This window comes from Pseudomonas sp. GCM10022186 (assembly GCF_042656385.1).
GTDB lineage: Bacteria > Pseudomonadota > Gammaproteobacteria > Pseudomonadales > Pseudomonadaceae > Metapseudomonas.
In genome coordinates, this window is record NZ_JBHSOU010000044.1 from 361581 (window position 1) to 419251 (window position 57671).

Below are 57671 nucleotides of genomic sequence, written 5' to 3' on the forward strand. Positions count from 1 at the left end.
GCCGATATACGACGGCAAGGGGTCGGTCTGCAGTTGGGCTTCGGTGAGGTCGGTCAGCCCATCCCCGATGCCGGTCTCAATGCTGTCATCACCCTCCTGTGGAGCCAGCGGATTCGCGGCGAAGAAGACGATTTCCTCGGTCCCGATCGTCAGCGTGCGCACTGGGTCAGGACCACCGGCATCGAGCGAGCCATCGGCGCTGCTGAGGACGATCGTCGAACGGAAGCCTTCCACCAGATCCAGTGCATAGCTGCCATCGGCAAAGGCGGTCAGCGTGTAGTTGATGGTGGTATCGTCCGTTTGGGTGTTGTTGTCGAAATCGCCGGTCAAGGTCCCGGAGAAATGGTACGCGCCATTGGCGTCCGGCGAAGGCGACTGCTCGGTGAGTGTGCCGCTCCCGGTGGTGGTCGTGCCGTTTGGCCTGACGAGGGTGAACTCGTCATTCACCAACGAGATATCGAGACCGGCCGCACCCAGCCCGTCGGCTCCAGCCTCCATGTTCCAGAACCCGTATTGCGCAAGGTCGGTACCGGTCCCGATCAGGTTGCCGAAGGCGAGCGTCGGGCCATCGTCCTCGAACTTGAAGGCGTCACCGATATCGCGTGTCGCCGTGTCGGTGTCGCCATCGCCGTCGGTGACGGTCGCCGTCAGCGTTACCAGAGCGGCCGCCATGCCTGCTGCGGAGGCGCCTGTCTCATCCGGATCGAGCGGATCGTCGTGCACCACCGCAAGGTTCTGGGTCAGCGTCACTTCGCCCGAAGTGACGGCGACTGCGATGGTGAACGCCACGGCCCCGGCCTGATCGGCAAGGCCGCCGGCCGTCCCGACACGGCCTACTACGGAACCGTTTTGCAGGAACAGGAAGATCTTGTTGCCCGACTGCGTTTCCACCAGGCCGCTGTCCACACCCCCCGTCGCGCTCACGCCCAGTGCGTAGGTGAGCGCATCGGTGTCCTGGACGTCGTCGTCGTCGGTATCCTTGAAACCGTCCTGGCCAAAGGCCGGCGTCGAGAACAGGCCTGCAAAGCTGATCGGGCCGTCACTGTTCGGGAGCCCCGTGTCGTCGGTCGTCAGCGTGGGCACCGGGTTCGCGTTCGCATCGATCGATGGACCGTCGTCTTCGAACTTGAAGGCGTCGCCGATATTGCGCGTCGCCGTGTCGGTGTCGCCATCGCCGTCGGTGATGGTTGCTGTCAGTGTCACCAGGGAGGCCGCCATACCGGCTGCGGAGGCGCCTGCCTCGATCGGGTCGGCCGGATCGTTATGCACCACCGCAAGGTTCTGGGTCAGCGTCACTTCGCCCGTATTGGCGGCGACCGAGATGGTGAACGCCTCGGCCCCGCCTTGATCGGCAAGGCCGCCGTCTGTGCCGACACGGCCCACGACAACGCCGCTTTCCAGGAACAGGAAGATCTTGTCGCCCGACAGGGTGTCCAGCAGGCCACTGTCCACGCCCCCCGTCGCGCTCACGCCGAGGGCGTAGGTGATCGCATCCGCGTCCTGGACGTCGTCGTCGTCGGTATCCTTGAAACCGTCCTGGCCGAAGGCTGCCGTGAACACGCCCGCGAAGCTGGTCGGGCCGGCACTGTCCGGAATATCCGTATCGTCGGTCGTCAGCGTGGGCACCGCGGTCGCATTCGCATCGATCGATGGCCCGTCGTCTTCGAACTTGAAGGCGTCGCCTATGTCGCGCATCGCCGTGTCGGTGTCGCCATCGCCGTCGGTGATGGTCGCCGTCAGTGTCACCAGGGAGGCCGCCATACCGGCTGCGGAGGCGCCTGTCTCATCCGGATCGTTCGGATCGTCGTGCACCACCGAACGGCTCTGCGTCAGCGTCACGTTGCCCGTATTGGTGACCACCGAAATGGTGAATGCCTCGGCCCCGTCCGGATCGGCAAGGCCGCCGTCTGTGCCGACACGGCCCACGACAACGCCGCTTTCCAGGAACAGGAAGATCTTGTCGCCCGACAGGGTGTCCAGCAGGCCGCTGTCCACGCCATCCGTCGCGCTCACGCCGAGGGCGTAGGTGATCGCATCCTCATCCTGGACGTCGTCGTTGTCGGTGTCCTTGAACCCGTCCTGGCCGAAAGCCGTCGTGAACACGCCCGCGAAGCTGGTCGGGCCGGCACTGTCCGGAATATCCGTATCGTCGGTCGTCAGCGTGGGCACCGCGGTCGTGTTCGCATCGATCGACGGTCCGTCATCCTCGAAGATCATCTGGGAGCCGACTTCGGTGGTCGAAACATTGACTTGGAGCAGCTGGAAGCCACCGATATCGAAATCGGCGTGGTTATTGCCCTTGGCGTCGGTGGCCGCGCCGTTCTCGATGAGTACGCGGTTGTGATCAGGCTCGGTGGTGTATTCAATCGTGTAGCCGGCCTTGACGCCGGTGATGGTTGCAATCCCACCAGTCAAGCTGATGGCAATGCCCGGATCATTCACCGATCCGTCCGAGTTCTCGATCACCAGCCCGGTGCTCTTGTTGATGACGCGAACATTGATGATTTCAACCGACGTATCGTCGTCATAGCCGTCGACGAAGTCATTGCCAGATTCGGGATCAGTGGTGAATGCGCTGATTCTTACGACGGCACTCTTGCCGCTCTGCAACTGCACGACGTCGAACTGGGCAGACCTCGCATTGAAGACGTCGGTGAAGTCGATGTTGGATTCGAGGTCTGCTTCGTTCTGGTCCAGGTTGGGAATGGTCACATCCTGCCGGGCGCCTGTGACGAAGGTAAAACGAATGCCTTCCTGTTCCACGATCATCTGATTGTTGGTGCCAAAGGTGGTCGGGCCACCCGCCTGGCTGGTATTGATGGTGTCGCCCGTCGTTATGTTCACGCCGGTCGACTGGTTTGCGGGGGTCTTGCCAGTGGCGATGATGGTGGGATCGGCGATCCGCAAGACTCCGTTGTCGTCAACCAACTCCGGGTTCGCCGTCGTGAACATCAGGAAGAGGTTCTGGCCGGAGGGCGCATTGGCCAGGCTGAATTCAATGTTCTGGCTGGTGCCGACGAAAACGAGATCCGACAGATCGACAGCGTCGTCGGGGTCGCTGTCGATCGAATGCAAGAGCGGTTCGTACTGCACGGTCCAGATCTTGCCGCCCGATACCGGCGATCCGGTTTCTTCGATATAGGCAGCGAATACGATCGCGCCGTCTATGCCTCCGGCTCGGCCCAGAACGATGTTGTTGTCTTCGGTATCCGTGTAGAGAAGGATGCTGGTTCCATCGAGGGTGAACAGCCCGCTGTCCAGGCCATCGAGCGGCTCGCCAAGGTCGTCGGTGAAGCTGACGTCGGTGATGGTCGCTCCGGGCGTGGGAGTGATGCTGAACGCATCGGCGCCTGTGTCATCCGGCTCACCGGTATAGCCACTCAAGGCCGCACCCAATGCGGTGCCTGCCCCCAGTTCTGTCAAACGGGCAGAGAAGTCCGAGGGTAGGGACGTCACCAGTATGTCGTTGTCGTCAGCGTCTCCCTCCACGTCAGTGGCGAAATCGTTCTGCAAACCGGTCGTTTCGTCCAGCGTAACGTTCACAATAGCCATGATTTCCTCCTGCGCAGTTCCGGGCAGCGAGGTCTGGCCGTTGCCCTGGTTGATGACCCAACTATGGGGAAATGCCGGAGGATCGCGTATCGCCCGATACTCCCAGGCGGGGTGGGAGTTTCGGACTACCTGGCATGCGGAAATGGCAGGTCGGCGCTGGAAAATTGCGCTGCTGCGTGGGGGCAGGCGGCCGGGCAGCCACCTGCGGTGTCTCGATCTGCTGCCGAACTGCTCGGCAGCCTTTGACCGAAGTCGAGTAGCGGGTCTCGTGGACGAAAATGCCTACGAGTCAGTCAGGAGTGTCCTCCCGTGAATCATCGGTAAATCCAGGCTTCGTAGATTTGATAGATGGCCACCAGGGCCATCCCCCACAGAAGCAACTCCCGAAATACCTTCAGGGTCAGGCACCAATAGACCGCGCCGGCCACCAAGGCACCCAGTATCAGTTTGTGCGTCGGGTCCCACTGCTTTTCATACTCGGCCGCGAAGTATCCAGCGGCCAACGATGCCAACACCTGCAGGGCCGCCTGAAGGAAAAGTCCACCGGCAGCGGACTTCGAAGCGGATTCGTAGACTTTCCCCAAACCCCTGCAGTAACGGCACTCTGTCGCGTATCCATTTTTGAGAATCGCTCGGCTGCCATGGCATACGGGACATTGTTGCCAAGCCATAGTCTCCTCTTGATATCAGGGTGGATGCATTAATGAGAAACGTTAGCCCGCCCGGTGTCGCTTGGCATTACCGCACGTAGGGCAAAGGCCGCCGTTGGGCTGGTGGGAAGCACGGAACAGGGGGGCATAGTCCCCAGCTTGCCCCCAAAGGGCCTGGTGCCAGGCGCTTGCAACAGCACGATTGACGAGCACTCGGGCATTCGAGGGAAACAGGCCCGCTCAGATTCTTGCGCTTTCGGGATAGCGCCGTACGCCACGGGAGCGCCTGCCGGGGGGCAGCTCCCTATCCTCGGTGGGGTTCGCCTCGGTTTTCGAGAGGCCACCATTGCCCGAGCGCCCTCTCTCCGGGAGGAGCGCTGCCGACGCAGCCACGGAGCCTGTCCCGCATGAGCCATTCAAACCCCCCAGTTTTTCTGTACCTGTCGGCGCGCTCGATGTGGGTAGCGCATCGATGAGCGCTCTGTTGCAGTGCCTTTCGCACACCCCACTGGTCGGTCATGTCGACCCTGCGCCGGAGGTGCTCGCCGAGGTCAATGGGGTGACCGCCGCAGCGCGCGAACGAATCGAACGTTTTTCTCCGGAGTTGGTGTTCCTGTTCTCGCCGGACCACTACAACGGCTTTTTCTACGATGTAATGCCGTCGTTCTGCATCGGCATGGCGGCCCACGCCATCGGTGACTTCGGCACCGCCGCCGGGGTCATCAGCGTGCCGCAGGAGCTGGCCGAGCGGTGTGCCGAGGCGGTGCTGGCCGACGGGGTGGATGCGGCGGTGTCCTACCGCATGCAGGTGGACCACGGTTTTGCCCAGCCGCTGGAAGAGTTGCTGGGTGGCTTGCGGCGCTATCCGGTGATCCCGGTGTTCATCAACTCGGTGGCCGTGCCGCTGCCCAGCTTCCAGCGTGCCCGCCTGCTCGGCGAGGCCATCGGCCGCTTCGCCCGTTCCACCGGCAAGCGCGTGCTCTTCCTCGGCTCCGGAGGCCTGTCGCACCAGCCGCCGGTGCCGGAGCTGGCCCGGGTCGAGGGGTTGATGGCCGATCGCCTGAAGGGCAGTGGCCGTCATCTGCCCGCCGATGAGCGCGAGGCCCGGCAGCAGCGGGTGATCAACGCTGCGCGCCTCTTCGTCGAGGACGAGAACAGCCTGCACCCCCTGAATCCTGCCTGGGACCAATCCTTCCTCGACGTCCTGGCCGCCGGCCGGCTGGACGAGCTGGATGGCCTGGGCAACGCAGAACTGTCGGCCATCGCCGGCAAGTCCACCCATGAGGTGAAGACCTGGGTGGCGGCTTTTGCCGCGCTGTCCGCCTTCGGTCCCTATCGGGCCAGTGCCCGCTACTACCGCCCGATCCCCGAGTGGATCGCCGGCTACGGCGCGCTCGCCGCCGAGCCACTTGCCTGAGCCTTTCCGGAGAAGCCCGACATGACCACCATCACCGAAGCGGCTACCAGCCAGTTCATCCGTATTGCGGAAGGCGAGCTGGAGCTGAACATCCACTACAACGACTGCGGCCAGGGCCGCGAAACCGTGGTCATGCTCCACGGCTCCGGCCCCGGCGCCAGTGGCTGGGCCAACTTCAACCGGAATATCCAGCCACTGGTGGACGCGGGCTTTCGCGTGATCCTGCTGGACTGCCCGGGCTGGAGCAAAAGCGATTCCATCGTCTGCACCGGCTCCCGTTCGGACCTCAATGCCCGCATCCTCAAGGGGCTGGTGGACCAGCTGGAGCTGGACCGGGTGCACCTGGTCGGCAACTCCATGGGCGGGCACAGCGCCGTGGCCTTCGCCCTGTCCTGGCCGGAGCGGGTGGGCAAGCTGGTGCTGATGGGCGGCGGCACCGGCGGCGCCAGCCCCTTCGTGCCGATGCCTACCGAGGGCATCAAGCTGCTCCAGGGCCTGTACCGCGAGCCGACCATCGACAGCCTGAAGAAGATGATGAGCATCTTCGTCTTCGACCCCAGCGACCTCACCGAGGAACTGTTCCAGGCCCGCCTGGACAACATGCTGGCCCGCCGTGATCACCTGGAGAACTTCGTCGCCAGCCTCGCGGCCAACCCGAAGCAGTTCCCCGATTTCGGCGCGCGCCTGGCGGAGATCAAGGCCGAAACCCTGGTGATCTGGGGCCGCAACGACCGCTTCGTGCCCATGGACACCGGCCTGCGCCTGGTGGCCGGCATCCCCCATTCCGAACTCCACGTGTTCAACAACTGCGGCCACTGGGCGCAGTGGGAGCACGCCGACAAGTTCAACCGCATGGTGCTGGACTTCCTCACCCACTGATTGCCGAGGTGCGAGATGACCCTTTCCCGGGATTCCCTTGAACGACTGGCCGCCGCGCTGCGCGGCGCGGAAGCCAGCGGCGAGGCCATCGGCCCGTTGCGCGAGCGCATCGGCGAAGATAACGGCGAGGCGGCCTACGCCATCCAGCGCCTGAACGTTGCCCATGGCGTGGCTGCCGGGCGCCGCGTGGTGGGCCGCAAGATCGGCCTGACCAATCCCAAGGTGCAGGCGCAGCTGGGCGTGGGCCAGCCGGACTTCGGCACCCTGTTCGCCGACATGGCCTACGGCGACAACGAGGTGGTGCCCTTCAAGCGGGTGCTGCAGCCGAAGATCGAGGCGGAGATCGCCCTGATCCTCGAGCGCGACCTGCCGCGCGCCGACACCGGTTTCGCCGATGTGCTGGCGGCCACCGGCTGGGTATTGCCGGCCCTGGAGATCGTCGGCAGCCGGGTCGAGGGCTGGAACATCCGCTTCGTCGACACCGTGGCCGACAACGCCTCCAGCGGTTGCTACGTGCTAGGCGGCCCGGCACGCCGGATCGATTCGCTGGACCTGCGCCAGGCCGTCATGCGCATGACCCGCAACGGCGAACTGGTGTCCAGCGGTAGCGGCGCCGAGTGCCTTGGCCACCCGTTGAATGCCGCCGTGTGGCTGGCGCGCACCATGGCCCGCCTGGGCGAACCGCTGAGGGCCGGCGACCTGATCCTCACCGGCGCCCTCGGGCCGATGTCCGCGGTGGCCGCCGGCGACCGCTTCGAAGCGGTGATCGACGGCATCGGCCAGGTGGCCGTCGATTTCAGTGCCGAGTGATTGCAGAGAGAGCTTTTCCCATGAGCAAGAAACGCAAAGTCGCCATCATCGGTTCCGGCAATATCGGCACCGACCTGATGATCAAGGTGCTGCGCAATGCGCAGTATCTGGAGATGGGCGCCATGGTCGGCATCGACCCGGCGTCCGACGGTCTGGCCCGCGCAGCACGACTGGGCGTGGCCACTACCCATGAAGGCGTGGAGGGCCTGACCCGCCTGCCGGTCTTCGACGAGATCGACTTCGTCTTCGATGCCACCAGTGCCGGTGCCCACGTGAAGAACGACGCCTTGCTGCGGGGCCACAAGCCCGGTCTTCGCGTGATCGACCTGACCCCGGCCGCGATAGGCCCCTATTGCGTGCCGGTGGTCAACCTGGAGCAGCACCTCGCCGCGACTAACGTCAACATGGTCACCTGCGGCGGCCAGGCCACCATTCCCATGGTGGCGGCGGTGTCCCGCGTGGCCAGGGTGCATTACGCGGAGATCATCGCCTCCATCGCCAGCAAATCCGCCGGCCCCGGCACCCGCGCCAATATCGACGAGTTCACCGAGACGACCTCCAAGGCCATCGAGGTGATAGGCCAGGCGGCCAAGGGCAAGGCGATCATCATCATGAACCCGGCCGAGCCGCCCTTGATGATGCGCGATACCGTGTTCGTCCTCAGCGAAGCCGCCGATCAGGCGCGCATCGAAGCCAGCATCGAGGAAATGGCCGCCGCCGTGCAGGCCTACGTACCGGGCTACCGCCTGAAGCAGCGGGTGCAGTTCGACGAGGTCCGCGACCTGAATATCCCCGGCCACGGCCGCTTTTCCGGGCTGAAGACCTCGGTGTTCCTCGAAGTGGAAGGCGCCGCCCACTACCTGCCGAGCTACGCCGGCAACCTCGACATCATGACCTCCGCCGCGCTGGCTACCGCCGAACGCATGGCCCAGGCGATGAACCACGGAGACGCGGCATGAACGGCAAGAAGCTCTATATCTCCGACGTAACCCTGCGCGACGGCAGCCATGCGATCCGCCACCAGTACTCGGTGGATCAGGTGCGGGCCATCGCCCGCGCGCTCGACCAGGCGAAGGTGGACGCCATCGAGGTGACCCACGGCGACGGCCTGCAGGGTTCGTCCTTCAACTACGGCTTCGGCGCCCACACCGACCTGGAGTGGATCGAAGCCGCCGCCGAGGTGATCGAGCATGCCCGCCTCACCGTGCTGCTGCTGCCCGGCATCGGCACCGTGCATGACCTCAAGGCCGCCTATGACGCCGGCGCCCGCAGCGTGCGGGTGGCCACCCACTGCACCGAGGCGGACGTGTCCAGGCAGCACATCGAATACGCCCGCAGCCTCGGCATGGACACCGTGGGCTTCCTGATGATGAGCCACATGATCCCGGCCGAAGAGCTGGCGAAGCAGGGCCAGCTGATGGAAAGCTACGGCGCCCAGTGCATCTACATGGCCGACTCCGGCGGCGCGATGAACATGAACGACATCCGTGACCGCATGCGCGCCTTCAAGGCCGTGCTGGACCCGGACACCGAGACCGGCATGCACGCCCACCACAACCTGAGCCTCGGCGTGGCCAACTCCATAGTCGCGGTGGAGGAGGGCTGCGACCGCATCGACGCCAGCCTGGCGGGCATGGGTGCTGGGGCCGGCAATGCGCCGCTGGAGGTGTTCATCGCCGCCGCCGAGCGTCTCGGTTGGAACCACGGCACCGACCTCTACCGCCTGATGGATGCCGCCGACGACCTGGTGCGGCCGCTACAGGACCGCCCGGTGCGGGTCGACCGCGAGACCCTCGGCCTCGGCTATGCCGGCGTGTATTCCAGCTTCCTGCGCCATGCCGAAGTGGCGGCGGCGAAGTACGGCCTGAAGACCCTGGACATCCTCGTCGAGCTGGGCAAACGCCGCATGGTCGGCGGCCAGGAAGACATGATCGTCGACGTGGCGCTGGACCTGCTGGCCGCGCGCAAGGCCTGATCCACCGAAGGGGAGTACCCCTCGGCGCCTTGCCTGGCCTCGCTGGTGGATAGAAGAGCGCTATCCACCCTACAGGGCTGTAGGGGCGAATTCATTCGCCAAGGGCGGCGAAGCTGCCCCCTTTCGGCCTCGAAGGGCAGACCTGCGGTCTGCTTCGCGATTGAAATCGCCCACACGAAAAGCTTGCCCCGGGGCCACTGGCTATCCCGCGAATGCACAGGGCGGGCGGCAATATCTGCGCCTGGGGGACAAGCCCTGCAGTGTCGGGATAGTTCGGCTCCCGGGGGGTACCTAGAGTGGGGTTGCCTGCGTTGCCGGCGCCATTACCAGAAAAAAGACGACGCCAACCCTGTGGACCCGACCCATGTCAAAACTCATCAACATCGATCAAGCCGCCGCCCAGCGGATACCGCGCCCAGGCATCGTGCAGCGCGCCCTGAAAGCGCTGATGACGGTGCTGCCCTGGTCGATCATCGCCGGCCTGCTCTGGGCCGGGCTGTTCATCAAGCCGCAACCGGTCGGGGGCACCGTGACCCCGCCGGCGCTGGAGCGGCGGGACCATTTCTACGGCCTGGCCCTGGCGGCCGAAGGCGAGGTCTGGGCTTGCGGATCGAACGGCAAGATCCTCGCCATCGCGCCGGACGGCCAGGTTCGCCGCCTGCCCACACCGACTGACCGGACGCTGCAGGACATCGCCATCTGGGATGTCGAGCATGCCGTGGCCGTGGGTAACGACGGGGTGATCCTGCATAGCCGGGAGGCGGGGCGGAGCTGGCAGCTCGCTGACGGAGTGCCGCGCTCGGAAGTCGCCAACAAGCTGAACCGGGTGCGTGTCGCCGCAGGCGGGCTGGCCATCGCCACGGGTGAGATGGGCGCCCTGCTGGTCAGCCGGGATTACGGCCAGACCTGGCAGCGTTTGCGCGAAGAGGAGGACGTCGCCTGGAACGACGTGGCCATTCTCGAAGGCGGCCGCCTGGTGGTGGTCGGCGAGTTCGGCCGCGTCCTGCTCAGCGATGATCAGGGACAGAGCTGGGAGGAAATCGCCGCGCCCGTTCCCGGTTCGCTGATGTCGGTGCGATTCCGCGACGGCCAGAACGGCGTGGCGGTCGGCCTCGAAGGCGCCCTGCTGATGACCCGTGATGGCGGCCGGAATTGGGAAACGGTCGAGCTGGGCGTGACCGAGCATCTCTTCGATGTGCTGTGGAACCCGCAGCAACAGCGCTGGTTCGCCACCGGCGCGCTCGGCCGCTGGGTTTCCGGCAATGACGAGGGCTGGAATACCGGTGCCCTGGATGAACGCAACCTGTCCTGGCACACCCGCGCGCTGGTGGCCGGTCGCGAGACCTGGATGGCCGGTGCCGACATCGGCCGCTGGGATGGCCGTCAATGGTCGGAGCTGCAGCCATGAACGCCCCCCTGGCCCCTTCCAATCGAGAGCAGAACATGATCGAACGCATTGCCGAGCTGTGCATCCGTCGGCGCGCCTGGGTGGCCGGCGGACTCTTCCTCCTGACCCTGGTCCTCAGCTGGTTCGCCCTGCATATCGAGGTGCGCACCGTCTTCGAGGACATGCTGCCGTCGCGCCACGAGTACGTGCAGACCCACGAGAAGTTCAAGGACACCTTCGGCGGCTCGAACATGGTCACCATCATGTTCGAGGTGGAGCAGGGCGACATCTTCCAGACCGCCGTGCTGGACAAGGTGCGCACCGTCACCCTGGGCCTGCGCGAGGTGTCCGCGGTCAACCAGTACCAGATCACCTCCCTGGCTTCGAAGAAGCTGAAGGAGGTTCGTGCTTCCACGGCTGGCATCGAGAGCCGCCCGCTGATGTGGCCGGACCTGCCGGCGAACGCGGAGCAGATGGCCGAGCTGAAGCAGGCCGTGCTGCGCAACCCGCTGGTCTACGGGCCCTATGTGTCGAAGGACCTGCAGGCGACCCTGGTCACCGTGGACTTCATCGACCAGCAGGTGGACTACACCACGGTGTTCCACGAGATCCGCGAGCTGATCGCCAAGGTGGATGACGGCAGCGTCAAGATCCGCGTGGTGGGCGACCCGATCCTCTACGGCTGGGTGGGCCATTACCTGCCGGAGACCGTCCAGCTGGTCGCGGCGGCCCTGCTGGTGACCCTGGTGATGCTCTTCGTCCTGCTGCGCACCTGGCGCGGCCTGACGCTGCCGCTGCTGGCCGGCCTGGTCAGCGCGATCTGGGCGCTGGGTATCTGCCGGCTGCTCGCGATCAACTTCGAGCCGCTGGTGATCGTGGTCGCCATGCTGATCACCTCGCGGGCGGTTTCCCATTCGGTGCAGATCGTCAATCGCTTCGACGACGAACTGGAACTGCTGCCGCCCGGCGCCGATACCGCGCGAATCGCCGCCAAGGTGGCCCTGGCCGACCTGTTCCGGCCGGGCATGCTGGGGGTGATCGCCGATGCCGCGTGCATGGCGGTGGTGGCGCTGAGTCCGATTCCGATGCTGCAGAAGCTCACCGTGCTGGCGGTGGTCTGGGTATCGACGCTGACCATCAGCGCCGTGATCCTCACGCCGGTGATGCTGTCGTTCATCCGCAAGCCCCATGGCGTGGCGCACCCCATCGATTGCCTGCCGCTGCTGCGCAAGGTGCTCGACCTGGCGGTGCGGGTCTGCCTGTCGCGTGCCCGTTACGGCGTGCTCGGTGCCAGCTTGCTGGTGGTCCTGGGCGCCGGCCTGTGCTCGCTGAACCTGAAGATCGGCGATGCCAATCCCGGCTCGCCCATCCTCTGGCCGGAGTCGCCGTACAACCGTGACTCCGCCGCGATCAACGGCCGCTTCGAAGGTGTCGACCGGATGTTCGTGGTGCTCGGTGACGACAGCCGCCCCGGTCTGATCAAGGGCAACGAGGCATTGCACGCGATGAACAGCTTCCAGCGTTTCATCGAGGCGCAGCCGGAAGTGGGCGGCTCATTGTCCATCGCCGATGTCCTGCCCCATGTGAACGCCAGCCTGCGCGAAGGCAATCCGCGCTACCTGGAACTGGGCGACAGCGGTGCGATCAACGGCAGCCTGATGGCCATGCTGGATTCGGTCTCCGAACCGGGGGACATCTCCCGCTTCGCCGACGACCAGTACGCCAATGGCTCGGTGACCCTGATGTTCCGCGATCGCCAGGGCGAGACCATCCGCACGGCGGTGGCGCGGATCAAGGAGTTCATCGCCAGCCATCCCCTGGCCGAGGGCCAGTGGCACCTGGCGGGCGGCCTGATCGGGGTGATGGCGGCAGTCAACGAGATCATCCTCTCCAGCCAGATCGAGGCCATCGCCCTGGCCCTGCTGGTGCTCGCCGTGCTCTGCACCCTGGTCTACCGCTCCAGCGTCGCCGGCATGGTGTTCATGGTGCCGGTGATCATCTCCAACATGCTGACCTTCGCCTTCATGACCTGGAAGGGCATCGGCATGAACATCAACACGGTGCCGGTGGCGGCCCTCGGTATCGGCCTGGGCGTGGACTACGCGTTCTACATCGCCGACCGGGTGAAAGAGGAAATCGCCCACGGCCGTAGTGCCGAAGAGGCCATCCGCCTGGCCCTGCATTCCTCGGGCATGGGGGTGATCGTCACCGCCAGCGTGCTGATCGTCAGCACCCTCTTGTGGTGGGTGTCGTCGCTGCGTTTCCAGGCCGAGATGGGCCTGCTGATGGCCATCTGGCTGAGCGTATCGGCCTTCTCCGCGCTCTTCGTCATGCCGGCTCTGCTCTACGTGTTCCGGCCGCGCTTCATCTTCGGCGAGCCCGACCAGGCCCCCCTCGCCAGTGTTCCACCTCCCTCGTTTCAGCAGGCTTGAGACGAGATAACAACAAGAACCATCAGTTCCCCGCTGCCATCATCTCTGGGAGACAACATGAGCAAGTCCTGCATCCCGGTCGCGTGCTCGCGCGTGCCGCTCCACAAGCTCGCCCTGGCAATCGCCCTCGGCACGGTCGCTGCACCGCTGCTCGCTGACGACAGCTTCAAGTTCGACGGCTACCTGCGTGAGGAGCTGTCCTGGAACGCCAAGAACTGGGAAGACACTCCCGGCTATGACGACAAGGGCAAGTTGTCGATGGCGCGCAGTACCGCTCGCCTCAACCTCGACTGGCAAGCCACCGACAGCGTGTCGGTAGTGGCCAAGCTGCGCGCGGTGCGCGAGGTCGAAACCGACTTCCTCGAACACCTGGAGGAAATGGGCGCCAACAACCATCGTGAAGCCGATGGCCGCGGCGACATCATGGAGCTCTACAACAAGGCGGAGATCCGCGAGCTCTACGTCGACTTCCCGGTGGGCGAGCGTCTGTCCTTCCGCATCGGCAAGCAGCAACTGGCCTGGGGCGAGACCGATTTCTTCGCCGCCAACGACCTGGTGCATGGCTTCGACTACACCTGGCGCAACTTCCTCGAACCGGCCAACGAGGAACTGCGCAAGACCAACAACATCGTCAAGATGAACATCGATGTGCCGGAACTGGAGGGTGGCCTGGAGGCCTTCATCCGCCCGGGCCTGGACCGCACGCAGGACATCGGCACCGAGATCGATATCTACGGTGGGCGCTGGTCGAGCAACCCCTATGCCGGCGTCGATTTCCGCAATGTCGACCCCTACAACTTCGAGAACGACGAAGGCGACTACCACGACTGGACCGGCGGCCTGCGCTGGAGCGGCATGTACGGTGACACCAACTACTCGCTGTCGTACCTGAAGACCTTCTACAACGCTCCGATCCTCAATGCCTCGGACAACCTGGCGTTGATCGGCCGGCCCGACCTGCCGTCCGGGGCGGTCACCCGCGGCACCGATCAGACCCGTGGTGTCGCTGGCGAAGTCATCTACCCGATCGTGGATATCTTCGGCCTTACCGCCAGCCGCTACTCCGAATGGGCCGATGCGGTGTTCAGCACCGAAGTCGCCTACATCAAGGACGCGCCCTACCAGATCGAACTGGCCACCCCGACACTGCTCAGCCAGCTGATCGCGCCGGGATTCGACGGTTTCACGCGCAAGGATGTGCTGGCGATGATGCTGCGCATGGACAAGAACGTCGCCTTCACCCAGAGCCTGCTGGGCACCGAAAAGCCGATGTTCTTCTCCGTGCAGCTGTTCGACAAATGGGTGCAGAACTTCGATGAGGACGACAACCTGCTCTATAGCGTCGGCTGGGGCGGCAAGGTCAAGGAGCACTCGGTGCTCGCCACCACCATCTTCGACCTCAGCTACGACAGCGGGCGCATCCGTCCGAACCTGGTACTCGGCGCCGACCTGAGCAACGGCGGTGGTTTCGCCGTGCCGTCGGTGACCTTCGAACTGTCCAGCAAATGGCGCTGGAAGGTCGAGTACGACGCCTTCTGGGACGACGCATCCCGCGATCCCGACAAGTGCCCGCCCGGCAATGGCGCCACCTGCGACAGCACCACGCTGTTCGGTTACTTCCACGACCGCGACCAGGTCTACACCAGCCTGACCTACCTGTTCTGACCCCCCAATCGGAGACCTCACCATGAGCGCATCCCGTTTCGCCCAGCGGCACAGCCTGGCCGCCAGCCTCATCGCCGCCTGCAGCGTCTCGTTCCCGGCCATTGCGGCAGAGCTGCCGGCCGGCACCGTGATTTCCGCCGCCAACATCGACCAGATCAAGGGCGACACCTTCGAAGGGCACAGCATCGCCAGCCTGCTCACCGAAAAGATGGAGTGGCGCATCCGCAACAACGGCTGGAAGCTGCCTTTGGCCAAGTCCAGGGAAGTGCCGCTGGACCCGCGCTGGGTCAAGGCCTCCCAGGCCAACGCGGGCAAGGCCAGCATCAACAAGGAAGCCTGCCGGGTGGATAACTGGGGGGCGGGCGAGCCGTTCCCCGGGATCGATATGAAGGACCCGCAGGCCGCGGAAAAACTCATGTGGAACTGGCACCTGGGCCAGTTGGTGGGGGATGTCTCCCAGGTGCCGCAGTTCACCCAGTTGCTGATCGATGGCAAGAAGGGCGTCCACGCCGAGCCGGTGGCGGAGTTCAGCCGCTACTCCATGAAGGGCCGGCTCACCGGCGACAGCACCGTCGAGGGCGATGGCAGCGAGCGTGGCCGGCAGTTGCTCTACTTCAAGTCGCCTTCGGACATGAAGGGCCTGGGCACCTACACCCAGATGTACGACTCGGAAAAGGTCAACGATGTCTGGGCCTATATCCCGGCCGTGCGCCGTATCCGCCGGCTGTCCGGCGGCGCCTGGATGGACCCGGTGGGCTCCTCGGACCAGTTGCAGGATGACCTGGATGCGTTCAACGCCCGCCCCTGCTGGTACCCCGAGTACAAGCTGGTGGAAAAACGCTGGGTGCTGGCCGCCGCCAACAGCAAGACCGGCCTGTGGAACCCGGACGGCAAGACCTTCGCCGAGAAGTACCCGGTGCTCGATGACCAGGCGCCGTACTGGAACATGAACAACAACGACTTCGAGCCGCGCGAGGTGTATGTGATCGAGGCGATCACGCCCTCGGTCCATCCCTACAGCAAGAAGGTGCTGTACATGGACGTGAAGTACCCGCGCTTCTATTACGCCGAGGCCTATAACCGCAAAGGCGAGTTCTGGAAGTTCATGGAATTCCATTCCTACGCCAACACCGCCGATGGCGACGTTCGGACCACGGCCAGCGCCGTCATCGACTTCCAGCGCAACCACGCCACCCTGTCGCTGATCGACACGGCAGCCTGGAAGACCAACTTCGACGCCAAGTCCAGCAACTTCTCCCTGCAGACGCTGCAGTCGGCAGGGCGCTGACCCGGTGAACGTCGGCGCCGCGATGGGCGGCGCCTTGCAACCAGTCCGGCGGCCCATGGGGCCGCCGACATGCCGAGGACAAGAACGATGACGATGATGAAAGCCGCCCGTCTGCATGAGATCGGCGGAAAGTTCGTGGTGGACGAAGTGGCCAGGCCGGCGCCAGGGCCGCACGACGTGCTGGTGAAGGTCGAGGCGTCCGGTGTGATTCCCAACCTGAAGAATGTCACCACCCATTTCCCCGAGTGGTATCCCTTCCTGCCTCTGCCGGCGCTGCCGGCGATCTTCGGCCTGGATTCGGCCGGCACCGTCGTGGAGGTCGGTTCGGCCGTCACTTCGTTCGAGCCGGGCGATCGCGTCTACGTGAACCCCGGCGTCGGATGCGGGGAGTGCCGTCATTGCAAGCAGGGCGAGACGCCTCGCTGCGAGGCCTACACCTTCATGGGCTACTTCGGCTTCGGCTCGGGTTCGAAGGCGGTTTTCGAGAAGTACCCCTACGCCGGCTATGGCCAGTACATGACCGCACCGGTTACCAATCTGGTGCGCTTGCCGCAGCGCATGAGCTGCGCCCAGGCCACCCGTTTCGGCTACCTGGGCACGGCCTATTCGGCGATCCGCAAGGCCGCCCTGCGGCCGGCGCAGAGCATCCTCGTCCTGGGGGCGAGCGGCACCCTGGGTGTGGGCGCGACGCTGCTGGCCCTGGCGTTCGGCGCGTCCCGCGTGGTGGTGGCGGCACGCGATGGCGCCGCCCTGGAAAGGCTCAAGGAGCTCGATCCGCAGCGTGTCGAGATAGTCCGGATCGGCCAGCGTTCGATCCGGGAACAGGTACTCGAGAAGGTGCCTGGCGGCGTTGATGCGATGCTCGACACACTGGGGGCGAAGGCGCCCGCGGCGCTGTCGGTGGACGCCATGCAGGCGGTCGGCCGTGGTGGGCGGATCGTCCAGATCGGCGGCGTGGCCGGTCCGATCCCGATCGATCCGCACCCCTTCATGTGCGCGCAGCTGCAGTACATCGGCTCGCTGTGGTTCACCACTGCCGAGGGCGACGAAATGGCGAGCATGGTGGAGGCGGGGATTCTCGATCTGTCTCTGCTGGAGGCGCGCGCCTATCCCCTGGAGCAGCTCAACGAAGCGCTGGACGAGATCCAGGCGCAGGGTAATGGCTTCAGCAACTTCCACATCCTTCACCAGTGACCGCCAGGAGGGTTTCCGATGCGCGCCAATTGCGTGGTGACCGGGCATGACGGCGCAGGCCGTTCCCGGATCGTCAGCGCCGGCCCTGTTGCCGGCGACGAATCCTTCGTGCACAGCCCGGGCTTCAGTGCCGCGTTGTTCTGGAAGACCGAGGCCGAGCCTGTAGTGGGCGCTGTCCAGCCCGAACCACTGGCCCGGATCGAGTCGGTTCTGCCGTCGGCCGGCGGTACCTGCGCCATGCTGGTGACCTTCCCGCCGGAGTCGGCAGCTGTGCCTACCCCGGAGCAGCTGCAGGCCGCGGGTGAGGAGATGGCCGCTCGCCTGCCGGGGCTGGCGGAGCTGTTCGAGGCGGATGCCCCCGGCTTCCACCGCAGCGACACCATCGACTACGGCGTGCTCATCGAGGGGCAACTGACCCTGCATCTGGATGATGGCGAGCCGACCCTGCTGAAAGCCGGTGATGTGGTGGTGCAGATGGGTACCCGACACTCATGGCGTAACACGGGTAACACTCCGGCACGCATGATGTTCGTCATGGTCGCCGCCGATCGCCGATAAGCTGGCTGGAAGTCAAGGACAGGGGCGCCTGCGAGGGTGTTCCTGGCAATTTTTTTCGCTACGAATGGGCGCATCCATGACTCAGAGGTCGTGCTGCCGATGTTCGTCGGGAAAAGAGAAAGCAGATAGCGTCCTGGCCCGCTAAATGCTTTATTCGGAAAGGCCCCGGACCTGAATGGGAAACAGGAGTTTGTACAGCGGGGCCGCAGTGGGCACGTGCTCGCCGAAGCGGCGGTTTTATCAAGCCTTGCACTGAACCGGAGCGCCCGTAGGAGGATCGGGAGCCCAGGTCCAGCTAACGACTGCCATAACAAGAATGATCCGGGGAAATGAACCCCGGATCGCATACAGATCGTGAGATAGCCCGGTCGGGTTGCCTTGCCCGGCCGCTGAGGTAGACCAATGGAACAGCTGAGTTTTCGTCCGGTTACTCCACCGGAAGCGGTGCTTGCACGCTACGAAATTTGTCATACCCGCGACCTGGAGGAGGCTCGCCAGATCGGCGAGAAGATCTTCTGCGCGAACCGTCTCTGCAGTGTCGATGGCCGTGGCTCGGTCGATGCCCGCGTCTACTACCGGCGCTTCGGTGGCATCGGCATCGGCCGCATGAGCTATGGCGGTGCCGTCACCATCACGCCGGGCGTGCTCGACACCTTCGCCCTGATTCAGATGCCCATCTATGGCGAGGAGCGGATCGAGCAGGGGCAGAAAAGCGTTCTTAGCAATTCGCGCATGGGCACGGTGATCAACGCCCATACGCCGATCCTGATCAATCACGCGCCGAACACGGAGAAGCTGATCATCCGTGTCGATCGCAGCCTGATCGAGCGACATTGCCAGCAATTGCTCGGTCGTACCTTGCGCAGCAACATCGAGTTCGAGTCGAGCTTGCCGCTGGATACCGAGACCGGCGCGCGCTGGCTGCGCATGGTCGGCTGGGTGTACGACAGCCTGTCGGTGGACGATGAACTGTCGCCACTGCTGACTGCGCAGATGGAGGCCGGCCTGGTCAACCTGCTGCTGACCAATCACCCGCACAGTTATTCGAGCGAACTGTGTTCCGACGGCCCTTCGCTGGCGCCCTCGTTCGTCAAGCGCGTGGAGCGCTACATCGAGGAACACGCCCACGAGCCGATCTCCATCGTCGACATGGCCGAGCATGCGGGCGTCAGCAGCCGCTCCCTGTTCACCGGCTTCCGCCGCTACCGCAACACCTCGCCGATGCTGTACCTGAAGGAAGTTCGCCTGCGCCACGTCAATGAGGAGCTGCAGCGCCTGAGCCCCGGCAGCGACACGGTGACGGCGGTGGCTTTCCGCTGGGGCTTCAGCCACCTCGGGCATTTCACCACCGACTACAAGCGCCGCTTCGGCGAGAGCCCCTCCGAGACGCTTGCCCGCTGATCCGGACGTGCGAAACCACGCCCCGAGGACGAGGCCGACGTTCCGCCACGTGACGGCGTCATGCCTCGAAGGATCTTACGGACAGGGATGTCCACCCTCCGCGTACTTTCTGCGCTACCGGGATAAACCACACAGTCTAGGGAGCGTCAGTCTCGAACTGCCTTTTTAGGATGACTGCAACAGCGCCGCACAGGGCGGCGCCATTCAGTCAGCCAGAGGGATCAACAATGTCCGAGCAGCCCACCATTCGCCGGCGTGTGGTTAAAAGCGGTATCAGCGATGCCCGCACCAACAACGCCAAGACCCAGAGCCAGTACCAGCCCTACAAGGATGCCGCCTGGGGCTTCATCAACCACTGGTACCCGGCGCTGTTCACCCACGAGCTGGCCGAAGACCAGGTCGAAGGCATTCAGATCTGTGGTGTGCCGATCGTGCTGCGTCGGGTCGATGGCAAGGTTTTCGCGCTGAAGGATCAGTGCCTGCACCGTGGCGTGCGCCTGTCCGAGAAGCCGATGTGCTTCAACAAGAGCACCATCTCCTGCTGGTACCACGGCTTCACCTTCGACCTGCAGAGCGGCGAGCTGGTGACCATCATCGCCAACCCGGACGACAAGCTGGTGGGCACCACCGGTATCACCACCTACCCGGTGCATGAGGTCAACGGCATGATCTTCGTCTTCGTGCGTGAAGACGACTTCCCCGACGAGGACGTGCCGCCGCTGTCCCACGACCTGCCGTTCCGTTTCCCGGAAAACAGCGAGCGCTTCCCGCACCCGCTGTGGCCGGCCTCGCCGAGCGTGCTGGACGACAACGCGCAGGTTCGCGGCATGCACCGTACCGGTTATGGCAACTGGCGTATCGCCTGCGAGAACGGCTTCGACAACGCCCACATCCTGGTGCACAAGGACAACGCTATCGTCCATGCGATGGACTGGGTGCTGCCGCTGGGCATCCTGCCGGCCGCCGACGACTGCATCAGCGTGATCGAGGACGAGAACGGTCCGAAGGGCCTGATGCAATGGCTGTTCACCGACAAATGGCTGCCGATCCTGGAGAACGAGACCCTGGGCCTCAAGGTGGAAGGCCTCAAGGGCCGCCATTACCGCACCTCGGTGGTCCTGCCGGGCGTGCTGATGGTGGAAAACTGGCCGGAAGAGCACGTGGTGCAATACGAGTGGTACGTGCCGATCACCGACGATACCCACGAGTACTGGGAAATCCTGGTGCGCGTGTGCCCGACCGAGGAAGACGTCAAGAAGTTCGACTACCGCTACAAGTACATGTACGAGCCGCTGTGCCTGCACGGCTTCAACGACTGCGACCTGTACGCCCGCGAAGCCATGCAGAACTTCTACTCCGACGGCACCGGCTGGGACAACGAGCAGCTGGTGGCCACCGATGTGTCGCCGATCACCTGGCGCAAGATGGCCTCGCGCTGGAACCGCGGCATCGCCAAGCCGGGACGCGGCGTGGCCGGCGCGCTCAAGGACACCAGCCTGATCTTCAAGGACACCGCCGACGGCCATCGCCCGGGCTACAGGGTCCGCAAGATCGAAGACTGATGCCCACCCGGCCTGCGCTCCCCATGGAGCGCTGGCTTTCCGCTTTCTGGAGCCTGTATGTCGCCTATCTCTCCCGGCGCGAGCCGGTTCGTCTTGGTCGATGGCGTGCGCCTGCACTATCGGGTCCTGGGGCAGGATGACCGGCATCTGCCGGTCATCTTCACCCACGGAGGCGGCCCGGGCAGTACCGCCTGGAGCAACTTCCGCCTGAGCGCGGCAGCCTTCGCCGCCGGTCGGCAATGCTATTTCCTCGATTTCGCCCAGTTCGGCGGCTCCGACATGGTGCCGGTGGACGGGCCGCTGTTCACCTGGCATGCGCGCAAGCTGCTGGGGTTCATGGATGCGCTGGGCATCGTCCGTGCCCATCTGGTCAACCAGTCCTTCGGCGGCGGGGTGGCGCTGCGTCTGGCGGCGGAGCATCCGCAGCGGGTCGGCCGGTTGATCGCGATCGGCGCGCAGCCGGTCGATCAGGGGGCGCTGGCGCCTCTGCCGCTGTTCAGCAAGCACGCCGCCAACCTGATGAGCGATTACTACCTGGCGGGCGACGGCCCCAGCCTGGAAAAGATGCGGGTGCTGCTGCAGCGCTACGAGCTGCACGACGACAGCCGGCTGGAGGAGGAGACCCTGCGCCTGCGCTTCGAGGCCAGCGACAACCCTGGTTTCATCCGCTTGCTGCGCACCCCGGGGGCTTTTGGCGAGTGGGAAAACCTGCTGCCGCTGCTGCACCAGGTGCAGGCGCCGACCCTGCTGTGCTGGGGATTGCACGACTGGTTCGGCAGCGTGGACGTGCCGATGCTGATGCTCAACCGCCTGCGCGACGGCTATCTGCACGTATTCGGCAACGCCGCGCACCACCTGCAGAGCGAATGCCCGGACGAATTCAACCGTCTGGCCCTGGGATTCATCGGAGTCGATCAATGAGCCTGTCCAGCGATCTCCACTACCTGGAAATGCATGAACTGTCGCGGCTGATCCGCAGTCGCAAGATCTCCCCTGTCGAGGTGGCCGAGGCCCAGTTGGCGCGGATCGAGGCGCTGGATGGCACGCTGCGCAGCTATGCCCGGGTCACACCCGGGCTGGCCCGGGCGCAGGCCCGCGAAGCCGAGCAGGCGTTGGCCAGGGGTATCTGCCACAGCCCCCTGCATGGCATCCCCGTGGCCTTCAAGGATCTGTTCGACACCGCCGGAGTGGTCACCGCCGCCGGCATGCCGTTGCACGCCGACCGCGTACCGCAGCAGGACGCCACGGTGGTGGCCCGCCTGCGCGAAGCCGGGACGGTGATGCTCGGCAAGCTGCAGATGACCGAGGGCGCCTTCGCCATCAACCATCCGAGCATCGCGCCGCCGGTCAATCCCTGGGGCGCCGATCACTGGACCGGCGCTTCGTCCAGCGGCTGCGGCGTGGCCACGGCGGCGGGGCTGTGCTACGCCTCGCTGGGCAGCGACACCGGCGGCTCGATCCGCTTTCCCTGCGCGGCCAACGGCCTGACCGGGCTCAAGCCGACCTGGGGCCGGGTCAGTCGCTTCGGCGCCTTCGAGATGGCCGCCAGCCTGGATCATGTCGGGCCGATCACCCGCAGTGCCCGCGATACGTTGTTCCTGCTGTCGACCATCGCCGGCCACGACCCGCTCGACCCTACCTCGCAGCCCAGTGTTTGCCTGGAGGTGCCGGGTGTCGACGACAGCTTCCGCGGTCTGCGCGTCGGCATCGACGAAGGCTGGCTCAGCGACGGCGTCGACCCGGTGATCCAGCAGGCCCTGCAACAGGTCATGCGGATGATCCACGAGGGCGGCGGCCAGTTGCGCAGCGTACGAATGCCGGATACCCGCGCGGTGAGCGGCAACTGGGAGGCGCACTGCGGCGTGCAGACCGCCGTGGCGCACGCCGGCACCTATCCGCAGCGTGCCGCCGAGTACGGCCCGGCGCTGAGTCGCCTGATCGACGGCGGCCGCGCCCTGAGCGGCATGGACTACCAGCGCATCCTGCTTGCGGCACAGCGCTTCAGCGGCGAAGTGGATGCCCTGTTGCACGAGCTGGACGTGGTGCTGGCGCCGGTGCAGCCCTATGCCGCGCCGACCCACGGGCAACTGGCCGACCTGGCGCTGGACCCGGAGGCCAACCGCCGGCTGATCCAGTTCACCGCACCGTTCAATGTCAGTGGCCATCCCTGCCTCGGCCTGCCGCTCGGGTTGACCGAGGCCGGCCTGCCTATCGGTGGCCAGTTCATTGCCCGCAAGGGCGGCGAGGCGGTGCTGTGCCGTGCCGGCATGGCCGTGCAGAAGCTCAGCGACTGGCATCGCCTGCGTCCGCCGGCGTTCGCCTGAAACCTGGGCGAAGCGCCGCTTTTCGTAGGGTCGATCCACCCTCGCCACATTCGCCCACTCAACTAATTGCACTCCCGGGATAGCCGCGTGACCCAATGGAGCGCGATGCCCGGCTCGCCCTTCCTAACATCGGGGCAAGGCCAGGCCCTGCCGCAGCGCTCACAGATGCGTTGCGGCCTGTCCGGCGCACCCCGCACGTTCTTTGTTTCGGTGGATCCAGCCATGAATGAACAACTGCACCAAATCACCCTGAACTTCTCCGATGGCGTCAGCCGTACCTTTGGCGTCGCCCCGGGCGGCAATATCCTGGATGCCGCGCTCGCCTCCGAGATGCCGGTGCTCTACCAGTGCCGTTCCGGTGGCTGCTCCAGCTGCATCTGCAATCTGGCCGAAGGCGAGGCGGTCACCCAGCCCGGCGCCAGCACCTCGCTGCTGGGCAGCGAGTACCAGGCGGGGCAGCGCCTGTTGTGCGTCTCCCAGGCCAATTCCGACTGCACCTTCAACCTCGGTTACGGCAGCGAAGTGGGGGCCGGCGCCGCCCATGAGGTGCACGCCTTCGTCGATTCGGTCGAGCGCATCGCCAGCAATGTCATGCGCGTGACCCTGGAGCTGGCCGACGGCGAGTGGATGGAGTTTCTCCCCGGCCAGTTCATGCAGATCGTGGTGCCGGGCCTGGGCGTGCTGCGCAGCTATTCGCCGTCGAGCACCCAGGCCATCCTGCCGAAGATGGAGTTCCTGATCCGCCTGCTGCCGGGCGGCGCCATGTCCGGCTTCCTGGAAAACCAGGTCGAGGTGGACCAGGTGCTGACCTTGAGTGGGCCCTATGGCGCCTTTTTCCTGCGCGAGGAACACAAGCGCGCGCCGCACATATTCGTGGCCGGCGGCACCGGCCTGGCACCGATCCTGTCGATGATCGACACCCTGCGCCAGGGCGGTGGGCGCAAACCGCCGATGCTGCTCAGCTTCGGCTGCGCGGTGCCCGAGGCGCTGTTCTCCCTGGATGACATCGAGCTGCGCAAGCAGTGGCTGCCGACCCTGGAGGCGCGCATCTGCGTCGACCGTGGAGCCACCGAGGGGCTGCACCTGGGCAGCCCGGTCAGCGCGTTGCGTGAAGGCGACGTCACCGGCCCGGACACCGTGGCCTACCTGTGCGGCCCGCAACCGATGATCGACGCGGCGACAAAGCGCCTGATCGAGCTGGGTATGCGGGCGGAGAACATCTTCGCCGAACAGTTCGTCGCCAGCCATTGAGGAGCCGCCCATGAAGCCCACGACTTCGCTGCCGTTCAGCCCCGAGCAGAGCCAGTGGTACGAGCAGGCTCGCGCCCGCCTCGATCCACAGCGCCTGCAAAGGCTGTTGTTCGAGCTGACCAATATCCATAGCCCCACCGGCGCCGCTCGCGAGGCCAGCGAGTTCATGAGCCGGCACCTGCAGGGCATCGGCATGCAGGCCCGCTACTACCCGATGAACGAGATCACCGGCAATGCGCTGGGCGAGTTCAAGGGCAGTGGCGGCGGTGCCAGCGTGCTGCTGTACGCGCCTATCGACACCCACCTCGACCGCACGCCGGGCGAGGAAGTCCTCACCGGCGACGGCCAGGAGGCCGACCTGCAGCCCTTCGCGCAGAGGGTCGACGACTGGGTGTTCGGCCTGGGCTCGTCCAACCCCAAGGGCATGATCGCCACCCTCACCGAAGTGGCCACCGCGCTGATCGAGTCCGGCGTGCCGCTCAAGGGCGACCTGCTGCTCGGCGTGGCCGACGGCGGCATGCCGGTGGACATCGGGGCGCGCAACGCCGGCATGTCCAATGGCGTGATCCACATGCTCAACCGCGGCATGTACCCGGACTTCGCCATCATCATGAAGCCGTGGAACTGGGTCTATCACGAGGAGCCGGGCATGGCCTGGTTCAAGCTCAAGGTCAAGGGCACCCTGGGCTATGCCGGCGTGCCGCACGACATCCCGGGCTTCCGCAGCTCGGTGGTGCCGGCGGCCACGGTGATCCAGGAGCTGCAGCAGTGGATCCTCGACTACACCGAGCGCAACACCAGCGGCGTGATCCAGCCCCATGGCTGGATCGCCGGCGTGCGCGGCGGCCAGGTCGAGCGCCCGGCCTTCCCCAGCGCGGTGACCGAGATCTTCTTCGACGTGCGGGTCAATCCGCGGGTCAGCCCGGCCAGCGTCAAGGCGCAGTTCGCCGAGTTCGTCGCCGACCTCGAGGCGCGTTTCCCCGAGCTGGACCTGGAGTGGGAACAGTACGGCTCCGTGCCGGGCGGCAGTACCGACCCGGAGAACTGGATCATCCAGTCGTGCAAGCGTGGCTGGGAGTTCATCGAGCAGCGCCCCCACGGCACGCCCGACATGCTCGCCGGGCAGACCGACGGCGCCGCGCTGCGCCGTTACGGCGTGCCGACCGCGCGCATCGGCTGGCCGTGGCCGGCGACCGGCGCACCACTGCCGGTGGCCGAGGGCCTGGGCGGCATGGGCGCCACCTATATCCCCGACCTGATGCCCTGCGCCGAGAAGATCCTCTACGCCCTGATCGACACCTTGAGCCGCCCGCGTAGCGAGCTGGGCCTGTGAGCGGAGACGCTGCCATGAACATGTTTGCATCTTTCTCCCGTCAGGTACTCAGCGACCTGACCATCGCCGAAGCCCAGGCGGCGTTCCGTGATGGTGTGCTGACCAGCGAAGAGCTGGTGCGGGCGTGCCTGGAGCGCATCGACGAGGGGCGCGCGCTGAACATCTTCGTCACCGTCGACGCCGAGGGCGCCCTGGCCGCGGCGCGCGCCGCGGATGCCGCGCGTGCGCGCGGCGAGCCGCAAAAGGCGCTGTCCGGCATTCCGCTGGTGGTCAAGGACAACATCCATAGCGTCGGCCTGCCGTGCACCGCCGGTTCGCCCGCCTTCGCAGGCTTCCTGCCGAGCGAGGACGCGCCCGCGGTGCGCAAGCTGCGCGAAGCCGGGGCGATCATCCTCGGCAAGACCAACATGCACGAGCTGGCCTTTGGCGCCACCGGCTACAACGGCGCCTACAACACCGGCCCGGACGTGGGCGTGCGCAACCCCTACGACAGCACCCGCATCGCCGGCGGCTCCTCCTCCGGCAGCGCCGCGGCGCTGGGCGCGCGCATGGCCCTGGCGGCGCTGGGCACCGATACCGGCGGCTCGCTGCGTATTCCGCCGGCGCTCAACGGTTGCGCCTCGCTGCGTCCGAGCCAGGGCCGTTACAGCGACCGTGGGGTGATTCCGATTGCCCGCAGCCGCGATACCGTCGGCCCGATGGGCTTGTGCATGGCGGATGTGGCGCTGCTCGATGGCCTGGTGACCGACGACCACGGCCTGCCGCCGGTGCAGCTGCGGCAGCTGCGCCTTGGCGTGCCCGCCGAGTGCTGGGCCAGCCTCGACGAGGATGTGCGCGAGCGTGCCGAGGCTGCGCTGGAAACCCTCGAGCGGCATGGCGTGACGCTGGTGCCGATCGAGGACGCCGGCCTGCTCGAGCTCAACGAGCCGGTGGGTTTCCCGGTGGTGATCTTCGAGGCCTATGACTGCATGGTCGAGTACCTGCGTGAATACGGCCACGCCATGACTATCGAGGATGTCGCACAGAAGCTGCACAGCCCCGACGTGCGCGCCATCTACGAACACTGGGTGCTGCCGCGCAAGATGCCGGCCGGCGACGCCCTGGTGGACGTCAGACCGATCTACCAGGCGGCCCGTGACACTGGCCGTGAGGCCCTGCGCGAGCGTTACCAGGATCTGTTCGAAATCCATGCCCTCGACGCGCTGATCTTCCCGACCACCTGCGTGGTCGCGCCGCTGGCCGGCGAGGACGTCAACCTGCCGAGCAACTTCGAGGCGCTGATCCGGAACACCGAGCCAGGTGCCAGCGCTGGGCTGCCGGGCATCCAGCTACCCATCGGCCTGGGCAGTCGCAGCGGCCTGCCGGTGGGCATCGAGCTCGATGGCCCGGCCTTCGCCGACCGCCGCCTGCTGGCCATCGGCCTGGTACTGGAAAGCCTGTTCGGCCGTATCGGCCCCGCCTGAGTCAAGGAAAAGCGAGCATGAGCATGCAAACGAATTGGCGTGACAAAGTCATCCTGGTCACCGGCGGGGCCAGTGGCATGGGCCGCGACGTGGTGCTGAGCCTGGTACGCGAAGGCGCGCGGGTGGTGATCGGCAATCGCAATCCCGAGGCCGGCCGGGCGCTGCTCGATCAGATCCTCGGCGAGGGCGGCCAGGCGCTGTTTCGCGCCACCGATGTCTCGCGTGCCGGGGATTGCGCTGCGCTGGTGGACCTGGCCATGCAGCGCTACGGACGCCTGGATGGCGCCTTCAACAATGCCGGCCTGCAGCGCGACTTCAACCCGATTCACGCCACCCCCGACGAGGACCTGAGCGAGGTCATCGACATCAACCTCAAGGGCATCCTGTACATGATGAAGTACGAGGCGGCCGCGATGCTGCAAAGCGGCGGCGGCGCCATCGTCAACAACGCCTCGATCTTCGGCCTCAAGGCCATGCCGGACACCGCGTACTACGTGGCGTCCAAACACGGCATCGTCGGTGCCACCCGCGCGGTGGCGCTCGATTACGCACGGCAGGGCATTCGCGTCAACGCCATCTGTCCCGGCCCGATCAAGACGCCGAGCTACGACCGCGTCACCGGCGGCGACGACCACATGTATGACGCCGGCGTGCCGATGCACCGCATCGGCCAGGCGCAGGAAGTCACCCGCGCCGTGCTTTGGCTGCTGTCCGAACAGGCCTCGTACGTCACTGGCACCACGCTGTCGGTCGACGGCGGCATGTCGGCGCAGTGATGCCTGCCCCGGATTGCCCACAGGAGAACCCGTAAATGGTTAACGCATTGAGTTATGTGGTGGTCGAGACCCCGCATCTGCAGGCCTGGATCGACCAGGCCCGCGATCACGTCGGCCTGCAGGTCGAGGTGGTCGAACCGCAGGCGTGCGTGCGTTTGCGCGCCGACGAGAAGATCCAGCGTCTGCTGGTGACCGCGGTGGACGGCGAGGCGAGCATGGGCATGGGCTTCGAAGTGGGCAGCGCCGAGGAACACGCGCGGCTGCGCCAGGCGCTGGAGGCCGCCGGCTACGCCGCCACCGACGGCAGCGCCGAGGAAATCTCCCGGCGCGGCGTGGCGGCCATGTACCACTTCCGCGACCCGGACGGTGTGCGTATCGAGGTCTGCCATGGCCTGGGCGATGCGGCCAGCCCGTTCGTACCGGGCCGTCCGCTGGGCGGCTTCCGCACCGGCGACCTGGGGCTGGGGCACGTCGCCCTGATCACCGAACACTTCGATGAACTGAGCCACCTGTACCGCAACATCCTTGGCCTCAAGGTCAGCGATCACACCCGGGCGCCGTTCCGTGTCGAGTTCCTGCACTGCAACCCGCGCCACCACACCATCGGCCTGGCCCACACCGGCGGGCCGGCGAAGATCTATCACCTGATGCTCGAATACAACGACTTCGACGACGTCGGCCGTGCCTACGACATGGCCCTGGAAAAGCCCGAGAGCATCGGCGTCACCCTGGGGCGGCACATCAATGACCACGTCACCTCCTTCTACCTGAAGAACCCCGACGGCTGGATGTTCGAGCTGGGCTGGGCGGCACGCACCATCGGCCCGGACTGGCAGGTCGAGGAGCTGCAGGGCATGAGCCTGTGGGGCCACGACCGTACCTGGCTGCCCGATCACAAGCGCGAAGAGGCGCGGCAAATTCTCAAGCGACTGGCGGCTGAAGGCGTGCGCGCACCGGTCGTCACCCCTTCACAAACCGCCAGGGCCAAACAATGACCACTTCCCCGGAAATCTCCAACAGCCTCCAAATCGGCGAATGCACGCTCAACTATCACGACCAGGGTGAGGGCGACGTCATCCTGCTGATCCACGGTTCCGGTCCCGGAGTCACCGCCTGGGCCAACTGGCGCGGGGTGATTCCAGTCCTGTCCCGGCGGGCCCGCATCATCGCCCCGGACATGCTTGGCTTCGGCTACACCAGCTGCCCGGCTGAATGGCAGCTGACTCCGGCCTTGTGGGTCGACTCGCTGGTAAAGCTGCTCGATACGCTGGATATCGACCAGGTCTCGATGGTCGGCAACTCCTTCGGCGGTGCCATCGCCCTGGCCTTTGCCAGGGCGCATCCGACGCGGGTCAAGCGCCTGGTGCTGATGGGCGCGGCCGGCCTGTCGTTCCCCATCACCGAGGGCCTGGAGAAGGTCTGGGGTTATCAGCCATCGCTGCAGGCGATGCGCGAGCTGATGGAGGTGTTTGCCTACGATCACGGCCTGATCAATGACGACCTGGTGCGCATGCGCTACGAGGCGAGCATCCGCGACGATGTGCAGGCGCGCTTCTCCCAGCTGTTCCCTGCGCCACGCCAGCAAGGCGTGGAAATGCTCGCGATGACCGAAGAAGCGCTGCGCGGCCTGGAACACCCGACCTTGCTGATTCATGGTCGCGACGACCGGGTGATTCCGCTGGAAGTGTCCGAGCGCATGCTGCGGCTGATCCCCCATGCGCAACTGCACGTGTTCGGCGAGTGCGGCCACTGGGTGCAGATCGAGCGCGCCCAGGCATTCGCCGGGCTGCTGATGGACTTCTTCGACCTTGAACAACAGGAGACGCGGGCATGAACCGTGAAAGCATTAAGGGACGCTGGCAGATCCTTTCCTGGGAGCAGGCCTACGACGATGGCCGCCTGGTCCATCCCATGGGCACCGAACTGGAAGGGTTCATCGAATACGGTGACCACGGCATGTTCTGCGTGATCGCCAGGCAGGGCCGTGAACCCCTGGAAGGCGGCCAGTGGTCCGCCAGCGCCGCCGAAAAGGCGAAGGCCTACGACGGCTACCTGACCTACGCCGGCGACTACGACATCGAGAACGGCGTGATCCAACACCACGTGCGCCACAGCCTGTTCCCGAACTGGGAAGGCGGCACCCAGAAGCGTGTGGCCCTCTTCAATGGCGACACCCTGGAGCTGACTGCACGCCTGGAGGAGGGGACGGCGGAGGCGCGCACCGCACGGCTGCGCTGGAAACGAGCCGTGATCGGCGGCGGGGCCTGAGACGTCGCGCTTGGTCAGGAGGCGGGCTGGTTGTTCAGTGCTTTGCAATGGCACGGACTGAGGGGCGATTTAGCGGTCCCAATGAAAAAGCCCCTGAAGATTTATTGGTCTTCAGGGGCTTTGGGTTTTGGTGGAGCCGGGGGGATTTGAACCCCCGTCCGCCAGCTCTCCGCTTTCGGGACTACATGCTTAGCCAAGTCTACTGAGTTAGCTCTTTGCGGCCCGACTGGCAGGGTGCTCAGAGCGAGCTGTATAAGTTTTAGCCGTTACGTCTACAGCGAACTTGGCGGCGATCCTGTTCTATCTGACAGTCATTTTGGGTTTACAGGCATCCCCTTATGACTGCTGGCAGCCGAAGCCGCCAGAAGGGTTAGGCCGCGAGGGCCGCCCCGTAGTTGTCGTCGTTGGCAACTAATAGTTTGCAGCAGCTAATTTACGAGGTCTGCTACCAGCTCGGCATGCCCCTAGAGTTTTGTTACCGGCGTCGAATCCTAATCGGCCCCAAGAACTGCAAGGGTGTACAACGGGGCCGATTCTACGGCATAAGGCAGGCAGCGTCGACCTCGCTTTTTACCTGAGCTCCGTACGAGCCATGTCCGTACAGCGGTGATGCTGCATTGATATCAGTCCTTGCCTGACCGTCGCTCGACGACGTCGCGTACAGAACCTAACGTGATGGGTGCTTGCTATATGATTGCAGGCTATTGTCAGGAAGACCTTTGAGCCGAGACGTCGCCATGCCGCGTTCTGCCCGAACTCCCCTGCGCCAGTGGATCTGGCGTGCCTTCGTACAGAGTGCCCTGATCCCGCTGATTCTGGTCGAATCGGTGCTGATCACGGCTTATCTGCTGACCAACAGTGCGATCCGCGACGCGCAGGTGGACTACCTGCAGCAGAGCGCGCTGGAGGACCTGAGCAGTGCCGTGGTGCGCGAGGGCAAGGTCATCGACATGCGCCTGCAGGGCATCGAGGTGCCCACCCGGCTGTTCCGCGACGCCGTGGGCAGGGCGATCCAGGACAAGAGCTTCAAGCCGGACGAACTGGAGCGCCAGCGCCATGTGCTGAGTTCCGATGGGGTCTACTACACCCGCAGCGACGATGGTCGCGCCGCCTCCTTCTATGCCAGCAGCACGCCGGTGGAGCGCCAGGACCACGAGAAGGCGCTGCGCCTGTCCCAGGTCGACCCGCTGATGCGCTCCATTCGCGAGTCCAACCCGCTGGTGGCGGCGGTCTACTTCAACAGTTGGGACAGCTACAACCGCATCTATCCCTTCTTCATGACGCCCGAGCAGTATCCCCATGACATGGTGATACCCAACTACAACTTCTATTACCTCGCCGACGCCAAGCACAACCCGCAACGCAAGACCGTCTGGACCGATGTCTACCTGGACCCGGCCGGCCTCGGCTGGATGATGTCGGCGATCACCCCGGTGTATCGCGGCGATTTCCTCGAAGGGGTGGTGGGCCTGGATATCACCGTGGGGCAGATGCTCGGCGAGATCGGCAGCCTCAAGGTGCCGTGGCAGGGCTACGCGATGCTGGTGAGCCGCGATCACAGCATCATGGCGCTGCCGGAAGCGGGCGAACGGGATTTCGGCCTGCGTGAGCTGACCCGGTTCTCCTACGATGAGGCAGTGCGCCGCGAGGTGCTCAAGCCCGAGGACTTCAACCTGGCCCGCCATCGCGAGATGCAGCCGCTGCTGGAGGCCATGGCCGCCGGCAAGGGCAATGTGCAGGAGGTGGAACTGGGCGGACGCAAGCAACTGGTGGCCTGGAGCGAGATCCCGCAGACCGGCTGGCGCCTGATGATGGTGGTGGACGAGGCCGACATCTTCAGGGAGACCAATCGCCTTGCCGAGCGTTACCAGCAGATCGGCTACCTGCTGATTGCCGGGCTGGGCTTCTTCTATGCGCTGTTCTTCGCCTGGATGTGGTCGCGCTCGCGGCGCCTCAGCGGCGAACTGGCCACCCCCATGGCCGGCATCATGGGCATGATGAAACGCATCGGCCAAGGCGATTTCCGCCCGCCGGCGCCCAGCAGTCGCATCGCCGAGCTGCAGGCGCTGGCCGAGGCGGTGCAGCTCAGTGGCGCGCAGCTGCAGGCCAGCGAGGAAGAACGGCTCGAGGCCCGGCGCAACCTCGACCTGGTGCTGGAAAGCACCACGGAAAGCCTCTGGGAAGTGGATGCCATCACCCTGACGATGAAAATGAGCGGGCGCTTCGTCAAACGCTTCGGGCTGCGCAGCGACAGCATCACCTTCGCCGAATTCAGCGAGCGGGTGCACCCGGACGATGTGGAGCGCGTGCGCCGCCTGCGCATGCTGTTCTCGGTCAGCGACCAGGACAACTTCGACGCGGAATACCGTTTCGCCGATGTCGAGGGCCGCTACGCCTGGCTGCTCAGCCGCGGCAAGGTGCTGGAGCGCGATTCCGACGGCCGTGCCTTGCGCGTGGCGGGCACCCATGTGGACATCACCCGGCTCAAGCAGGTGGAAGAGGAACTGCGCGTGGCCAGTCGCGAGGCCCAGGCGGCGAGCCAGGCCAAGAGCCGTTTCCTCTCCAGCATGAGTCACGAGCTGCGTACGCCGCTCAATGCCATCAACGGCTTCGCCCAGTTGATCGCCCTCGAAGCGGAGGGGCAGGAAGACCGCAAGGTGGAGGGCGACTATGCCCAGGAGATCGTCAATGCCAGCCGTCATCTCACCTCGCTGGTGGATGACATTCTCGACCTGTCGAGCATCGAGAACCGCCGGCAGAAGCTGCAGCTCAAGCCGGTGGACATCGGCCCGTTGCTGGCCAGCTGCGCCGAGCTGATCCAGCCCGAACTCCAGGCTCGCCAGCTGCAGCTGCAGAAGATGCCGCCGCCGACGCCGCCGCTGCAAGTGATGGCGGATGCCCGGCGCCTGCGCCAGGTGATACTGAACCTGCTGTCCAATGCGGTGAAGTACAACAGCCCGCAGGGCATGGTGAGCATGGGCTACGAGGTGCGCCCGGCCGCTGTGCGCCTCTGGGTGGCCGACAGCGGTCCGGGGCTCAGCCAGGAGCAGCAGGCCATGCTGTTCCAGCCCTTCCAGCGGCTGGGGCGGGAGAATTCCACCATCCCGGGTACCGGTATCGGCCTGGTGTTGTGCCGCGAGCTGGCGGAGTTGATGGGTGGTGAAATGGGTTTCAGCAGCGCGCCGGACATCGGCAGCCGCTTCTGGATCGACCTGCCCAGCGTCGATGCATTGGAGGACTTCGAGCCCCCCGCGCCGGCCAAGCCGGACGTGGAAGAGTCGCCGACTCTGCCGACTGTGCTCTGTGTCGAGGACCATCCGGCCTGCCTGAAGGTGCTGCAGGAAGGCCTGCGGGACATGGCCGAGGTGCGTGGCGCAGGATCGGTGGGCAAGGCGCTGGGGCTGCTGGCGGACGTAACACCGGCCCTGCTGTTGCTGGACCTCGACCTGCCCGACGGTGATGGCCTGGATGTGCTGGACTTCGTGCGTTCCAGCCCGCGTCTGGCGATCACGCCGGTGCTGGTGGTGAGTGCCGCGGTGGATGAGAAACTGCTGGCCGAGGCCCGCCGGCGTGGTGCCGACGCTTGCCTGAGCAAGCCGGTGGACTTGAAGCAGGTGCGCCGGATGGCGCTTTCCCTGCTCGGCCAGGAGGCGTGAGGGCAAGATCGGCCGTGCCTCGGCGGTGCTGCGGGTAGTCAGCCTCGCTCCAGCTCGCCCGATCTTGAGCGGCTCCTTATTCGCTGGATTGCAGCAGGTTCAGTGCCTCACCCAGCACCTTCTCGGACTCGGCATGATCGCCGGAGTTGTGCAGCTCCTCGCCTTCGGCACGCAGCTTCTTCACTTGCTCGAGTACGGCAGAGTCGGCTGGGGGATCGCTCTTCAGGATTGCATCGATTTTCGCCATGTCCGCGGGGCAGCGCGAAGCGAGAATCGGGACGCTGAGCAGGGCGGCGGCGAGGAAAACGACGGTACGGCGCATATCGAACCTCCTTTTCGGGTTGACCGCTGAGCAGTATAGGAAAGCTCCGGGCCTGTGCTGGGGCACATGGTCCTGGTGAGAGCGGGGCCGCAATGCGGCCCCTGACGAATCAGTTCGCTCCCGTGGTTTCTTCAGCGTCAGGTGGACTCGCCACCATTGCCACCGGTGTTGGGTTGTTGCAGGCGTTGCAGGGCCAGGCTGCTGGCATTGATGCAGGCTTCGGTGTCACCGGTCTGCTGGGCTTGTTCGGCCTTCATGCGCAGGTCCTGGACTTCCTGACGCAGCGGCTCGGCTATGGTGGTGTTGGTAGCCAGCGCGTCGGTGAGTTTCTGCAGGTTGATCGCGCACAGGTCGTCGGCGGCGAACAGCGGAGAGGCCAGCAGGGCGGTGGTGATGAACAGGGCTGTGCGTTTCATGGGGAAGTCTCCTCCCGATTCTTTCGGCACTAGGGGCCTTTGCGTGCGAGACGGATAAGCCATGGCCTGATGCCGGGCTTATTGGGGTGGACTGCCCTGTTTGCGGAGGGGTTCAGGTTATTTGTTCCAGTGGCGGGGAATGGAGTCCCTGTGGGAGATCCCATGCCAATCGGCGCGTAGGGTGAAAATCCCTCTGGGGATTTCCACCATTGGTGTCTTGCATCGCCTCGCTGGTGGATAGAAAAGCGCTATCCACCCTGCACGGCTGGCTAGAACGACGGAGCTGACCAGGTAGGGTGCACCGTGCGCACCAAGGGTTGAGCGAGGCGCAGGGGCTGATCCCGCAATCGGTGCGCGTGGCACACCCTACAGACCTGCACGGGGACGGGTGACGCGGTCCACCAGGTAGACCAGCCCGTGATAGTCGATGCCGCTGTGCTGGGTCAGGCCGATCTCGCAGGTACGGCTGGTGGATATGCCTTCGTCGCAGATCTGCACCGCATCCTTCAGCGAGCGCAGCGAGTGGGCGTTCAGCTCCGGGGTGGTGAAGCCCTTGTCGCCGGCGAAACCGCAGCAGTGGATGCCTTCCGGGATCACCACCTCGCGGGCGCAGCGCCGGACGATATCGATCAGCCCCTGGGCCTCGCCCAGGTGCTGGGTGCTGCAGGTGACGTGGATGGCCACCGGCTTGTCCTGCGGGATGAATTCCAGGCGCTCCAGCAGATGGCTGCGAATGAAACGCACCGGGTCGAACAGTTGCAGCCGCGAGTCCAGGCCGTCCTGCACCAGGCGCAGGGTGCAGGGGCTGGTGTCGCAGTAGATGGGGTCGAGGCCGCCGCGGCTGGCGGCGAGCAGGGCGTCCACCAATTCGCGGCGCTTGGCTTCGGCCTGTTCGGCGTAGCCCTTGGAAGCGAAGGGCTGGCCGCAGCAGAGACTGTCCAGGTTCTCCGGGAACACCACCTGGTAGCCGGCCTTTTCCAGCAGCATGCGGGTCTTGTCGATCAGCGGCACCTGTTCGCGGTCGCCGGCGGCGGGCCCCATGGCGCGGGAGACGCAGGCGGCCAGGTAGACCACGCGCGGGCGATCGTCAGCAGTGGGCGGTGTGAAGTGGATGGGCGCCACGGCCTGGGGCAGGGCGGGCGTCCATTGCGGCAGGCGGTTGCCGGAGAGCTGGCGCAGGGCGCCGGAGGTCTTCTCCAGCAACGGCGCGCCCAGTACCTTGCGAGCACCATTGGCGACTCGCAGGGTCAGGCGCGCGCCCTTGAGCGCAGTGGCGAAGTGACCGGCGAACCAGTCGGCGCTGCCTGCGTGGTGGGCGTCCCGGGCACGCAGCTTGCGCACCAGGTCGCCGGTGTTGATGCCCACCGGGCAGCGCTGGGCGCAGAGGCCGGTGGCGGCACAGGTGTCGATGCCCTGGTACTGGTAGGCCCGCTCCAGGTCGCTGGTGTCGATACCGGCCCTTTGCCTGGCCTGGATATCTCGCCAGATCACGATGCGCTGGCGCGGGCTGAGGGTCAGGCCCTTGGAGGGGCAGACGGGCTCGCAGAAGCCGCACTCGATGCACTTGTCGACGATCTCATCGGCGGCGGGCAGTGGTTTCAAGTGCTTGAGGTGGATTTCGCAGTCTTCGCTGAGGATCACATCCGGGTTGAGGATGCCGCGCGGGTCCAGCAGGCGCTTGATCTGCCACATCAGCTGGTAGGCGTCGCTGCCCCATTCCAGTTCGACGAAGGGCGCCATGTTGCGCCCGGTGCCGTGCTCGGCTTTCAGCGAGCCGCCGAACTCGACCGCCACCAGTTGCGCCACGTCCTGCATGAAGGCTTCGTAGCGGGCCACCTGCTCGGTCTGCTCGAAGCCCTGGGTGAAGACGAAGTGCAGGTTCCCTTCCAGCGCATGGCCGAAAATGATCGCTTCGTCGTAGCCGTGCTTGTCGAACAGCGCCAGCAGGCGGTTGACGCCTTCGGCCAGTTGCTCGATGGGGAAGGTGACGTCTTCGATGATCACCGTGGTGCCGGTCTGGCGCACCGCGCCGACGGCGGGGAAGGTGTCCTTGCGGATTTTCCACAGCAGGTTGTAGACCGTCGGGTCTTCGCTGAAGTCGACCTTCTGCTCCAGGGGGAAGTGGGCGATGGAGGCCATGATCTGCGCCAGTTGCTCGTGCAGCAGGCTCTGGCTGGCGGCGCGGGACTCGATCAGCAGGGCACAGGCGTTGGCCGACAGGCCTTTTACCCACTCGGGCATGCCGGGCTTGCCCTGGACCGAGCGCAGGCTGCGGCGGTCCAGCAGTTCCACCGCCGACACCGGCTGGCTCTTCAGCAGCGTCACGGCGTTGCAGCAGCTTTCCACATCGGGGAAGACGATCAGCGCGCTGGCCTTGTGCGGGTGGTCGGGCACGGTGTCGTAGGTCACCGCGCTGATGAAACCGAGGGTGCCTTCGGAGCCCACCAGCAGGTGGCTGAGGATGTCCAGCGGCTCGTCGAAGTCCACCAGGGCATTGAGGGACAGGCCGGTGGTGTTCTTCAGGCGGTACTTGTGGCGGATCCTGGCGGCCAGCTCGGTGTTGGCGCGGGTCTGCCGGCCCAGCTCAGCCAGTTCGGCCAGCAGCGGGCCGTGGCTGATGCGAAAGCGCGCGACGCTGTCGGGGTCTTCCGTGTCCAGCAGGGTGCCGTCGGCCAGCACCAGGCGCAGGCCGGCGAGGGTGTGGTAGCTGTTCTGGGCGGTGCCGCAGCACATGCCGCTGGCGTTGTTGGCGACGATTCCGCCGATCTTGCAGGCGTTGATGGAGGCCGGGTCGGGGCCGATCTTGCGGCCGAAGGGGGCCAGCCAGGCGTTGGCCTGGGCGCCGATGACGCCGGGCTGCAGGCGAATCTGTTCGCCGCTGCGGCGGATGTCGCGGCCGTTCCAGTTGTCACCCAGCACCAGCAGCACCGAGTCGCTGATGGCCTGGCCGGAGAGGCTGGTGCCGGCGGCGCGGAAAGTCACCGGCACCAGCTCGGCGTGGGCGGCCTTGAGCAGGGCGATGACTTCCGTCTCGCTCTCGACGCGGATCACCAGTTTGGGAATCAACCGGTAGAAGCTGGCGTCGGTGCCGAAGGCCAGGGTGGACAGCGGATCGTCGAAGCGCCGCTCCCGGGGGATCAGGCGCTCGACGGTATTTACGAAGGGGATCGGCAGGCTCATGCGGTGTCCCGTCTGTTGTTGCGGGCCGCGGGCGGCCCGCCGGGTGATTTCGGGTCAGCGACCGAGTTCGCGTACCAGCGAATCGGCGTTGATCTCGCTGATGGATTTTGCGCCGGTCAGCACCATGGCGACGCGCATTTCCTTCTCGATCAGGTCCAGCAGGTTGCTCACGCCCGCGCCACCGGCGGCGGCCAGGGCGTAGACGAAGGCGCGGCCGAGCATCACGGTGTCGGCGCCGAGGGCCAGCATGCGCACCACGTCCAGGCCGGTGCGGATGCCGGAGTCGGCGAGGATCTTGATGTCGCCCTTCACCGCGTCGGCAATGGCCGGCAGGGCGCGAGCGCTGGAGAGCACGCCGTCGAGTTGGCGGCCGCCGTGGTTGGAAACGACTATGCCGTCGGCGCCGAACTTGACCGCGTCCCTGGCGTCTTCGGGGTCGAGGATGCCCTTGATCACCATGGGGCCTTCCCAGAAGTCGCGGATCCACTCCAGGTCCTTCCAGGAAATCGACGGGTCGAAGTTGGCGCCCAGCCAGCCGATGTAGTCGGCCAGGCCCGTGGGGTTGCCGCGGTAGGTGGAGATGTTGCCCAGGTCATGGGGCTTGCCCAGCAGGCCCACGTCCCAGGCCCAGGCCGGGTGGGTCATGGCTTGCAGTACGCGGCGCAGCGGCGCGTTGGCACCGCTCATGCCGGAATGGGCGTCGCGGTAACGGGCACCGGGCACCGGCATGTCGACGGTGAACACCAGGGTAGTCACGCCGGCGGCCTTGGCCCGTTCCAGGGCGTTCTTCATGAAACCGCGGTCCTTCAGCACATAGAGCTGGAACCACATGGGCCGGTTGATGGCCGGCGCCACCTCCTCGATCGGGCAGACCGACACGGTGGACAGGGTGAAGGGAATGCCCTTGGCCGCCGCCGCCTTGGCCGCCTGCACTTCGCCACGGCGGGCGTACATGCCGGTCAGGCCCACCGGCGCCAGCGCCACCGGCATGGACAGGGTTTCGCCGAACAGCCTGGTCTCCAGGCTCAGCTCGGACATGTTCCGCAGCACGCGCTGGCGCAGGGCGATGCTGGCCAGGTCCTCGACGTTGCGGCGCAGGGTGTACTCGGCATAGGCGCCGCCATCGATGTAGTGGAACAGGAAGGGCGGAAGCTTGCGCTGCGCGGCGGCGCGGTAGTCGGTGGAGGCGGAGATGATCATGAATTCGATCCGATTCAGGGCTTCAGGGCAGTGAAAAGGAACCGGGCTGCGCCTGCGCGCCGCCCGGAAGCGCCATTAGTGAACCAGCATGCCGGTGAACACGTAGGCCTGGGCCAGGGTGATCAGGCCGACCATGGCGGCGAAGAGCAGGCTGTGCTTCAGGGTGAAGCGGAACAGGTCGGATTCCTTGCCGACCATGCCGGTGGCGGCGCAGGCCACGGCGATGGACTGCGGCGAGATCATCTTGCCGGTTACGCCACCGCTGGTGTTGGCCGCGACCAGCAGGGTGTCGTTGACGCCGATCTGGTGCGCGGTGGTGGATTGCAGCGAACCGAACAGGGCGTTGGAAGAGGTGTCCGAGCCAGTCAGGAATACGCCCAGCCAGCCGAGGAACGGCGAGAAGAACGGGAAGGCCGCACCGGTGCCGGCCAGCACCAGCGCCAGGGTGGTGGACATGCCGGAGAAGTTGGTGACGAAGGCGAAGGCCAGCACCATGCCGATGGACAGGATCGGCCACTTCAGCTCGACGAAGGTCTCTTTCAGAGTGGTCAGACCAGTTTTAAGGTGGATCGACAGGATGACCATGGAGATCAGCGCCGAGAGGAAGATCGCGGTGCCGGTGGCCGATACCGGGTCGAACTTGTAGACGGCGGGGATGGCCGTTGCGGTGGCGACGATGGGAGCGCCTTTCATCACCAGCTGGTCCAGGTGCGGGATGGCGAACAGGAAGACGAACTGCTCCAGTGCACCTCCCGGGGCGAACATGGCCTTGAAGGGCTTGAGGGTCCAGATGGTCACCAGGACGGTCAGTACCAGGAAGGGCGACCAGGCCTTGAGGATCTCGCCGAAGCTGTAGGGCGAAGGGGTGGTGCTGCGCGGGCCGCCGAAGCCGCCCAGCACCGCCGCGCCACCGGACACGCCGACCACTTCGCGATCCTCGGCGCGCTTGGGCTGCCAGACCTTGAGGAACAGGGTCAGGGACACCAGGCTCACCAGGGCGGAGGTGATGTCGGGCAGTTCCGGGCCGATGAAGTTGGAGGTGAAGTACTGGGTGATCGCGAAGCTGGCGCCGGCCACCAGGGCCGCCGGCCAGGTTTCCTTGATGCCGCGCCAGCCGTCCATCATGGCCACCAGCCAGAAGGGCACGATGATCGACAGCAGCGGCAGCTGGCGGCCGGTCATGGCGCCGATCTTGAAGGCGTCGATGCCGGTGACCTGGCCGGCCACGATGATCGGGATGCCCAGGGCGCCGAAGGCCACCGGCGCGGTGTTGGCGATCAGGCACAGGCCCGCGGCGTAGAGGGGGTTGAAGCCCAGGCCCACGAGCAGGGCGGCGGTGATCGCCACCGGGGCGCCGAAGCCCGCCGCACCTTCGAGGAAGGCGCCGAAGGAGAAGCCGATCAGCAGCACCTGCAGACGCTGGTCGTCGGTGATGGACAGCACCGAGCTGCGGATCACCTCGAACTGGCCGCTCTTGACCGTGAGTTTGTAGAGGAATACCGCAGCGACGATGATCCAGGCGATGGGCCAGAGGCCGTAGGCGAAGCCGTAGCCAGCGGCAGCAAAGGCCATGTCGGCGGGCATCTGGAAGGCGAAGATCGCGACGGCGATCGACAGTGCCAGGGTGATGCTGCCGGCGATGTGGCCTTTCATGCGGAACACGGCCAGGGCCAGGAAGAAGAACACGATGGGGATGAGTGCGGCGAGCGCCGACAGCCCGAGGCTGCCAAGGGGGGTATAGAGCTGCTGCCAGGTTTGCATCTTGGGGTGGCTCCCTAATTGTTTTTGGAGTGCCTGTAAGCCGGACCGGGCAAAGGACCGTTGTGCTCGTGGCACAGCGGCAGGCGTAGACCGAGTCGGCGCTGCTTGTCGGCTAAATTGGTAATACCAATTTACAAAACCGACGGCTCAGGGTAAAAGCAGGGCTATCCTTGTGTCAATTTGCCGCGTTGCGACTTTGGTCGAGCGGCGGATGGATGGCGTGCTTCTTGTGTGTGGCCTGCGCGCTGGTTAGGCTGCCGCGTCACGCGCCGCAGGCGCCGTTCCAGAAGGCCGCCGGGTGTGGCGTGAGAGGTGGGTAGAGCAATGGGATTCGGTCAGGTACGTCAGCGCCGTCTGTCGGACGATATCGTCAGCCAGCTGGAAGCGATGATCCTCGAAGGCACCTTGAAGGCGGGTGAGCGGCTGCCGGCCGAGCGCGCGCTGGCCGAGCAGTTCGGCGTGTCGCGGCCATCGTTGCGCGAGGCGATCCAGAAACTGGTGGCCAAGGGGCTGCTGGTCAGCCGCCAGGGTGGCGGCAACTATGTCGCCGCCGAGTTGGGCGCCACCTTCAGCGATCCGCTACTGCAGCTGCTGGAAAGCAATCCCGAGGCCCAGCGGGACCTGCTGGAGTTCCGTCATACCCTGGAAGGCTCTTGCGCCTATTACGCGGCGCAACGGGCGACTGAGGTGGACCACGAGCGCCTCACCGAGGCCTATGAAAGCCTCCAGGCCTGCTATGCGCCGGGCAGCAAGGCGACCAGGGCGGAGGAGGGGGCGGCCGATGCGCGCTTCCACCTGGCCATTGCCGAGGCCAGCCACAACGCCGTGCTGCTGCACACCATTCGCGGCCTCTTCGACCTGCTCAAGCACAACGTGGTGACCAATATCGGCGGCATGTACCTGCAGCGCAGCGAGACCCGCGAGATGCTGACCAGGCAGCACCGTGCGCTCTACGAGGCGATCATCGAGCGGCGTGCCGAGGAGGCGCGGGAGATTTCCCACCAGCATATCCAGTACGTGCAGGAGGTCCTGGAGGAGTCCCAACTGGAAGCTCGGCGACTGGCCCGGGCGCAGCGGCGCCAGGGGATCTGATAAAAGCCGGAAAGGGCGCTGGAGGCTGAAGGCTGGACGAAAAGGCTTGACATGGCACCGCGCCGAGCGAAGCCTTTTCAGCTTTCAGCTTTCAGCTTTCAGCTTTCAGCTTTCAGCTTTCAGCTTTCAGCTTTCAGCTTTCAGCTTTCAGCTTTCAGCTTTCAGCTTTCAGCTTTCAGCCTATTCCTTGCCCTTGGTACGCATGGCTCGCGCGATCTCGCGGTCGGAATCGCGTTCCTTCTCCGTGGCGCGCTTGTCGAATTCCTTCTTGCCCTTGGCCAGGGCGATCTCGCACTTGATCAGGTGCTTCTTCCAGTAGAGCGACAGCGCCACGCAGGCATAGCCCTTCTGCTGCACCGCGCCGAACAGCTTGCCCAGCTCGCGCTTGTGCAGCAGCAGCTTGCGGGTGCGCACCGGATCGGCGATCACGTGGGTACTGGCGGTCTTCAATGGGGTGATGTGGCTGCCCAGCAGCCAGGCTTCGCCGTCCTTGAGCAGCACGTAGCTGTCCACCAGCTGTGCCTTCCCGGCGCGCAGGCTCTTCACTTCCCAGCCGGCGAGGGCCAGGCCGGCCTCGAACTTCAGCTCGATGGAATAGTCGTGCAGCGCCTTCTTGTTGAGGGCGATGGTGCCTTGGGGATGTTTCTTTTGCTTAGCCATAGGCGGCGCATTATAGGGAGTCGCAGACGGCGCGGCTACGGCGGCGTAGGCTTGAGCGTTATCGGCGAATCCCCGACAATGCGGCACTTTTTTCTGACCAGCCCGACCCTGCGCACGCCCGCGCGACGCGGCTCGGAACCCCGTTCGAGGCCAAGATGACCACCCATATCCAGCGCTCCGCCCTGTTGCCGTTCCCTGCGCAGGCGCTCTACGACCTGGTCAACGACGTGGCGCGCTACCCGGAATTCCTGCCCTGGTGCTCGGCGGCCACCGTGATGGAAGAGAGCGAGAGCCACATGCTGGCCAGTCTCGAAGTGGCCAAGGGCAGCATCAGCCAGCGCTTTGTCACCCGCAACCGGCTGGATCATGGCAAGACCATCGAGATGAACCTGGAGGAGGGGCCGTTCACCCAGTTGCATGGCGTCTGGCATTTCAAGGCCCTGGGCGAGAAGGCCTGCAAGATCAGTCTGGATCTGCGCTTCGACTACGCCGGCCCGATCATCAAGGCGACGCTGGGGCCGCTGTTCAACCAGGCCGCCAATACCCTGGTCGACGCGTTCTGCCAGCGGGCGAAACAGCTCTATGGCTGAGGACATGATCCGGGTCGAGGTGGTCTACGCCCTGGCCGGCCGCCAGGAATTGCTGCGCCTGGTCTTCCCCAGGGGCAGCGATGCCCGTGAAGCGGTACTGCGTTCGGGAATGGACGAACGCTTCCCCGGGCTGGACCTTGCCAACTGCCCGCTGGGCATATTCGGCAAGGCACTGCCCAGGCCTGAAGAGCGGGTGTTGGAAGAGGGGGACAGGGTGGAGATCTACCGGCCGCTGATCGCCGATCCCAAGGAAGTGCGCAAGCAGCGTGCGGCCAAGGCTGCCCAGGCCCGCGCCGGCGAACGGCAGGCCTGAATCCCGCCCATGAAAAAGCCCGGGCCAGCCCGGGCTTTTTTGTTGCCGCATGTTATTGCGGCGAAGTTTCCAGCGGTTCCGGAATCGGTACCGGGACGGGTTCGGCGCTGTCCACTTCCTTCTGGATCTTCTCCAGCAGCGAGCCCGGTGCCGCCGGCTCTTCCGGCTTGGGCTGCTCTTTGGGCTGCTCGGGCTTGACCTCGGTGGTGGTGCTCTCGCCGCCGAGGATGGCCTCGTCACGGCTTACGCCGGGCATGAAGTCGCCGGCCAGGCCGATAAGTTGATCGTTGTTGTCGAACATCAGGCTGACACGTTCCTGGAGGCGTTGGCCGCCGCCCGGCTGGATGCTGTAGAGGTAGTCCCAGCGGTTGGCGTGGAAGGTGTCGGTGATCAGCGGATTGCCCATGATAAACCGCACTTGACGCCGGGTCATTCCAGGCTTCAACTGGTCTATCATGTCCTGCGTCACGACGTTGCCCTGCTGGATGTCGATCTTGTATACCCCCGGAAACGAGCAACCGGCGAGTGCGAGCAAGCCTGCGAATGAGAGGCTGGTCAGCAGGAGCTTGGTGTTTTGCATCAAGGGGAGACTTCCACTATCTTGGCTGGGCATCAAAAGCCCGATCATACCTGCATTAAGGGAAGCTGCGAAAGCAGCATTCCTCGAGAAAGCTGACCATGGTTGAAAACAACGAACTGCGTAAAGCCGGCCTGAAGGTGACCTTGCCTCGGGTCAAGATCCTCCAGATGCTCGACTCCACCGAGCAGCGCCACATGAGCGCGGAGGACGTTTACAAGGCCCTGATGGAAGCCGGCGAAGATGTCGGCCTGGCCACCGTCTACAGGGTCCTGACCCAGTTCGAGGCGGCGGGCCTGGTGGTACGCCACAACTTCGATGGCGGCCATGCTGTCTTCGAGCTGGCCGATAGCGGTCACCACGACCATATGGTGTGTGTGGACTCCGGTGAAGTGATCGAATTCTTCGATCCCGAAATCGAGAAGCGCCAGAAGGAGATCGTCAGGGAGCGTGGCTTCGAGCTGGTCGACCACAATCTGGTGTTGTACGTGCGCAAGAAGAAGTAAGCGCAGCCTGTAGGAAAAAGGCGACCTCCGGGTCGCCTTTTTCGTTTTGGGGTGGAATCAGCCCTGGGCGCTGGCCACCATCTTGCGGGCGTGCGCCAGGGACTCTTCGGTGAGGTCGACGCCGCCCAGCATCCGCGCGATCTCTTCGATGCGCGGCGCCTCCAGCAGCTTGGCCACCGCCGTGCGGGTCTCTTCGGTGCCGCGTTCCTTGTGCACGAAGAGGTGGTGGTGGCCCTGGGCGGCCACCTGCGGCAAGTGGGTGACGGTGAGCACCTGGCCGCGTTCGCCCAGGCGGCGCAGCAGCTGGCCCACCACCTCGGCGGTGGGGCCGCCAATGCCCACATCCACTTCGTCGAAGACCAGGGTGGGCACCCGCGAGGTCTGTGCGGTAATCACCTGGATGGCCAGGCTGATGCGTGACAGCTCGCCGCCCGAGGCTACCTTGGCCAGGGTCTTGAGGGGCTGGCCCGGGTTGGCGCTGACGAGGAATTCCACCTGTTCCAGGCCCTGCTGTTGCGGTTCCTGTGCCTGGCTGGCCTGCAGTTGGATGCTGAAGCGCCCGCCGGGCATGCCCAGGCGCTGCATTTCTACCTGCACCGCACCGGCCAGTTGTTCGGCGGCCTCGCTGCGCAGTCTGCTCAGCTCAGTGGCCTTTTCCAGGTAATGGCGCTCGTAGGCGGCCAGCTCCTCGGCCAGGCGTTCGGCGGCTTCGTCGTCGGCGTTCAGGGCCTCCAGTTCTTCCAGCTGTCGCAGTTGCAGTTCGGCCAGGTCGCCCGGCTGGACCCGGTGCTTGCGCGCCAGGGTATAGATGGTGTCGAGGCGCTCCTCCAGCGCTTGCTGGCGCTCGGGGTCGGCGTCGAAATGGTCGAGGAAGCGGTTCAGTTCGCCCACGGCTTCCTCGACCTGGATCTGCGCGCTGGACAGCAGGTTGACCGCCTCGGCCAGGGCGCCGGGCTGGGAGTGGAAGGCGGTGATGCGGTTGAGGCTGGCGGTCAAGGCGCTGAGTACGTTGCCGGCATCGCTTTCGCTGCACATGTCGATGACCTGGCGGCAGGCGGCCAGCAGGCTTTCCGCATTGGTCAGGTTCTTGTGCTCCAGTTCCAGTTGTTCCAGCTCGTTCTCGCCCAGTGCGAGGTTTTCGAGTTCGTCCAGCTGGTAGCTCAGCAGCTGATGGCGAGCACGTTGTTCGTCGCCGGCGCGGGACAGGCGCTCCAGTTCCTGGCGGGTCTGCCGCCAGCGCTGGGCGGCCAGCTGCACCTGCCGGGCGAGCTCGCTGGCGCCGGCGAACTCGTCCAGCAAGCGACGATGGGTGTCGGCCTTGAGCAGTGACTGGTGCTCGTGCTGGCTGTGGATATCGATCAGCAGTTCGCCCAGGGTCTTGAGGTCGCTCTGGGGGCAGGGGCTGCCGTTTATATAGGCGCGGGTGCGGCCCTCGGCGGTGATGACGCGGCGCAGGATGCAGGGGCCGTCGTTGTCCAGGTCGCGCTCGGCCAGCCAGGCGCGGGCTTCGGGGATGTCGGCGACGTCGAAGCTGGCGAGGATATCCGCCTTGTCGGCGCCGGGGCGCACCACGCCGCTGTCGGCGCGGTCGCCCAGGGTCAGGCCGAGGGCGTCGAGCATGATCGATTTGCCGGCCCCGGTTTCGCCGGTGATCACGGACATGCCGCCCTCGAGCTCCAGGTCCAGGTGCTCGACGATGGCGTAGTTGTGGATCGACAGGTGTACCAGCATGGTGCGACTCCCGCGCTGAGTTGGCTGTGTATTTATACAGTGTTTGTTTTCTGGCTGACAATTGCCCCTCCCCCTTGAAGCGACAAAATGGCGGCCCCATATAGACGGACATATCAGCGGGTCTTTCCCGCAGCTGTCTTTTTATGAGGAGGAAGGCATGGCCGACGAACAGACCCTGGATACCCAGACCCCCGAAGCGAATTCCGCTGCTGAAGCCGCGTCCGGCGAAGACCTCGCTGCTCGCGTGCAGGTGCTGGAAGAGCAGCTGGCCGCGGCCCAGGATCAGTCGCTGCGCGTGGCCGCCGAGCTGCAGAACGTCCGCCGCCGCGCCGAGCAGGACGTGGAGAAGGCGCACAAGTTCGCCCTGGAGAAATTCGCCAATGACCTGCTGCCGGTCGTCGACAGCCTGGAGCGTGGCCTGGAGCTGACCAGCGCCACCGACGAGGCGATCAAGCCGGTGCGCGAGGGTATGGAACTGACCCTCAAGCTGTTCCACGACACCCTCAAGCGCTACCAGCTGGAAGCCGTGGACCCGCACGGTGCGCCCTTCAATCCGGAGCACCACCAGGCCATGGCCATGCAGGAAAGCGCCCACGTCGAGCCGGGTAGCGTGCTCAAGGTGTTCCAGAAGGGCTACCTGCTCAATGGTCGCCTGCTGCGCCCCGCCATGGTGGTGGTCAGCAAGGCGCCGAGCGAGGCGCCGCCGTCGATCGACGAGAAGGCTTGAAATCCGCCCTCGGGCCCCCATCTGTTAGTTCAAGCGTTTATTGCTGCCGCGGCCCGTTGAGCAGGGCCGCGGAGAATCCAAAGTTTCGGGAGAGAGAATATGGGCAAAATCATCGGTATCGACCTGGGGACCACCAACTCCTGCGTGGCCATCCTGGAAAACGGCAATGTCAAGGTGATCGAGAACGCCGAAGGCGCTCGCACCACGCCGTCCATCATCGCCTACACCAACGACGGCGAGACCCTGGTGGGTCAGTCCGCCAAGCGTCAGGCGGTGACCAACCCGCAGAACACCCTGTACGCCGTGAAGCGCCTGATCGGCCGTCGTTACGAAGAAGACGTCGTACAGAAAGACATCAAGATGGTTCCCTACAAGATCGCCAAGGCCGATAACGGTGACGCCTGGGTGGAAGTGAAGGGCCAGAAGATGGCACCGCCGCAGATTTCCGCGGAAGTGCTGAAGAAGATGAAGAAGACCGCCGAAGACTACCTCGGCGAGCCGGTGACCGAAGCGGTGATCACCGTTCCGGCCTACTTCAACGACAGCCAGCGCCAGGCTACCAAGGACGCCGGCCGCATCGCCGGCCTGGACGTCAAGCGCATCATCAACGAACCGACCGCGGCTGCGCTGGCCTATGGCATGGACAAGGCCAAGGGCGACCACACCGTGATCGTCTATGACCTGGGCGGCGGTACCTTCGACGTGTCGGTGATCGAGATCGCCGAAGTCGATGGCGAGCACCAGTTCGAAGTGCTGGCCACCAACGGCGACACCTTCCTGGGTGGCGAAGACTTCGACCTGCGCCTGATCGACTACCTCGTCGACGAGTTCAAGAAGGAATCCGGCATGGACCTCAAGGGTGACCCCCTGGCCATGCAGCGCCTGAAGGAAGCTGCCGAGAAGGCGAAGATCGAGCTGTCCTCCGCCCAGCAGACCGACGTCAACCTGCCGTACATCACCGCAGACCAGACCGGTCCGAAGCACCTGAACGTGAAGATTTCCCGCGCCAAGCTGGAAGCCCTGGTGGAAGACCTGGTCGCCCGTACCATCGAGCCCTGCCGCATCGCCCTGAAGGACGCCGGCCTGGACGTGTCCGACATCCAGGAAGTCATCCTGGTCGGCGGCCAGACCCGTATGCCGCTGGTGCAGAAGCAGGTAGCCGACTTCTTCGGCAAGGAGCCGCGCAAGGACGTCAACCCGGACGAGGCCGTGGCCATCGGTGCCGCCATCCAGGGCGCCGTACTGGCAGGTGACGTGAAGGACGTGCTGCTGCTCGACGTATCCCCGCTGACTCTCGGTATCGAGACCTTGGGTGGCGTGATGACCGCGCTGATCGAAAAGAACACCACCATCCCGACCAAGAAGTCGCAGGTGTTCTCCACCGCCGACGACAACCAGTCCGCCGTGACCATTCACGTGCTGCAGGGCGAGCGCAAGCAGGCCTCGCAGAACAAGTCCCTGGGCAAGTTCGACCTGGCCGAGATTCCGCCGGCTCCGCGTGGCGTGCCGCAGATCGAAGTGACCTTCGACATCGATGCCAACGGTATCCTGCACGTCGGTGCGAAGGACAAGGCCACTGGCAAGCAGCAGTCCATCGTGATCAAGGCCAACTCCGGCCTGTCCGAGGAAGAAATCCAGCAGATGGTGCGCGACGCCGAGGCCAATGCCGAGGAAGACCGCAAGTTCGAGGAACTGGCCGCTGCCCGCAACCAGGGTGACGCGCTGGTCCACGCCACTCGCAAGATGATCACCGAGGCTGGCGACAAGGCCACCGCCGAGGAGAAGGCCGCCATCGAGAAGGCGCTGGGCGAGCTGGAAGTCGCTGTGAAGGGTGACGACAAGGCTGAAATCGAAGCCAAGATGAACGCCCTGTCCCAGGCTTCCACCCCGCTGGCGCAGAAGATGTACGCCGACCAGGCCCAGGCCGGTGAGCAGCCGCAGGGCGCCACCGCGGACAAGGCTTCCGACGATGCCGTCGACGCCGAGTTCGAAGAGGTCAAGGAAAACAAGTAAGTGTCACGCTTGCTTCCGCCCCAGCGTGCGGGGCTAGACGCCCCGTACGCCTGATCCGCCACGCGGGAGCTTGCTCCCGCGTTGGCGTGTCTGGGGCTGGTGAATTCGAGAGTGCAGGAAACTATGGCTAAACGTGACTTTTACGAAATCCTCGGTGTCGAGCGCGGCGCCAGCGAGGCCGAGCTGAAGAAGGCCTACCGCCGCCTCGCCATGAAGTACCACCCGGACCGTAACCCGGGCGACAAGGCTGCGGAAGAAAAATTCAAGGAGGCCAACGAGGCCTACGAAATTCTCTCCGATGCCAGCAAGCGCACGGCCTACGACCAGTATGGCCACGCTGGCGTGGACCCGCAGATGGGGGCGGGCGCTGGTGCCGGTTTCGGCGGGGCCAGTTTCTCCGACATTTTCGGCGATGTGTTCAGCGATTTCTTCGGTGGCCAGCGTGGCGGCCAGCGCGGCGGTCCGCAGCGCGGCAGCGACCTGCGCTACACCCTCGAGCTGGACCTGGAAGAGGCTGTGCGCGGCACCACGGTCACCATCCGTGTGCCGACGCTGGTCAACTGCAAGACCTGCGACGGCTCGGGTGCGAAGAAGGGAACCAGCCCGGTCACCTGCACCACCTGTGGCGGTATCGGCCAGGTGCGCATGCAGCAGGGCTTCTTCTCGGTGCAGCAGACCTGCCCGCGTTGCCACGGCAGCGGCAAGATGATCAGCGACCCCTGTGGCAGCTGCCATGGGCAGGGGCGTGTGGAAGAGCACAAGACCCTGTCGGTGAAGGTGCCGGCCGGTGTCGATACCGGCGACCGCATCCGCCTCTCCGGTGAAGGCGAAGCTGGTGCCCTGGGTGGCCCGCCCGGCGACCTCTACGTGGTGGTCAATGTACGCGAGCACCCGATCTTCCAGCGCGATGGCAAGCACCTCTACTGCGAAGTGCCGATCAGTTTCGCTGACGCGGCCCTCGGCGGCGAGCTGGAAGTGCCGACCTTGGACGGCCGGGTCAAGCTGAAGATTCCGGAGGCGACCCAGACCGGCAAGCTGTTCCGTCTGCGCGGCAAGGGCGTGGCGCCGGTGCGTGGCGGTGGCGCGGGGGACCTGATGTGCCGGGTGGTGGTGGAAACGCCGGTCAACCTGGACAAGCGCCAGCGCGAACTGCTCGACGAGTTTCGCAAGACGCTGCAGAGCGATGGTTCCCATTCGCCCAAGGCCAGCAGCTGGTTTGAAGGCATGAAGCGTTTCTTCGGCGATCTCTAATCAGTGAGCTGGAAGCTGGAAGCTGGAGGCCTGAAGTGCCCCGGCTTTCGCTTCCAGCTTCAGGCTTCCAGCTTGGAGCTTTCTTTTATGCGACGTATTGCTGTGATGGGCGCCGCCGGGCGCATGGGCAAGAACCTGATCGAGGCGGTACAGCAGGCGCAGGGCGCCGGCCTGACCGCAGCCATCGATCGTCCGGACAGCACCCTGGTCGGCGCCGACGCCGGTGAGCTGGCGGCCCTGGGCCGCATCGGCGTGCCGCTGTCCGGAGACCTGGCCAAGGTGGTCGACGAGTTCGACGTGCTGATCGACTTCACCCACCCCTCGGTGACCCTGAAGAACCTGGAAGTCTGCCGCCAGGCCGGCAAGGCCATGGTGATCGGCACCACCGGCTTCTCCGCGGAAGAGAAGGCCCTGCTGGCGAGCGCTGCCAGGGAGATTCCCATCGTCTTCGCTGCCAACTTCAGCGTCGGTGTGAACCTCTGCCTCAAGTTGCTGGATACCGCCGCCCGCGTATTGGGTGACGAGGTGGACATCGAGATCATCGAAGCCCATCACCGCCACAAGGTGGATGCGCCGTCCGGTACCGCGCTGCGCATGGGTGAGGTGGTGGCCGATGCCCTGGGGCGCGACCTGTCGAAGGTGGCCGTATATGGCCGCGAAGGCCAGACCGGCGCCCGCGCCCGCGAGACCATCGGCTTCGCCACCGTGCGCGCAGGTGACGTGGTGGGCGATCACACCGTCTTGTTTGCGGCGGAGGGCGAGCGCGTGGAAATCACCCACAAGGCGTCCAGTCGCATGACCTTCGCCCGCGGTGCGGTACGTGCGGCTCTCTGGCTGGAAGGCCAGGAAGCCGGCCTTTACGACATGCAGGATGTGCTCGGACTGCGTTGATATGCCGAATGGAATGTCTTTCGGGTGGACCGAAATGACGCATTCCTATAAACTGCAGCTTTAGTGTGTCCACTAAAAGTTACGCAGAAATGGCTCAGATAAAAAAGCGGGGTGACGGTATCAGCGTCATCCCGCTTTTTTACAACCTGCGTTTGCTTCAGCCTTGATCTACGGGAGGTCTTCTTGACTAAGCCAGCCATACTCGCGCTTGCCGACGGCAGCATTTTTCGCGGCGAAGCCATTGGGGCCGATGGCCATACCATCGGCGAGGTGGTGTTCAACACCGCCATGACCGGCTATCAGGAAATCCTTACCGATCCTTCCTATGCCCAGCAAATCGTTACCCTGACCTATCCGCACATCGGCAACACCGGCACCACCCCGGAAGACGCCGAGGCCAACCGCGTATGGGCTGCCGGCCTGATCATCCGCGACCTGCCGCTGCTGGCCAGCAACTGGCGCAACAAGCAGTCGCTGCCGGATTACCTGAAAGAAAACGGCACCGTCGCCATCGCCGGTATCGATACCCGTCGCCTGACCCGCATCCTGCGCGAGAAGGGCTCGCAGAACGGCTGCATCCTGGCCGGTGACGACGCCACCGAAGAGAAGGCTCTGGAGCTGGCGCGCAGCTTCCCGGGCCTGAAAGGCATGGACCTGGCCAAGGTGGTGTCCTGCGAGGAGCGCTACGAGTGGCGTTCCAGCGTGTGGAACCTGGAAAGCGACAGCCATCCGGAAATCGCCACCAGCGAGCTGCCCTACCATGTGGTGGCCTATGACTTCGGCGTCAAGCTGAACATCCTGCGCATGCTGGTGGCCCGTGGCTGCCGCCTGACCGTGGTGCCGGCGCAGAGCCCGGCCAGCGAGGTGCTGGCGCTGAACCCGGACGGCATCTTCCTCTCCAACGGCCCTGGCGACCCCGAGCCGTGCGACTACGCCATCCAGGCCATCCGCGAGTTCCTCGACACCGAGATCCCGGTGTTCGGCATCTGCCTCGGCCACCAGCTGCTGGCCCTGGCCTCCGGTGCCAAGACCGTGAAGATGGGCCATGGCCACCATGGCGCCAACCACCCGGTGCAGGACATCGACTCCGGCGTGGTGATGATCACCAGCCAGAACCACGGTTTCGCCGTGGACGAGTCGACCCTGCCGAGCAATCTGCGCGCCACCCACAAGTCGCTGTTCGACGGCACCCTGCAGGGCATCGAGCGTACCGACAAGGTCGCCTTCAGCTTCCAGGGCCACCCGGAAGCCAGCCCCGGCCCGCACGACGTGGCGCCGCTGTTCGACCGCTTCATCTCGGCCATGGCCGAGCGTCGCTGAGACCGCTGCAGGGGCTTGCGAAGATGATGCCGACCCTGGGGATCACCGACCTCTGGACCTATGTCCTGGGTACGCTGTTCATCGTCCTGCTGCCGGGGCCGAACTCGCTGTTCGTGCTCGCCAGTGCCGCCCAGCGCGGCGTCGGCGCCGGCTACCGGGCGGCCAGTGCGGTGTTCCTTGGCGATGCGATCCTGATGCTGCTTTCGGCGCTGGGGATCGCCTCGCTGCTCAAGGCCGAGCCGCTGCTGTTCCTCGGCCTGAAGTACGTCGGTGCCGCCTACCTGTTCTACTTGGGGGTAGGCATGCTCCGGGGTGGCTGGCAAAAGCTGCGCCACCCGGTCGAGCAGGCCGGCCCGGCGAAGGACCTGGACGTCAATCAGCCGTTCCGCAAGGCACTGCTGCTGAGCCTGTCCAACCCCAAGGCGATCCTCTTCTTCGTGTCCTTCTTCATCCAGTTCGTCGACCCGGCATACGCCTACCCCGGGCTGTCGTTCCTGGTACTGGGCACGATCCTCGAAGTCATCAGCGCCATTTACCTGAGTTTCCTGATTTTTTCCGGTGTGCGCCTGGCGGCCTGGTTCCGCCGGCGGCAACGGCTGGCTGCCGGCGCCTCGAGCGGCGTCGGCGCCCTGTTCGTCGGCTTTGGCGTGAAGCTGGCCACCGCAACCCTGTCCTGATTATTGCAACGAGAGTCCCATGCCCAAGCGTACAGACATCAAGAGCATCCTGATCCTCGGTGCCGGCCCCATCGTGATCGGCCAGGCCTGCGAGTTCGACTACTCCGGCGCCCAGGCCTGCAAGGCCCTGAAGGAAGAAGGCTTCCGCGTCATCCTGGTGAACTCCAACCCGGCCACCATCATGACCGACCCGGCCATGGCCGACGCCACCTACATCGAGCCGATCAAGTGGGCCAGCGTCGCCAAGATCATCGAGAAGGAGCGCCCTGACGCCCTGCTGCCCACCATGGGCGGCCAGACCGCTCTGAACTGCGCCCTGGACCTGGAGCGCCATGGCGTGCTGGCCAAGTTCGGCGTGGAAATGATCGGCGCCAACGCCGACACCATCGACAAGGCCGAGGACCGTTCGCGCTTCGACAAGGCGATGAAGGATATCGGCCTGTCCTGCCCGCGCTCGGGTATCGCCCACAGCATGGAAGAAGCCTATGGCGTCCTGGAAAAGGTCGGCTTCCCCTGCATCATCCGTCCGTCCTTCACCATGGGTGGCACCGGCGGCGGTATCGCCTACAACCGCGAAGAGTTCGAAGAAATCTGCGCCCGCGGCCTCGACCTGTCGCCGACCAACGAGCTGCTGATCGACGAATCCCTGATCGGCTGGAAGGAATACGAGATGGAGGTGGTCCGCGACAAGAAGGACAACTGCATCATCGTCTGCTCCATCGAGAACTTCGATCCCATGGGCGTGCACACCGGTGACTCCATCACTGTGGCCCCGGCCCAGACCCTGACCGACAAGGAATACCAGATCATGCGCAACGCCTCCCTGGCGGTGCTGCGCGAGATCGGCGTCGAGACCGGCGGTTCCAACGTGCAGTTCGGCATCTGCCCGAACACCGGCCGCATGGTGGTGATCGAGATGAACCCGCGGGTATCGCGCTCCTCGGCCCTGGCGTCCAAGGCCACCGGCTTCCCGATCGCCAAGATCGCCGCCAAGCTGGCCGTCGGCTACACCCTCGACGAGCTGCAGAACGACATCACCGGCGGCCGCACCCCGGCGTCCTTCGAGCCGGCCATCGACTACGTGGTGACCAAGGTCCCGCGCTTCGCCTTCGAGAAGTTCCCGAAAGCCGACGCCCGCCTGACCACCCAGATGAAATCCGTGGGCGAGGTCATGGCCATCGGCCGTACCTTCCAGGAGTCCGTGCAGAAAGCCCTGCGCGGCCTGGAAGTGGGCGTCGCCGGCTTCGATCCCAAGCTCGACCTGAACGATCCGGAAGCCCAGGGCATCCTCAAGCGCGAGCTGACCGTGCCGGGCGCCGAGCGTATCTGGTACGTGGCTGACGCCTTCCGCGCCGGCAAGACCATCGAGGAAGTCTTCGAGCTGACCCGCATCGACGAGTGGTTCCTGGTGCAGATCGAAGACCTGGTCAAGGACGAGGAACGCATCAAGACCCTCGGCCTGTCCGGCATCGACGCCGACCTGATGCGCAAGCTCAAGCGCAAGGGTTTCTCCGACGCGCGCCTGGCCAAGCTGCTCGGCGTCACCGAGAAGAACCTGCGCAGCCACCGCCACAAGCTGAAGGTGCTGCCGGTGTTCAAGCGTGTGGACACCTGCGCCGCCGAATTCGCCACCGACACCGCCTACATGTACTCGACCTACGAGGAAGAGTGCGAAGCCAACCCGTCGACCCGCGATAAGATCATGATCCTCGGCGGCGGCCCCAACCGTATCGGCCAGGGTATCGAGTTCGACTACTGCTGCGTACACGCTGCGCTGGCCATGCGTGAAGATGGTTACGAGACCATCATGGTCAACTGCAACCCGGAAACCGTCTCCACCGACTACGACACCTCCGACCGCCTCTACTTCGAGCCGGTGACCCTGGAAGACGTGCTGGAGATCGTTCGCGTCGAGCAGCCCAAGGGCGTGATCGTGCAGTACGGCGGCCAGACTCCGCTGAAGCTCTGCCGCGCCCTGGAAGAGGCCGGCGTACCGATCATCGGCACCAGCCCCGACGCCATCGACCGCGCCGAAGACCGTGAGCGCTTCCAGCAGATGGTGCAGCGCCTGAACCTGCGCCAGCCGGCCAACGCCACCGCGCGCAGCGAAGACGAGGCCCTGGCCCTGTCGAAGAGCATCGGCTACCCGATGGTGGTGCGCCCGTCCTACGTGCTGGGCGGCCGTGCGATGGAAATCGTCTATCAGGAAGAAGAGCTCAAGCGCTACATGCGCGAGGCCGTGAAGGTCTCCAACGACAGCCCGGTGCTGCTGGACCGCTTCCTCAACTGCGCTATCGAAGTCGACATCGATGCGGTGTGCGACGGCGAGACCGTGGTGATCGGCGCGATCATGCAGCACATCGAACAGGCCGGTGTGCACTCCGGTGACTCCGCCTGCTCGCTGCCGCCGTACTCGCTGCCGCAGCACATCCAGGACGAGATCCGTGAGCAGGTCAAGAAAATGGCCCTGGAACTCGGCGTCGTCGGCCTGATGAACGTGCAGATGGCCGTGCAGGGCGAAGACATCTACGTCATCGAGGTGAACCCGCGCGCCTCCCGTACCGTGCCCTTCGTCTCCAAGTGCATCGGCGAGTCCCTGGCCAAGGTCGCCGCCCGCGTGATGGCCGGCAGGAGCCTCAAGGAAATCGGCTTCACCAAGGAAATCATCCCGCCGTTCTTCAGTGTCAAGGAAGCGGTGTTCCCCTTCGCCAAGTTCCCGGGCGTCGACCCGATCCTCGGCCCGGAAATGAAGTCCACCGGCGAAGTGATGGGCGTGGGCGACAGCTTCGGCGAAGCCTTCGCCAAGGCCCAGGTGGGTGCCAGCGAGATCCTGCCGAACTCGGGCACCGTGTTCATCAGTGTGCGCGAGGACGACAAACCGATGGTCGCCCAGGTCGCTCGCGACCTGATCGAACTGGGTTTCGAAGTGGTCGCCACCTCCGGCACCGCCCGGGTGATCGAAGCCGCCGGCCTGCCGGTTCGCCGCGTGAACAAGGTGACCGAAGGTCGTCCCCATGTCGTTGACATGATCAAGAACGATGAGGTTACCCTCATCATCAACACCACCGAGGGGCGTCAGTCTATCGCTGACTCCTATTCGATCCGTCGTAACGCACTGCAGCACAAGATCTACTGCACCACCACCATCGCGGCTGGTCAGGCGATCTGTGAAGCGCTCAAGTTCGGTCCCGAGAAGACCGTGCGCCGTCTGCAGGATCTCCATGCAGGAATCAAGGCATGACCAAATTTCCGATGACCGTCCAGGGCGCTCGCGCCCTGGAAGATGAACTCAAACACCTGAAAGGCGTGATGCGTCCGCAGATCACCCAGGCCATCGCCGAAGCGCGTGAACTGGGCGACCTCAAGGAAAACGCCGAGTACCATGCCGCCCGCGAACAGCAGGGCATGGTCGAGGCGCGCATCCGGGATATCGAAGGGCGCCTGCAGAACGCCCAGGTCATCGATGTCGCGTCGCTGCCCCACACCGGCAAGGTGATCTTCGGCGTGACCGTGGACATCGCCAACGTCGACACCGACGAAACCGTGACCTACCAGATCGTCGGCGACGACGAAGCGGACATCAAGCTGGGCAAGCTGTCGGTCAGTTCCCCCATCGCCCGTGCCCTGGTGGGCAAGGAGGAAGGGGACGTGGTGACGGTCAAGACTCCGAGCGGTGTCGTCGAGTACGAGATTGTCGAAGTCCGCCACGTCTAAGTCATCGTCCTTCGGGGCTGGCACCATCGCCTGGCAGCTGGCCCAGACATTCTGGGTCGGCGGCCTCTGGTTGCTGCACTTCGTGATGTTACCGGTGCTGGAGCGCATAGGCCTGGCGCCGATGCTGGTGGAGGAAGTGGCCGCCACCCTGCGGCCGCTGCTGGTGGCTTTCGCCGGTTTCTGTGCGTTGCTCCAGGCCCTGCTGCTGATCCAGTATGCGGGGCTTGCTCGTCTCTGGCGCGATGCGCGCGCGCAGCTGCTGGCCGCGGTACTGACCCTGGTGGTGGTGTTTCTGCTGGTGCGCTTCTGGATGCCGGAGGCGTTGTACTGGCTGAACTTCAGCTATCTGTTGCTGGCCTTCTGCGGCCTGCTGCTGGTGATCCAGCCCATGCCGGCGAAGCTGGCGGAGGGCCGGGCGCGCTGAATGCGCGCCCTTGGCGGGAGGTTCAGAGACCGCTGAAGCGGCTGATGTTGGACAGGTTGCGATTCGGCTTGGGGTTGCGGCGATAGACCAGCGCCATCTTGCCGATGACCTGGACCAGCTCGCAGTTGCCGGCGGCGCAGAGTTCTTCGATCAGGGCGCGGCGGTCGTCGCGCTCGATGATGCGGAACTGGACCTTGATCAGTTCATGGTCGTTCAGCGCGCGTTCCAGTTCGGCCAGCACGCCTTCGGTCAGGCCGTTTTCGGCGACCGTCAATACCGGTTTCAGATGATGACCGATAGATTTGTATTGCTTCTTGTGCTCCTGTGAGAGCGCCATAATCAGACCCCTGCGAAAAAAGGCTGGTAGTTTACCCGAGTGATTCCGGGGCGCACAGCCGAACACGAGGTATCCCGTGGCCCGTTCCAAGACTAGCCATCGTTGGCTGAAAGAACACTTCGACGACC

General features: G+C 65.1%; 48 protein-coding genes and 1 other RNA gene (2 of these 49 cut by a window edge). 37 read left to right on the forward strand and 12 right to left on the reverse strand.

Translation table 11 applies throughout. The features are described from left to right. Both ACFPU0_RS16275 and ACFPU0_RS16280 read right to left on the reverse strand, forming a co-directional pair. Window positions 1-3552: the 5' portion of a DUF5801 repeats-in-toxin domain-containing protein gene (locus ACFPU0_RS16275; RefSeq protein ID WP_377694219.1), read on the reverse strand. 780 nt of this gene lie to the left of the window's left edge; the window shows 3552 of its 4332 coding nt (coding positions 1-3552); the start codon lies at window positions 3550-3552; the stop codon falls past the left edge of the window. 314 nt (window positions 3553-3866) lie between these two features. Next, window positions 3867-4223: a hypothetical protein gene (locus ACFPU0_RS16280; RefSeq protein WP_377694221.1), complete on the reverse strand. Its 357-nt coding sequence runs from the start codon at window positions 4221-4223 to the stop codon at window positions 3867-3869. A 451-nt stretch (window positions 4224-4674) separates the two neighbouring features. Between ACFPU0_RS16280 and mhpB the strand changes: the two genes are divergently transcribed. The 22 genes from mhpB to ACFPU0_RS16390 all read left to right on the forward strand — a co-directional run bounded on the left by mhpB (window position 4675) and on the right by ACFPU0_RS16390 (window position 30185). Then, window positions 4675-5619 (forward strand): 3-carboxyethylcatechol 2,3-dioxygenase, encoded by a 945-nt coding sequence (gene mhpB / locus ACFPU0_RS16285; protein ID WP_377694222.1) that lies wholly within the window; start codon window positions 4675-4677, stop codon window positions 5617-5619. Between the two features lie 21 nt (window positions 5620-5640). Then, on the forward strand, window positions 5641-6498 hold the full coding sequence (locus tag ACFPU0_RS16290) for an alpha/beta fold hydrolase (RefSeq protein WP_377694223.1): 858 nt from the start codon (window positions 5641-5643) through the stop codon (window positions 6496-6498). Window positions 6499-6513: 15 nt separating this feature from the next. Beyond that, on the forward strand, window positions 6514-7308 hold the full coding sequence (gene mhpD / locus ACFPU0_RS16295; protein ID WP_377694225.1) for a 2-keto-4-pentenoate hydratase: 795 nt from the start codon (window positions 6514-6516) through the stop codon (window positions 7306-7308). 20 nt (window positions 7309-7328) lie between these two features. Then, the gene (locus ACFPU0_RS16300; protein WP_377694226.1) at window positions 7329-8267 is read left to right on the forward strand and encodes an acetaldehyde dehydrogenase (acetylating); all 939 of its coding nucleotides are present in this window, start codon (window positions 7329-7331) and stop codon (window positions 8265-8267) included. After that, a complete protein-coding gene (dmpG, locus tag ACFPU0_RS16305) occupies window positions 8264-9283 on the forward strand; it encodes a 4-hydroxy-2-oxovalerate aldolase (RefSeq protein WP_377694228.1) in 1020 nt (339 codons plus the stop codon). Before ACFPU0_RS16300 ends, dmpG begins: the two co-directional genes overlap by 4 nt. 364 nt (window positions 9284-9647) lie before the next feature. Further along, window positions 9648-10691, forward strand: a complete 1044-nt coding sequence (locus ACFPU0_RS16310) for a YCF48-related protein (RefSeq protein ID WP_377694229.1) — start codon at window positions 9648-9650, stop codon at window positions 10689-10691. 35 nt (window positions 10692-10726) lie between these two features. Beyond that, on the forward strand, window positions 10727-13102 hold the full coding sequence (locus ACFPU0_RS16315) for an efflux RND transporter permease subunit (RefSeq protein WP_377694325.1): 2376 nt from the start codon (window positions 10727-10729) through the stop codon (window positions 13100-13102). A 57-nt stretch (window positions 13103-13159) separates the two neighbouring features. After that, complete coding sequence (locus ACFPU0_RS16320) at window positions 13160-14767, forward strand: DUF1302 family protein (RefSeq protein ID WP_377694230.1); 1608 nt, start codon at window positions 13160-13162, stop codon at window positions 14765-14767. A gap of 22 nt (window positions 14768-14789) precedes the next feature. Further along, a complete protein-coding gene (locus ACFPU0_RS16325) occupies window positions 14790-16055 on the forward strand; it encodes a DUF1329 domain-containing protein (protein ID WP_377694232.1) in 1266 nt (421 codons plus the stop codon). An 87-nt stretch (window positions 16056-16142) separates the two neighbouring features. Continuing rightward, window positions 16143-17249 carry an alcohol dehydrogenase catalytic domain-containing protein gene (locus ACFPU0_RS16330; protein ID WP_377694233.1) on the forward strand — a complete coding sequence of 369 codons (1107 nt, stop codon included), beginning with the start codon at window positions 16143-16145 and terminating at the stop codon, window positions 17247-17249. Between the two features lie 18 nt (window positions 17250-17267). Next, the gene (locus ACFPU0_RS16335; RefSeq protein WP_377694234.1) at window positions 17268-17807 is read left to right on the forward strand and encodes a cupin domain-containing protein; all 540 of its coding nucleotides are present in this window, start codon (window positions 17268-17270) and stop codon (window positions 17805-17807) included. A gap of 402 nt (window positions 17808-18209) precedes the next feature. Then, the gene (locus ACFPU0_RS16340) at window positions 18210-19208 is read left to right on the forward strand and encodes an AraC family transcriptional regulator (protein ID WP_377694236.1); all 999 of its coding nucleotides are present in this window, start codon (window positions 18210-18212) and stop codon (window positions 19206-19208) included. Window positions 19209-19435: 227 nt separating this feature from the next. Then, window positions 19436-20770, forward strand: a complete 1335-nt coding sequence (locus tag ACFPU0_RS16345) for a Rieske 2Fe-2S domain-containing protein (protein WP_377694237.1) — start codon at window positions 19436-19438, stop codon at window positions 20768-20770. A gap of 57 nt (window positions 20771-20827) precedes the next feature. Next, complete coding sequence (locus tag ACFPU0_RS16350; RefSeq protein ID WP_377694238.1) at window positions 20828-21691, forward strand: alpha/beta fold hydrolase; 864 nt, start codon at window positions 20828-20830, stop codon at window positions 21689-21691. Then, on the forward strand, window positions 21688-23094 hold the full coding sequence (locus ACFPU0_RS16355; RefSeq protein WP_377694239.1) for an amidase: 1407 nt from the start codon (window positions 21688-21690) through the stop codon (window positions 23092-23094). Before ACFPU0_RS16350 ends, ACFPU0_RS16355 begins: the two co-directional genes overlap by 4 nt. Before the next feature lie 222 nt (window positions 23095-23316). Beyond that, complete coding sequence (locus ACFPU0_RS16360; protein ID WP_377694240.1) at window positions 23317-24345, forward strand: FAD-binding oxidoreductase; 1029 nt, start codon at window positions 23317-23319, stop codon at window positions 24343-24345. Window positions 24346-24355: 10 nt separating this feature from the next. After that, window positions 24356-25678 carry a M20 family metallopeptidase gene (locus ACFPU0_RS16365; protein WP_377694241.1) on the forward strand — a complete coding sequence of 441 codons (1323 nt, stop codon included), beginning with the start codon at window positions 24356-24358 and terminating at the stop codon, window positions 25676-25678. Between the two features lie 14 nt (window positions 25679-25692). Continuing rightward, complete coding sequence (gene iaaH / locus ACFPU0_RS16370; protein ID WP_377694242.1) at window positions 25693-27141, forward strand: indoleacetamide hydrolase; 1449 nt, start codon at window positions 25693-25695, stop codon at window positions 27139-27141. Between the two features lie 17 nt (window positions 27142-27158). Beyond that, window positions 27159-27917 (forward strand): SDR family NAD(P)-dependent oxidoreductase, encoded by a 759-nt coding sequence (locus tag ACFPU0_RS16375; protein WP_377694244.1) that lies wholly within the window; start codon window positions 27159-27161, stop codon window positions 27915-27917. A gap of 35 nt (window positions 27918-27952) precedes the next feature. Next, the gene (locus tag ACFPU0_RS16380; RefSeq protein WP_377694245.1) at window positions 27953-28912 is read left to right on the forward strand and encodes a VOC family protein; all 960 of its coding nucleotides are present in this window, start codon (window positions 27953-27955) and stop codon (window positions 28910-28912) included. Further along, window positions 28909-29751, forward strand: coding sequence for an alpha/beta fold hydrolase (locus tag ACFPU0_RS16385; RefSeq protein ID WP_377694246.1), 843 nt, complete (start codon window positions 28909-28911; stop codon window positions 29749-29751). Before ACFPU0_RS16380 ends, ACFPU0_RS16385 begins: the two co-directional genes overlap by 4 nt. Then, window positions 29748-30185 carry a lipocalin-like domain-containing protein gene (locus ACFPU0_RS16390; RefSeq protein WP_377694247.1) on the forward strand — a complete coding sequence of 146 codons (438 nt, stop codon included), beginning with the start codon at window positions 29748-29750 and terminating at the stop codon, window positions 30183-30185. Before ACFPU0_RS16385 ends, ACFPU0_RS16390 begins: the two co-directional genes overlap by 4 nt. 128 nt (window positions 30186-30313) lie before the next feature. On the opposite strand, the gene ssrA is transcribed toward ACFPU0_RS16390, so the two are convergent. Further along, window positions 30314-30688, reverse strand: a transfer-messenger RNA (tmRNA) gene (ssrA, locus tag ACFPU0_RS16395). A gap of 234 nt (window positions 30689-30922) precedes the next feature. On the opposite strand from ssrA, the gene ACFPU0_RS16400 reads away from it, so the two are divergent. Further along, the gene (locus ACFPU0_RS16400) at window positions 30923-33841 is read left to right on the forward strand and encodes an ATP-binding protein (RefSeq protein WP_377694248.1); all 2919 of its coding nucleotides are present in this window, start codon (window positions 30923-30925) and stop codon (window positions 33839-33841) included. A gap of 76 nt (window positions 33842-33917) precedes the next feature. Here the strand turns inward: ACFPU0_RS16400 and ACFPU0_RS16405 are convergent, their stop codons facing one another. From ACFPU0_RS16405 to ACFPU0_RS16425, 5 genes are all read right to left on the reverse strand, one after another. After that, window positions 33918-34163: a hypothetical protein gene (locus ACFPU0_RS16405; RefSeq protein WP_377694249.1), complete on the reverse strand. Its 246-nt coding sequence runs from the start codon at window positions 34161-34163 to the stop codon at window positions 33918-33920. 137 nt (window positions 34164-34300) lie between these two features. After that, the gene (locus ACFPU0_RS16410) at window positions 34301-34579 is read right to left on the reverse strand and encodes a hypothetical protein (protein ID WP_377694250.1); all 279 of its coding nucleotides are present in this window, start codon (window positions 34577-34579) and stop codon (window positions 34301-34303) included. A 366-nt stretch (window positions 34580-34945) separates the two neighbouring features. Then, complete coding sequence (locus tag ACFPU0_RS16415; RefSeq protein WP_377694251.1) at window positions 34946-37759, reverse strand: FAD-binding and (Fe-S)-binding domain-containing protein; 2814 nt, start codon at window positions 37757-37759, stop codon at window positions 34946-34948. 54 nt (window positions 37760-37813) lie between these two features. Next, a complete protein-coding gene (gene lldD / locus ACFPU0_RS16420) occupies window positions 37814-38959 on the reverse strand; it encodes an FMN-dependent L-lactate dehydrogenase LldD (RefSeq protein ID WP_377694252.1) in 1146 nt (381 codons plus the stop codon). A gap of 75 nt (window positions 38960-39034) precedes the next feature. Continuing rightward, window positions 39035-40720 carry a lactate permease LctP family transporter gene (locus ACFPU0_RS16425; protein ID WP_377694254.1) on the reverse strand — a complete coding sequence of 562 codons (1686 nt, stop codon included), beginning with the start codon at window positions 40718-40720 and terminating at the stop codon, window positions 39035-39037. Between the two features lie 324 nt (window positions 40721-41044). On the opposite strand from ACFPU0_RS16425, the gene ACFPU0_RS16430 reads away from it, so the two are divergent. Further along, window positions 41045-41812: an FCD domain-containing protein gene (locus ACFPU0_RS16430; protein ID WP_377694255.1), complete on the forward strand. Its 768-nt coding sequence runs from the start codon at window positions 41045-41047 to the stop codon at window positions 41810-41812. 180 nt (window positions 41813-41992) lie between these two features. On the opposite strand, the gene smpB is transcribed toward ACFPU0_RS16430, so the two are convergent. Continuing rightward, on the reverse strand, window positions 41993-42472 hold the full coding sequence (gene smpB, locus ACFPU0_RS16435; RefSeq protein ID WP_377694257.1) for an SsrA-binding protein SmpB: 480 nt from the start codon (window positions 42470-42472) through the stop codon (window positions 41993-41995). 155 nt (window positions 42473-42627) lie between these two features. Here smpB and ACFPU0_RS16440 point away from each other — a divergent pair, with 155 nt between their 5' ends. Then, the gene (locus ACFPU0_RS16440; protein WP_377694258.1) at window positions 42628-43062 is read left to right on the forward strand and encodes a type II toxin-antitoxin system RatA family toxin; all 435 of its coding nucleotides are present in this window, start codon (window positions 42628-42630) and stop codon (window positions 43060-43062) included. Then, a complete protein-coding gene (locus ACFPU0_RS16445) occupies window positions 43055-43375 on the forward strand; it encodes an RnfH family protein (RefSeq protein WP_377694259.1) in 321 nt (106 codons plus the stop codon). Before ACFPU0_RS16440 ends, ACFPU0_RS16445 begins: the two co-directional genes overlap by 8 nt. Before the next feature lie 52 nt (window positions 43376-43427). Here ACFPU0_RS16445 and ACFPU0_RS16450 read toward each other — a convergent pair whose 3' ends face one another. Beyond that, the gene (locus ACFPU0_RS16450; RefSeq protein ID WP_377694260.1) at window positions 43428-43955 is read right to left on the reverse strand and encodes an outer membrane protein assembly factor BamE; all 528 of its coding nucleotides are present in this window, start codon (window positions 43953-43955) and stop codon (window positions 43428-43430) included. 98 nt (window positions 43956-44053) lie between these two features. On the opposite strand from ACFPU0_RS16450, the gene fur reads away from it, so the two are divergent. After that, window positions 44054-44458, forward strand: coding sequence for a ferric iron uptake transcriptional regulator (gene fur, locus ACFPU0_RS16455; RefSeq protein ID WP_377694262.1), 405 nt, complete (start codon window positions 44054-44056; stop codon window positions 44456-44458). 57 nt (window positions 44459-44515) lie between these two features. Here the strand turns inward: fur and recN are convergent, their stop codons facing one another. Continuing rightward, the gene (recN, locus tag ACFPU0_RS16460; protein ID WP_377694263.1) at window positions 44516-46189 is read right to left on the reverse strand and encodes a DNA repair protein RecN; all 1674 of its coding nucleotides are present in this window, start codon (window positions 46187-46189) and stop codon (window positions 44516-44518) included. 157 nt (window positions 46190-46346) lie between these two features. Here recN and grpE point away from each other — a divergent pair, with 157 nt between their 5' ends. The 9 genes from grpE (at window position 46347) to ACFPU0_RS16505 (ending at window position 57206) form a co-directional block, all read left to right on the forward strand. Beyond that, on the forward strand, window positions 46347-46916 hold the full coding sequence (grpE, locus tag ACFPU0_RS16465; protein ID WP_377694265.1) for a nucleotide exchange factor GrpE: 570 nt from the start codon (window positions 46347-46349) through the stop codon (window positions 46914-46916). A 99-nt stretch (window positions 46917-47015) separates the two neighbouring features. Continuing rightward, window positions 47016-48929, forward strand: a complete 1914-nt coding sequence (dnaK, locus tag ACFPU0_RS16470) for a molecular chaperone DnaK (protein ID WP_377694266.1) — start codon at window positions 47016-47018, stop codon at window positions 48927-48929. Window positions 48930-49052: 123 nt separating this feature from the next. Further along, window positions 49053-50180: a molecular chaperone DnaJ gene (gene dnaJ, locus ACFPU0_RS16475; RefSeq protein ID WP_377694268.1), complete on the forward strand. Its 1128-nt coding sequence runs from the start codon at window positions 49053-49055 to the stop codon at window positions 50178-50180. An 87-nt stretch (window positions 50181-50267) separates the two neighbouring features. Next, entirely contained in the window at window positions 50268-51071 is an 804-nt protein-coding gene (gene dapB / locus ACFPU0_RS16480; protein ID WP_377694269.1) for a 4-hydroxy-tetrahydrodipicolinate reductase, read from the forward strand. A 183-nt stretch (window positions 51072-51254) separates the two neighbouring features. Further along, entirely contained in the window at window positions 51255-52391 is a 1137-nt protein-coding gene (gene carA, locus ACFPU0_RS16485) for a glutamine-hydrolyzing carbamoyl-phosphate synthase small subunit (protein WP_377694271.1), read from the forward strand. 26 nt (window positions 52392-52417) lie between these two features. Continuing rightward, on the forward strand, window positions 52418-53068 hold the full coding sequence (leuE, locus tag ACFPU0_RS16490) for a leucine efflux protein LeuE (protein ID WP_377694326.1): 651 nt from the start codon (window positions 52418-52420) through the stop codon (window positions 53066-53068). Window positions 53069-53087: 19 nt separating this feature from the next. Further along, complete coding sequence (gene carB, locus ACFPU0_RS16495) at window positions 53088-56309, forward strand: carbamoyl-phosphate synthase large subunit (protein WP_377694273.1); 3222 nt, start codon at window positions 53088-53090, stop codon at window positions 56307-56309. Beyond that, on the forward strand, window positions 56306-56782 hold the full coding sequence (gene greA / locus ACFPU0_RS16500; RefSeq protein WP_377694274.1) for a transcription elongation factor GreA: 477 nt from the start codon (window positions 56306-56308) through the stop codon (window positions 56780-56782). Before carB ends, greA begins: the two co-directional genes overlap by 4 nt. Continuing rightward, entirely contained in the window at window positions 56760-57206 is a 447-nt protein-coding gene (locus ACFPU0_RS16505; RefSeq protein ID WP_377694275.1) for a DUF4149 domain-containing protein, read from the forward strand. The genes greA and ACFPU0_RS16505 overlap by 23 nt, the downstream gene beginning before the upstream one ends. 22 nt (window positions 57207-57228) lie before the next feature. Here ACFPU0_RS16505 and ACFPU0_RS16510 read toward each other — a convergent pair whose 3' ends face one another. Continuing rightward, window positions 57229-57543, reverse strand: a complete 315-nt coding sequence (locus ACFPU0_RS16510; protein WP_377694276.1) for a YhbY family RNA-binding protein — start codon at window positions 57541-57543, stop codon at window positions 57229-57231. A 76-nt stretch (window positions 57544-57619) separates the two neighbouring features. Here ACFPU0_RS16510 and rlmE point away from each other — a divergent pair, with 76 nt between their 5' ends. Continuing rightward, window positions 57620-57671 carry the beginning of a 23S rRNA (uridine(2552)-2'-O)-methyltransferase RlmE gene (gene rlmE / locus ACFPU0_RS16515; RefSeq protein ID WP_377694277.1) on the forward strand. It continues 572 nt past the right edge of the window, so 52 of the gene's 624 nt are visible here — the first part of the coding sequence; its start codon is at window positions 57620-57622; its stop codon lies beyond the right edge, outside the window.

Bases quoted from the DNA above. Each gene is read 5' to 3' on its own strand.
- ACFPU0_RS16280 (WP_377694221.1), bottom strand. From the start codon at position 4,223: ATGGCTTGGCAACAATGTCCCGTATGCCATGGCAGCCGAGCGATTCTC.
- mhpB (WP_377694222.1), top strand. From the start codon at position 4,675: ATGAGCGCTCTGTTGCAGTGCCTTTCGCACACCCCACTGGTCGGTCAT.
- ACFPU0_RS16290 (WP_377694223.1), top strand. From the start codon at position 5,641: ATGACCACCATCACCGAAGCGGCTACCAGCCAGTTCATCCGTATTGCG.
- mhpD (WP_377694225.1), top strand. From the start codon at position 6,514: ATGACCCTTTCCCGGGATTCCCTTGAACGACTGGCCGCCGCGCTGCGC.
- ACFPU0_RS16300 (WP_377694226.1), top strand. From the start codon at position 7,329: ATGAGCAAGAAACGCAAAGTCGCCATCATCGGTTCCGGCAATATCGGC.
- dmpG (WP_377694228.1), top strand. From the start codon at position 8,264: ATGAACGGCAAGAAGCTCTATATCTCCGACGTAACCCTGCGCGACGGC.
- ACFPU0_RS16310 (WP_377694229.1), top strand. From the start codon at position 9,648: ATGTCAAAACTCATCAACATCGATCAAGCCGCCGCCCAGCGGATACCG.
- ACFPU0_RS16315 (WP_377694325.1), top strand. From the start codon at position 10,727: ATGATCGAACGCATTGCCGAGCTGTGCATCCGTCGGCGCGCCTGGGTG.
- ACFPU0_RS16320 (WP_377694230.1), top strand. From the start codon at position 13,160: ATGAGCAAGTCCTGCATCCCGGTCGCGTGCTCGCGCGTGCCGCTCCAC.
- ACFPU0_RS16325 (WP_377694232.1), top strand. From the start codon at position 14,790: ATGAGCGCATCCCGTTTCGCCCAGCGGCACAGCCTGGCCGCCAGCCTC.
- ACFPU0_RS16330 (WP_377694233.1), top strand. From the start codon at position 16,143: ATGACGATGATGAAAGCCGCCCGTCTGCATGAGATCGGCGGAAAGTTC.
- ACFPU0_RS16335 (WP_377694234.1), top strand. From the start codon at position 17,268: ATGCGCGCCAATTGCGTGGTGACCGGGCATGACGGCGCAGGCCGTTCC.
- ACFPU0_RS16340 (WP_377694236.1), top strand. From the start codon at position 18,210: ATGGAACAGCTGAGTTTTCGTCCGGTTACTCCACCGGAAGCGGTGCTT.
- ACFPU0_RS16345 (WP_377694237.1), top strand. From the start codon at position 19,436: ATGTCCGAGCAGCCCACCATTCGCCGGCGTGTGGTTAAAAGCGGTATC.
- ACFPU0_RS16350 (WP_377694238.1), top strand. From the start codon at position 20,828: ATGTCGCCTATCTCTCCCGGCGCGAGCCGGTTCGTCTTGGTCGATGGC.
- ACFPU0_RS16355 (WP_377694239.1), top strand. From the start codon at position 21,688: ATGAGCCTGTCCAGCGATCTCCACTACCTGGAAATGCATGAACTGTCG.
- ACFPU0_RS16360 (WP_377694240.1), top strand. From the start codon at position 23,317: ATGAATGAACAACTGCACCAAATCACCCTGAACTTCTCCGATGGCGTC.
- ACFPU0_RS16365 (WP_377694241.1), top strand. From the start codon at position 24,356: ATGAAGCCCACGACTTCGCTGCCGTTCAGCCCCGAGCAGAGCCAGTGG.
- iaaH (WP_377694242.1), top strand. From the start codon at position 25,693: ATGAACATGTTTGCATCTTTCTCCCGTCAGGTACTCAGCGACCTGACC.
- ACFPU0_RS16375 (WP_377694244.1), top strand. From the start codon at position 27,159: ATGAGCATGCAAACGAATTGGCGTGACAAAGTCATCCTGGTCACCGGC.
- ACFPU0_RS16380 (WP_377694245.1), top strand. From the start codon at position 27,953: ATGGTTAACGCATTGAGTTATGTGGTGGTCGAGACCCCGCATCTGCAG.
- ACFPU0_RS16385 (WP_377694246.1), top strand. From the start codon at position 28,909: ATGACCACTTCCCCGGAAATCTCCAACAGCCTCCAAATCGGCGAATGC.
- ACFPU0_RS16390 (WP_377694247.1), top strand. From the start codon at position 29,748: ATGAACCGTGAAAGCATTAAGGGACGCTGGCAGATCCTTTCCTGGGAG.
- ACFPU0_RS16400 (WP_377694248.1), top strand. From the start codon at position 30,923: ATGCCGCGTTCTGCCCGAACTCCCCTGCGCCAGTGGATCTGGCGTGCC.
- ACFPU0_RS16405 (WP_377694249.1), bottom strand. From the start codon at position 34,163: ATGCGCCGTACCGTCGTTTTCCTCGCCGCCGCCCTGCTCAGCGTCCCG.
- ACFPU0_RS16410 (WP_377694250.1), bottom strand. From the start codon at position 34,579: ATGAAACGCACAGCCCTGTTCATCACCACCGCCCTGCTGGCCTCTCCG.
- ACFPU0_RS16415 (WP_377694251.1), bottom strand. From the start codon at position 37,759: ATGAGCCTGCCGATCCCCTTCGTAAATACCGTCGAGCGCCTGATCCCC.
- lldD (WP_377694252.1), bottom strand. From the start codon at position 38,959: ATGATCATCTCCGCCTCCACCGACTACCGCGCCGCCGCGCAGCGCAAG.
- ACFPU0_RS16425 (WP_377694254.1), bottom strand. From the start codon at position 40,720: ATGCAAACCTGGCAGCAGCTCTATACCCCCCTTGGCAGCCTCGGGCTG.
- ACFPU0_RS16430 (WP_377694255.1), top strand. From the start codon at position 41,045: ATGGGATTCGGTCAGGTACGTCAGCGCCGTCTGTCGGACGATATCGTC.
- smpB (WP_377694257.1), bottom strand. From the start codon at position 42,472: ATGGCTAAGCAAAAGAAACATCCCCAAGGCACCATCGCCCTCAACAAG.
- ACFPU0_RS16440 (WP_377694258.1), top strand. From the start codon at position 42,628: ATGACCACCCATATCCAGCGCTCCGCCCTGTTGCCGTTCCCTGCGCAG.
- ACFPU0_RS16445 (WP_377694259.1), top strand. From the start codon at position 43,055: ATGGCTGAGGACATGATCCGGGTCGAGGTGGTCTACGCCCTGGCCGGC.
- ACFPU0_RS16450 (WP_377694260.1), bottom strand. From the start codon at position 43,955: ATGCAAAACACCAAGCTCCTGCTGACCAGCCTCTCATTCGCAGGCTTG.
- fur (WP_377694262.1), top strand. From the start codon at position 44,054: ATGGTTGAAAACAACGAACTGCGTAAAGCCGGCCTGAAGGTGACCTTG.
- recN (WP_377694263.1), bottom strand. From the start codon at position 46,189: ATGCTGGTACACCTGTCGATCCACAACTACGCCATCGTCGAGCACCTG.
- grpE (WP_377694265.1), top strand. From the start codon at position 46,347: ATGGCCGACGAACAGACCCTGGATACCCAGACCCCCGAAGCGAATTCC.
- dnaK (WP_377694266.1), top strand. From the start codon at position 47,016: ATGGGCAAAATCATCGGTATCGACCTGGGGACCACCAACTCCTGCGTG.
- dnaJ (WP_377694268.1), top strand. From the start codon at position 49,053: ATGGCTAAACGTGACTTTTACGAAATCCTCGGTGTCGAGCGCGGCGCC.
- dapB (WP_377694269.1), top strand. From the start codon at position 50,268: ATGCGACGTATTGCTGTGATGGGCGCCGCCGGGCGCATGGGCAAGAAC.
- leuE (WP_377694326.1), top strand. From the start codon at position 52,418: ATGCCGACCCTGGGGATCACCGACCTCTGGACCTATGTCCTGGGTACG.
- carB (WP_377694273.1), top strand. From the start codon at position 53,088: ATGCCCAAGCGTACAGACATCAAGAGCATCCTGATCCTCGGTGCCGGC.
- greA (WP_377694274.1), top strand. From the start codon at position 56,306: ATGACCAAATTTCCGATGACCGTCCAGGGCGCTCGCGCCCTGGAAGAT.
- ACFPU0_RS16510 (WP_377694276.1), bottom strand. From the start codon at position 57,543: ATGGCGCTCTCACAGGAGCACAAGAAGCAATACAAATCTATCGGTCAT.